At 32.4% G+C, this 54,088-nt stretch carries 60 protein-coding genes; 15 read left to right on the top strand and 45 right to left on the bottom strand.

The features are described 5' to 3' along the window. Positions 1–82: 82 nt before the first annotated feature. Entirely contained in the window at positions 83–433 is a 351-nt protein-coding gene (locus tag B4H69_RS16465) for a class I SAM-dependent methyltransferase (RefSeq protein WP_317169029.1), read from the top strand. Beyond that, the gene (locus tag B4H69_RS16460; RefSeq protein WP_317169028.1) at positions 364–849 is read left to right on the top strand and encodes a hypothetical protein; all 486 of its coding nucleotides are present in this window, start codon (positions 364–366) and stop codon (positions 847–849) included. The genes B4H69_RS16465 and B4H69_RS16460 overlap by 70 nt, the downstream gene beginning before the upstream one ends. A gap of 46 nt (positions 850–895) precedes the next feature. Here the strand turns inward: B4H69_RS16460 and B4H69_RS13000 are convergent, their stop codons facing one another. Genes B4H69_RS13000 through B4H69_RS12985 form a run of 4 tightly spaced genes read right to left on the bottom strand, consistent with a single transcriptional unit; the run spans position 896 to position 4,239 of the window. Next, positions 896–2,083: an aspartate aminotransferase family protein gene (locus tag B4H69_RS13000; RefSeq protein ID WP_180906731.1), complete on the bottom strand. Its 1,188-nt coding sequence runs from the start codon at positions 2,081–2,083 to the stop codon at positions 896–898. A 1-nt stretch (position 2,084) separates the two neighbouring features. After that, positions 2,085–2,642, bottom strand: a complete 558-nt coding sequence (locus B4H69_RS12995; protein ID WP_291094357.1) for a hypothetical protein — start codon at positions 2,640–2,642, stop codon at positions 2,085–2,087. Between the two features lie 39 nt (positions 2,643–2,681). Next, entirely contained in the window at positions 2,682–3,455 is a 774-nt protein-coding gene (locus B4H69_RS12990; RefSeq protein WP_291094355.1) for an LptA/OstA family protein, read from the bottom strand. A 55-nt stretch (positions 3,456–3,510) separates the two neighbouring features. Continuing rightward, positions 3,511–4,239, bottom strand: a complete 729-nt coding sequence (locus B4H69_RS12985) for an OstA-like protein (protein WP_422653371.1) — start codon at positions 4,237–4,239, stop codon at positions 3,511–3,513. Between the two features lie 358 nt (positions 4,240–4,597). Between B4H69_RS12985 and B4H69_RS12980 the strand changes: the two genes are divergently transcribed. Further along, a complete protein-coding gene (locus B4H69_RS12980) occupies positions 4,598–5,518 on the top strand; it encodes a Dyp-type peroxidase (protein WP_291094350.1) in 921 nt (306 codons plus the stop codon). A 61-nt stretch (positions 5,519–5,579) separates the two neighbouring features. Here the strand turns inward: B4H69_RS12980 and B4H69_RS12975 are convergent, their stop codons facing one another. Beyond that, entirely contained in the window at positions 5,580–6,032 is a 453-nt protein-coding gene (locus tag B4H69_RS12975; protein WP_038331681.1) for a Fur family transcriptional regulator, read from the bottom strand. Between the two features lie 195 nt (positions 6,033–6,227). Here B4H69_RS12975 and B4H69_RS12970 point away from each other — a divergent pair, with 195 nt between their 5' ends. Beyond that, positions 6,228–8,570 (top strand): ATP-dependent helicase, encoded by a 2,343-nt coding sequence (locus B4H69_RS12970; protein ID WP_180906728.1) that lies wholly within the window; start codon positions 6,228–6,230, stop codon positions 8,568–8,570. A gap of 233 nt (positions 8,571–8,803) precedes the next feature. Further along, positions 8,804–10,267, top strand: coding sequence for an alanine/glycine:cation symporter family protein (locus B4H69_RS12965; RefSeq protein WP_180906727.1), 1,464 nt, complete (start codon positions 8,804–8,806; stop codon positions 10,265–10,267). Positions 10,268–10,319: 52 nt separating this feature from the next. Here B4H69_RS12965 and B4H69_RS12960 read toward each other — a convergent pair whose 3' ends face one another. From B4H69_RS12960 to B4H69_RS12915, 10 genes are all read right to left on the bottom strand, one after another. Then, positions 10,320–10,838 carry a YceI family protein gene (locus B4H69_RS12960; protein WP_115000649.1) on the bottom strand — a complete coding sequence of 173 codons (519 nt, stop codon included), beginning with the start codon at positions 10,836–10,838 and terminating at the stop codon, positions 10,320–10,322. A 37-nt stretch (positions 10,839–10,875) separates the two neighbouring features. After that, positions 10,876–11,694, bottom strand: a complete 819-nt coding sequence (ygiD, locus tag B4H69_RS12955; protein ID WP_291094344.1) for a 4,5-DOPA dioxygenase extradiol — start codon at positions 11,692–11,694, stop codon at positions 10,876–10,878. Between the two features lie 27 nt (positions 11,695–11,721). Continuing rightward, positions 11,722–12,294: a YceI family protein gene (locus B4H69_RS12950; RefSeq protein WP_291094341.1), complete on the bottom strand. Its 573-nt coding sequence runs from the start codon at positions 12,292–12,294 to the stop codon at positions 11,722–11,724. 212 nt (positions 12,295–12,506) lie between these two features. Then, complete coding sequence (locus tag B4H69_RS12945) at positions 12,507–12,806, bottom strand: hypothetical protein (RefSeq protein WP_038331664.1); 300 nt, start codon at positions 12,804–12,806, stop codon at positions 12,507–12,509. A gap of 6 nt (positions 12,807–12,812) precedes the next feature. Further along, on the bottom strand, positions 12,813–13,574 hold the full coding sequence (gene map / locus B4H69_RS12940) for a type I methionyl aminopeptidase (RefSeq protein WP_115000652.1): 762 nt from the start codon (positions 13,572–13,574) through the stop codon (positions 12,813–12,815). Between the two features lie 180 nt (positions 13,575–13,754). Then, positions 13,755–14,051, bottom strand: a complete 297-nt coding sequence (locus B4H69_RS12935) for a Dabb family protein (protein ID WP_280045659.1) — start codon at positions 14,049–14,051, stop codon at positions 13,755–13,757. Between the two features lie 13 nt (positions 14,052–14,064). Further along, complete coding sequence (locus B4H69_RS12930; RefSeq protein ID WP_280045661.1) at positions 14,065–15,372, bottom strand: DEAD/DEAH box helicase; 1,308 nt, start codon at positions 15,370–15,372, stop codon at positions 14,065–14,067. A 27-nt stretch (positions 15,373–15,399) separates the two neighbouring features. Continuing rightward, positions 15,400–15,933, bottom strand: coding sequence for an STM3941 family protein (locus tag B4H69_RS12925; protein ID WP_291094336.1), 534 nt, complete (start codon positions 15,931–15,933; stop codon positions 15,400–15,402). Positions 15,934–15,979: 46 nt separating this feature from the next. Further along, positions 15,980–16,450: a hypothetical protein gene (locus B4H69_RS12920; RefSeq protein WP_291094333.1), complete on the bottom strand. Its 471-nt coding sequence runs from the start codon at positions 16,448–16,450 to the stop codon at positions 15,980–15,982. Between the two features lie 77 nt (positions 16,451–16,527). Next, complete coding sequence (locus tag B4H69_RS12915) at positions 16,528–18,291, bottom strand: AMP-dependent synthetase/ligase (protein ID WP_291094330.1); 1,764 nt, start codon at positions 18,289–18,291, stop codon at positions 16,528–16,530. Between the two features lie 121 nt (positions 18,292–18,412). Here B4H69_RS12915 and B4H69_RS12910 point away from each other — a divergent pair, with 121 nt between their 5' ends. Further along, positions 18,413–18,799, top strand: coding sequence for a hypothetical protein (locus tag B4H69_RS12910; protein WP_180906718.1), 387 nt, complete (start codon positions 18,413–18,415; stop codon positions 18,797–18,799). 36 nt (positions 18,800–18,835) lie between these two features. Here the strand turns inward: B4H69_RS12910 and B4H69_RS12905 are convergent, their stop codons facing one another. The 3 genes from B4H69_RS12905 to B4H69_RS12895 all read right to left on the bottom strand — a co-directional run bounded on the left by B4H69_RS12905 (position 18,836) and on the right by B4H69_RS12895 (position 23,267). Beyond that, entirely contained in the window at positions 18,836–20,611 is a 1,776-nt protein-coding gene (locus B4H69_RS12905; RefSeq protein ID WP_291094326.1) for an AMP-dependent synthetase/ligase, read from the bottom strand. Positions 20,612–20,741: 130 nt separating this feature from the next. Further along, complete coding sequence (locus B4H69_RS12900; protein WP_180906716.1) at positions 20,742–22,508, bottom strand: AMP-dependent synthetase/ligase; 1,767 nt, start codon at positions 22,506–22,508, stop codon at positions 20,742–20,744. Positions 22,509–22,613: 105 nt separating this feature from the next. Further along, positions 22,614–23,267 carry a class I SAM-dependent methyltransferase gene (locus B4H69_RS12895; RefSeq protein WP_180906715.1) on the bottom strand — a complete coding sequence of 218 codons (654 nt, stop codon included), beginning with the start codon at positions 23,265–23,267 and terminating at the stop codon, positions 22,614–22,616. A gap of 107 nt (positions 23,268–23,374) precedes the next feature. Here B4H69_RS12895 and B4H69_RS12890 point away from each other — a divergent pair, with 107 nt between their 5' ends. After that, positions 23,375–23,956 (top strand): DUF6642 family protein, encoded by a 582-nt coding sequence (locus tag B4H69_RS12890; protein ID WP_180906714.1) that lies wholly within the window; start codon positions 23,375–23,377, stop codon positions 23,954–23,956. Between the two features lie 64 nt (positions 23,957–24,020). Beyond that, positions 24,021–25,421 carry an alkaline phosphatase gene (locus B4H69_RS12885; RefSeq protein ID WP_180906713.1) on the top strand — a complete coding sequence of 467 codons (1,401 nt, stop codon included), beginning with the start codon at positions 24,021–24,023 and terminating at the stop codon, positions 25,419–25,421. Between the two features lie 51 nt (positions 25,422–25,472). Here the strand turns inward: B4H69_RS12885 and B4H69_RS12880 are convergent, their stop codons facing one another. The 8 genes from B4H69_RS12880 to B4H69_RS12845 are packed head-to-tail and all read right to left on the bottom strand — an operon-like array spanning position 25,473 to position 29,746. Beyond that, on the bottom strand, positions 25,473–25,919 hold the full coding sequence (locus tag B4H69_RS12880; RefSeq protein WP_135836490.1) for a VOC family protein: 447 nt from the start codon (positions 25,917–25,919) through the stop codon (positions 25,473–25,475). A 27-nt stretch (positions 25,920–25,946) separates the two neighbouring features. After that, the gene (locus B4H69_RS12875) at positions 25,947–26,603 is read right to left on the bottom strand and encodes a DUF2461 domain-containing protein (RefSeq protein WP_180906712.1); all 657 of its coding nucleotides are present in this window, start codon (positions 26,601–26,603) and stop codon (positions 25,947–25,949) included. 3 nt (positions 26,604–26,606) lie between these two features. Further along, the gene (locus B4H69_RS12870; protein ID WP_180906711.1) at positions 26,607–27,071 is read right to left on the bottom strand and encodes a DUF1801 domain-containing protein; all 465 of its coding nucleotides are present in this window, start codon (positions 27,069–27,071) and stop codon (positions 26,607–26,609) included. After that, positions 27,071–28,051 carry a DUF1801 domain-containing protein gene (locus B4H69_RS12865; RefSeq protein ID WP_180906710.1) on the bottom strand — a complete coding sequence of 327 codons (981 nt, stop codon included), beginning with the start codon at positions 28,049–28,051 and terminating at the stop codon, positions 27,071–27,073. The genes B4H69_RS12870 and B4H69_RS12865 overlap by 1 nt, the downstream gene beginning before the upstream one ends. Continuing rightward, positions 28,006–28,461: an SRPBCC domain-containing protein gene (locus tag B4H69_RS12860; protein WP_180906709.1), complete on the bottom strand. Its 456-nt coding sequence runs from the start codon at positions 28,459–28,461 to the stop codon at positions 28,006–28,008. The genes B4H69_RS12865 and B4H69_RS12860 overlap by 46 nt, the downstream gene beginning before the upstream one ends. Before the next feature lie 3 nt (positions 28,462–28,464). Then, positions 28,465–28,857: a VOC family protein gene (locus B4H69_RS12855; RefSeq protein WP_180906708.1), complete on the bottom strand. Its 393-nt coding sequence runs from the start codon at positions 28,855–28,857 to the stop codon at positions 28,465–28,467. A 12-nt stretch (positions 28,858–28,869) separates the two neighbouring features. Further along, a complete protein-coding gene (locus B4H69_RS12850) occupies positions 28,870–29,277 on the bottom strand; it encodes an SRPBCC family protein (RefSeq protein WP_180906707.1) in 408 nt (135 codons plus the stop codon). Between the two features lie 22 nt (positions 29,278–29,299). Beyond that, positions 29,300–29,746, bottom strand: coding sequence for an SRPBCC domain-containing protein (locus tag B4H69_RS12845; RefSeq protein ID WP_180906706.1), 447 nt, complete (start codon positions 29,744–29,746; stop codon positions 29,300–29,302). Between the two features lie 173 nt (positions 29,747–29,919). Between B4H69_RS12845 and B4H69_RS12840 the strand changes: the two genes are divergently transcribed. Further along, positions 29,920–31,770: a CocE/NonD family hydrolase gene (locus B4H69_RS12840; protein WP_244958047.1), complete on the top strand. Its 1,851-nt coding sequence runs from the start codon at positions 29,920–29,922 to the stop codon at positions 31,768–31,770. A 53-nt stretch (positions 31,771–31,823) separates the two neighbouring features. Here the strand turns inward: B4H69_RS12840 and B4H69_RS12835 are convergent, their stop codons facing one another. Together B4H69_RS12835 and B4H69_RS12830 are read right to left on the bottom strand one after the other, a co-directional pair. Further along, the gene (locus B4H69_RS12835) at positions 31,824–32,240 is read right to left on the bottom strand and encodes an OsmC family peroxiredoxin (RefSeq protein WP_125350069.1); all 417 of its coding nucleotides are present in this window, start codon (positions 32,238–32,240) and stop codon (positions 31,824–31,826) included. Between the two features lie 245 nt (positions 32,241–32,485). Further along, positions 32,486–33,502 (bottom strand): YCF48-related protein, encoded by a 1,017-nt coding sequence (locus tag B4H69_RS12830; RefSeq protein ID WP_180906705.1) that lies wholly within the window; start codon positions 33,500–33,502, stop codon positions 32,486–32,488. A gap of 98 nt (positions 33,503–33,600) precedes the next feature. On the opposite strand from B4H69_RS12830, the gene glsA reads away from it, so the two are divergent. From glsA to B4H69_RS12805, 5 genes are all read left to right on the top strand, one after another. Further along, complete coding sequence (glsA, locus tag B4H69_RS12825; protein ID WP_180906704.1) at positions 33,601–34,629, top strand: glutaminase A; 1,029 nt, start codon at positions 33,601–33,603, stop codon at positions 34,627–34,629. Positions 34,630–34,635: 6 nt separating this feature from the next. Next, positions 34,636–35,529 (top strand): LysR family transcriptional regulator, encoded by an 894-nt coding sequence (locus B4H69_RS12820; protein ID WP_180906703.1) that lies wholly within the window; start codon positions 34,636–34,638, stop codon positions 35,527–35,529. A 73-nt stretch (positions 35,530–35,602) separates the two neighbouring features. After that, entirely contained in the window at positions 35,603–36,562 is a 960-nt protein-coding gene (locus tag B4H69_RS12815) for a YeiH family protein (protein WP_180906702.1), read from the top strand. A 52-nt stretch (positions 36,563–36,614) separates the two neighbouring features. Then, a complete protein-coding gene (locus B4H69_RS12810; RefSeq protein ID WP_180906701.1) occupies positions 36,615–37,322 on the top strand; it encodes a peptidylprolyl isomerase in 708 nt (235 codons plus the stop codon). Between the two features lie 29 nt (positions 37,323–37,351). Then, a complete protein-coding gene (locus B4H69_RS12805) occupies positions 37,352–38,998 on the top strand; it encodes a B12-binding domain-containing radical SAM protein (RefSeq protein WP_180906700.1) in 1,647 nt (548 codons plus the stop codon). 35 nt (positions 38,999–39,033) lie between these two features. Here the strand turns inward: B4H69_RS12805 and B4H69_RS12800 are convergent, their stop codons facing one another. Further along, positions 39,034–39,468 carry an FKBP-type peptidyl-prolyl cis-trans isomerase gene (locus tag B4H69_RS12800; protein ID WP_180906699.1) on the bottom strand — a complete coding sequence of 145 codons (435 nt, stop codon included), beginning with the start codon at positions 39,466–39,468 and terminating at the stop codon, positions 39,034–39,036. Between the two features lie 87 nt (positions 39,469–39,555). Here B4H69_RS12800 and B4H69_RS12795 point away from each other — a divergent pair, with 87 nt between their 5' ends. Beyond that, complete coding sequence (locus tag B4H69_RS12795; protein ID WP_180906698.1) at positions 39,556–40,452, top strand: hypothetical protein; 897 nt, start codon at positions 39,556–39,558, stop codon at positions 40,450–40,452. An 11-nt stretch (positions 40,453–40,463) separates the two neighbouring features. Here B4H69_RS12795 and B4H69_RS12790 read toward each other — a convergent pair whose 3' ends face one another. From B4H69_RS12790 to B4H69_RS12715, 16 genes are all read right to left on the bottom strand, one after another. Next, positions 40,464–40,868 carry a hypothetical protein gene (locus B4H69_RS12790; RefSeq protein ID WP_180906697.1) on the bottom strand — a complete coding sequence of 135 codons (405 nt, stop codon included), beginning with the start codon at positions 40,866–40,868 and terminating at the stop codon, positions 40,464–40,466. Positions 40,869–40,925: 57 nt separating this feature from the next. Continuing rightward, positions 40,926–41,144 carry a hypothetical protein gene (locus B4H69_RS12785; RefSeq protein ID WP_180906696.1) on the bottom strand — a complete coding sequence of 73 codons (219 nt, stop codon included), beginning with the start codon at positions 41,142–41,144 and terminating at the stop codon, positions 40,926–40,928. A 112-nt stretch (positions 41,145–41,256) separates the two neighbouring features. Beyond that, the gene (locus tag B4H69_RS12780; RefSeq protein WP_180906695.1) at positions 41,257–42,012 is read right to left on the bottom strand and encodes an enoyl-CoA hydratase/isomerase family protein; all 756 of its coding nucleotides are present in this window, start codon (positions 42,010–42,012) and stop codon (positions 41,257–41,259) included. A gap of 77 nt (positions 42,013–42,089) precedes the next feature. Then, positions 42,090–44,141, bottom strand: a complete 2,052-nt coding sequence (gene paaZ / locus B4H69_RS12775; protein WP_291094258.1) for a phenylacetic acid degradation bifunctional protein PaaZ — start codon at positions 44,139–44,141, stop codon at positions 42,090–42,092. 221 nt (positions 44,142–44,362) lie between these two features. Continuing rightward, entirely contained in the window at positions 44,363–44,956 is a 594-nt protein-coding gene (locus B4H69_RS12770) for a transferase hexapeptide repeat family protein (RefSeq protein ID WP_286485140.1), read from the bottom strand. 147 nt (positions 44,957–45,103) lie between these two features. After that, entirely contained in the window at positions 45,104–46,309 is a 1,206-nt protein-coding gene (pcaF, locus tag B4H69_RS12765) for a 3-oxoadipyl-CoA thiolase (RefSeq protein WP_291094255.1), read from the bottom strand. 51 nt (positions 46,310–46,360) lie between these two features. Then, on the bottom strand, positions 46,361–46,774 hold the full coding sequence (paaI, locus tag B4H69_RS12760) for a hydroxyphenylacetyl-CoA thioesterase PaaI (RefSeq protein WP_180906691.1): 414 nt from the start codon (positions 46,772–46,774) through the stop codon (positions 46,361–46,363). A gap of 14 nt (positions 46,775–46,788) precedes the next feature. Further along, positions 46,789–47,946: a 3-hydroxyacyl-CoA dehydrogenase NAD-binding domain-containing protein gene (locus B4H69_RS12755; RefSeq protein ID WP_291094252.1), complete on the bottom strand. Its 1,158-nt coding sequence runs from the start codon at positions 47,944–47,946 to the stop codon at positions 46,789–46,791. Between the two features lie 3 nt (positions 47,947–47,949). After that, complete coding sequence (locus B4H69_RS12750) at positions 47,950–48,735, bottom strand: enoyl-CoA hydratase-related protein (protein WP_038335712.1); 786 nt, start codon at positions 48,733–48,735, stop codon at positions 47,950–47,952. 6 nt (positions 48,736–48,741) lie between these two features. Further along, positions 48,742–49,230, bottom strand: coding sequence for a 1,2-phenylacetyl-CoA epoxidase subunit PaaD (gene paaD / locus B4H69_RS12745; protein WP_291094250.1), 489 nt, complete (start codon positions 49,228–49,230; stop codon positions 48,742–48,744). Beyond that, the gene (gene paaC / locus B4H69_RS12740) at positions 49,224–50,000 is read right to left on the bottom strand and encodes a 1,2-phenylacetyl-CoA epoxidase subunit PaaC (RefSeq protein ID WP_291094248.1); all 777 of its coding nucleotides are present in this window, start codon (positions 49,998–50,000) and stop codon (positions 49,224–49,226) included. Before paaC ends, paaD begins: the two co-directional genes overlap by 7 nt. A 3-nt stretch (positions 50,001–50,003) precedes the next feature. Then, positions 50,004–50,291, bottom strand: a complete 288-nt coding sequence (gene paaB, locus B4H69_RS12735; protein ID WP_038335709.1) for a 1,2-phenylacetyl-CoA epoxidase subunit PaaB — start codon at positions 50,289–50,291, stop codon at positions 50,004–50,006. 4 nt (positions 50,292–50,295) lie between these two features. Beyond that, positions 50,296–51,261: a 1,2-phenylacetyl-CoA epoxidase subunit PaaA gene (gene paaA / locus B4H69_RS12730; RefSeq protein ID WP_038335708.1), complete on the bottom strand. Its 966-nt coding sequence runs from the start codon at positions 51,259–51,261 to the stop codon at positions 50,296–50,298. Positions 51,262–51,283: 22 nt separating this feature from the next. After that, on the bottom strand, positions 51,284–52,366 hold the full coding sequence (gene paaE, locus B4H69_RS12725; RefSeq protein ID WP_180906686.1) for a 1,2-phenylacetyl-CoA epoxidase subunit PaaE: 1,083 nt from the start codon (positions 52,364–52,366) through the stop codon (positions 51,284–51,286). Between the two features lies 1 nt (position 52,367). Next, the gene (locus B4H69_RS12720) at positions 52,368–52,940 is read right to left on the bottom strand and encodes a TetR/AcrR family transcriptional regulator (RefSeq protein ID WP_115000316.1); all 573 of its coding nucleotides are present in this window, start codon (positions 52,938–52,940) and stop codon (positions 52,368–52,370) included. 4 nt (positions 52,941–52,944) lie between these two features. Next, positions 52,945–54,088: phenylacetate--CoA ligase family protein (locus tag B4H69_RS12715; RefSeq protein WP_291094245.1), on the bottom strand; the 1,144-nt coding region annotated here is incomplete at its 5' end.

Below are 54,088 nucleotides of genomic sequence, written 5' to 3'. Positions count from 1 at the left end.
TGACGAATTTTAATTCAAAATATACAACGGGTTAAATATTATAAAATTTCATTAACTTTAATCACATTAAAATTCAATAAAAATGCCTTGGAATCCCGAAATTTATAATCAATTTAAAAATATTCGTTATCAACCTTTTTATGATTTAGCGGATTTGATTTCTGCTGGTAATTTGAAAAATTGCGTCGATGTTGGTTGTGGAACTGGTGAACAAACAGTTATTCTTGCCAATAAATTTGAACATGCTAACTTTTTAGGAATTGATTCTTCGAAAGAAATGCTCGAAAAATCAAAAGAATTTGATTTAGCCAATCTTACATTTCAGCAAAAAACGATTGAAGAATTTGCAAATTCTGATTCAAATTGGGATTTAATTTTAGTAATGCAGCTTTGCAATGGTCAGATAATCATGAAGAATTATTTCCTAAGTTAATCTCTAAACTGAATGATAATGGACAATTTGCGGTGCAGATGCCTTGTCAAAAAGATAATGTATTGAATGTTATTTTGAGTCATTTGGCACAAGAAAAACCTTTTACAGATTATTTGAATAGTTTTCATCGAGATTCTCCTCTGTTGGCGATAGATGATTATGCGAAAATCATGTTTGATAATGGATTGAAAGATTTGAACATTAACATGAAAGTTTATCCAATTTACGGAAATGACGAAACAGAATTTTATAATTTTATATCTGGTTCTGCCTTGATTCCTTATATAGAGCGCTTAACTACTGAACAGCAAGAATTATTTACTACAGAATTCAAAACGAGAATTAAGAAATATTACAAAACTTTTCCTGCAATTTATTCCTTTAAGAGAATATTGTTGTATGGGAGAAAGAGTTAAATAAAAAAGAGAATCAATTATGATTCTCTTTTTTATTTATTAAAATTTAATCTAAATCGTCTAACACTGATTTTAAGATATTACAACCTTTTATAATATCTTCATCCGAAATATTAATTGGTGGTGTAATTCGTAAATTCTCGATACTATACATCAAAAAGAAAAGAATCAAACCTCTGTTCATACATTCTTGTTGAACGCGCAACGTATATTCTGGCGATGATAACTCAGGTGCTAACATCAAACCTTTTCCGTGAATTTTTTTAATTTTTGGATGCTGAAGATTTTCTCTGAATAATTGTTCTTTACGATCAATATCATCCATTAATTTTTCATCATCTATAACATTTAGTAGTTCCAAAGCCGCTGCTGCAATCACAGGATTTCCTCCGAAAGTCGTGATATGTCCCAATTGAGGATTTTGTTTCAACGAACTCATAATTTTATCAGAAGTCATAAACGCACCAACAGGCAAACCGCTCGCCATACCTTTTCCCATTGCCACAATATCTGGCACAACTTCAAAATGTTCGAAACCAAACAATTTTCCAGTACGTCCAAAACCTGGTTGAATTTCGTCCATAATCAATAATGCATCAACTTCATCGCAACGTTTTTTCAGCTTGATAAAGAAATCATTTTCTGGCAATCTAAAACCAGAAGCACCACGAATACTTTCTACAATAACACCAGCTGTTTCTTTGGTAATTTTTTGTAAATCTTCTTCGTTATTAAAGTCAATAAAATAAACTTCTGGTAACAATGGTCGGAAAGCAGCTTTCTTACGTTCATCACCCGAAACACTCAATGATCCATGTGTATTCCCGTGATAGGCATTACGAAAAGAAATCAATTGACGACGACCTGTAAAACGTTTCGCTAATTTAAGCGAAGCTTCAATCGCTTCTGTTCCAGAATTCACCAAATAAACTTGATCCAATCCTTCTGGTGTTAAATCAACCAATCGCTTACATAATTCAACTGGTTTTTCTTGCGCATATTCACCATAAACAGCGACATGCATATATTTGTTTACCTGATCTATAATCGCTTGATTGATGCGCGGATGGCTATGTCCAAGTGTATTCACCGAAACGCCAGCCACAAAATCAAGATAGGCTCTTCCATCCTTTCCATAGATATAAGAGCCTTTTGCGTAATCGACTTCAAAACCAGATGCAAAATTTGTTGTTTGCGCCTGATATTTGAAAAATCCTTCCTTTAATGTTCCCATTTTATTTTAATAAAAAAAGTACAGCTGCACCGCCCATTGCATATGCTGCAACAGTAAGAGCATCTGATTTACCTTTCGAAAATTTTCTTATTTTGAACGATGAAATATCATTTTTATGAAACTTCAATTCTTTTTCTGTTCCTTTTACAACAGCATATAAAGTATCAGCTTTCCATTGCTTCGCCTCTATTGTATATTCTTTTCCTTGCGCATCTACTTTATAAAATTGATCGGGTTTGATAACATCCGAAATTTTAATCGTAGAAGGATCTATCGCTACTTTCTCTTCTTTATTCTCTTGTTTTTTTGCTTTTAATGCAGCTAATTCTTCTTTACTTTCTGAAAGAGATAAACTAATTGCATTTTCATTCGGACTTTTACGTTCTCTTCTCAATTCAGCAATATCAGATCTGGAACGACTTCTTTCATTAGAATTAGTCGTTTGATTTTGATTATTACCTTTAGACATTTCCAATGCATACTCCTCAGGATCAAAAGCTTTATATGTATAACAACTTGATAATAACAGAATAGATAATATGATAGATGTAGTTTTCATTTATAGTTTTAGAAATTAAACGATTAATTTATGAAAAGATTATTTCGATTCGATAAAAATATCTCGCCAAGTGTTTAATCGTTCAGAAATTCGCCATTTAAAATCGGGCAAATAACGCATTTCTTCTGGAAATTTTGACAACGGATACATTTTTCCATCCGATTTTATACGACATGCAACCAATTCAACATCTTTTCCTACAACATCAACTTCTATAATTCCACAATACGAAATATTAACTCCGTAACGTTCTTTCACTTTCGTTTTTTGATCCGTATCATCCATGTACGTCAACGCGACAGCATTTTCTTCTACATTTATAAAATCAATTTTATCGTCCTGAAAAAGAACAGTCAAATATTTTCCTTTAATTTGATGATATTCATTTTCCACAAGCGAATCCACTTTAGCAATCACAAAAGCATTATTAAACACTTTCATCGAGTCTAATTTTTCTGTTTTCGCATTTGTATACGCTTCGATATAATCTCCTGTAACTTGGTTATCACCAGAAAATAAAATTGGATCTTTGTAAAATTGCATCAATCCTTTAGTTTGATTGTACACCAAAGAATCTGCTTTTCCGTTCGCATTCGATTTGTAAAAACGCGCTTTATGAAAAGCTTTCACCAATGAAGTCGAATCAACATCGTGACGTTTTACCGCCAACAACGTATCAGCACTTATGTAAAGCGAATCTTTATCAAACGCTTTCACAGCATACGCGTTCTTCGTTACAAAAGCCGAATCTAAGTATTTAAAAGCTTCTCCGTAATCACCTTTCAAAAATCTTTTTTCTAATGGATCATCCAAAAAAACATCGCCTTCACCTTTACCAAAACCTGTTTTATCGTTGAAATAAAGTTTTTTAGCCGTCGAANNTGTTTTGATAATAAACTTTTGAATTTCCTCTTAACCAAGCTTCACCTGTTTTTTTATTAAAATCTCCATCCGAAGTAATGATATATTGTGATGGATCATTTCGACGTGTAATTTTAGAATAATCGCGGAAAGTTGTAATTCCCGTAATATCATTCGTCGTCATTTTTCTCGAATAAATCGTATAATCTTTATTCGTAATAAAAACTTCTGAACCAAAATTTGCCGATTTAGACTTTACATTATACACAACATTTCGTCCTTCGACTAAAGTTCCATCAGAACCAATTGTTTTGTAAGTATCATTTACAATAATATTTCCTGTCAATCGTTCGTAAATCATTTTCTCAGAACTTATTTGTTGCGTAGGTATCTTCACTTCTACTTTCCCAATACCAGTCGCAATCTCGGTTGTACGATTATAATCCATATAATCTGCCGTAATACGAGAACTTGGATCAGTCAACACCACATCTTTGAAAGCTTTTGCAATTGTTGTGTTTCCGTCATACTCCATTTTATGCGCCGTAATTGTTTTGTCTTTGCTCACCAAACGTGCATTCGACCAAACAACAGCCAAGTTTTTATCACGATACAAAACCGCACTATCAGCTGTAATTACATCACCTTTATATTCAATAACAACATTACCTGTTAGAATTTGATTCCCTTCAAAACGATCTGTATAACGCTCAAGTAAATCAGCATTCTTCAACACAACTTTTTCTTTTTTAGGTTTCTGTTGCGCAAAAGCACTTATCGTTATAAAACATGAAAGTAAAAAAGCAACTTTCAAACCTGTTTTATTTTTATTTATATAATTAATTAACAATTACTTATTATTTTTATTTAATCTTTATTTCACTTCCGAAAAGTGTTAGCCAAAATTAGTATTATTTTTTTAGTCCTAAAAATTAATTATTACGTTAAAACGTGCTTGAATACTTAAAATTTTCATAATGTTTTAATCAATATGATTGATTTTTAAGTCTTAATTTGATTAAAAAAATAACGATTATTCATCAAATTCAGTTTTAAAATTCTTAACTTCATATTCAATTTTATAAATCTATTAAATGCCTCAATATCAAAATGTATTAGACAGTCCAAACACCAATACTATTTTTATGGTTTGGAATTTTAAGGAAAATACTGCTTACAAAGATGCTTTCAAAAAGCTTTGCGCTTTAATTATCAATCTCAATCATTCAGCCAATACACGTTTTCCGAAAACGCAATCGAGCGTTATTTTAGGAATTAGTTACGATGCTTGGATAAAATTAAATTTACCAAAACCTTTGCCGAAAGAATTAAAACCTTTTGTTGCCATTAAAGGAGAAAAGCATGAAGCCGTTTCTACAAAAGGCGATATTCATTTTCATATCCGCTCTACGCAACAAAGCTATTGCGTTGATATTGTTTCTAATTTGACTGATTTATTGAATGATGTTGCTACTTGTCAAGAAGAAATTCATGGTTTTAGATATTGGGATGGTCGTAGTATTTTAGGTTTTGCTGATGGAACTGAAAATCCACAAGGTAACGAAAGAATAAATTTTGGTTTGATTGGCAATGAAGATTCTGCTTATACAAATGGAAGTTATTTATTTGTGCAAAAATACATTCATGATATGCAAGCTTGGAAAGATTTACCAATTTCTGAACAAGAAAAAGTAATTGGAAGATCTAAAGTTGATGATATTGAAATGAATGACGATGAAAAACCCTCGAATTCACATTCTGCATTAGCAAATGTTGGAGATGACAAAAAAATTGTTCGCGATAATATGCCTTTTGGAAATATGTCGACAAATGAAATGGGAACCTATTTTATTGCTTATGCTAGAAAGTTTAGCATTGTAGAAGAAATGTTAGAACGCATGTTTGTTGGTGAACCTATCGGAAACTATGATCGAATATTAGATTTTAGTAAAGCTAAAACTGGAACTTTATTTTTTGTTCCTTCTTTTGATTTGTTAGATCAATTTTCTAATTAAAAATAACAAAAAAGACCTTTTACGAAATCGTAAAAGGTCTTTTGATTTTATAAAATCAAGGTTATTTATTCTTACGAGTTCCGTAAAAATATAATGAATGATTATCAATTTTGATATCAAAAATATCTTCTATCGTTTGTTTGATAGATTGGATTCTTGGATCACAAAACTCCAATACTTCTCCTGTATCAGACAAAATAATATGGTCATGATTTTTGTCGAAATATGATTTTTCGTAATGCGCTTGTTGATCTCCAAACTGATGTTTACGCACCAATTTTGCTTCCATCAAAAGCTCGATAGTATTGTATAAAGTAGCACGACTAACGCGGTATTTCTTATTTTTCATTTTGATATACAACATATCAATATCAAAATGATCATCTGTAAAATAAATTTCCTCTAAAATAGCATAACGTTCAGGTGTCTTACGATGTCCATTGTCTTCCAAGAAATTCGTAAACACTTGCTTTACTATTTCGTAATTACTTGATTTTACTGATTCGTCTGTCATATAAAAAATTTGTGTAAATATACAGAATATTTCCTTATCAATGTAACGAAACAGCTTTCAATTCGTACGTTTTTTCTATCTCTTGATAATAAATCTTTATAATCAGATATAATTAACAATATGTCTATATAAGAAAACATATAATCTTTCAAAATTATTTTATCCTTTACACTACAAAGGTTAACTTTGCACACGATGGAAGAAAATTATTTAGAAAAACTGAACGAACCACAGCGTTTGGCTGTAGAAGCTACCGAAGGTCCAGTAATGGTGATTGCAGGTGCGGGTTCTGGAAAAACGAGAGTGTTAACTTATCGCATTGCTCATTTACTAAATAAAGGAGTTGATGCTTTCAATATATTGTCTTTAACATTTACCAATAAAGCTGCCCGAGAAATGAAAGAACGTATCGGACATGTAGTTGGTGAAGCGAATGCAAAAGCTCTTTGGATGGGTACCTTCCACTCTGTTTTTGCGCGTATTCTACGTGTTGAAGCTCCGCTTTTAGGTTATCCATCAGATTTTACAATTTACGATCAACAAGATGCAGTTTCGGTAATGACAAAGATTATTAACGAAATGCATTTGGATAAAGATATTTACAAAGCAAAACAAGTTTTGGGAAGAATTTCTCAATACAAAAATAACTTGATTACAGTTAGAGCTTATCATAACAATCAAGCTTTAATTGAAGCAGATAATGAAGCAATGCGACCTCGAATGGGTGATATTTATAGAGCTTATGTAGATCGTTGTTTCAAATCTGGTGCAATGGATTTTGATGATTTATTGTTACGTACCAACGAAATTTTGACGCGTTTTCCTGAGGTTTTAGCAAAATATCAAGAACGTTTCAAATATATTATGGTAGATGAGTACCAAGATACCAATCATTCTCAATATTTGATTGTAAAAGCATTGGCTTCTCGTTACGAAAACCTTTGTGTGGTTGGTGATGATGCGCAATCTATCTATGCTTTCCGTGGTGCAAATATTCGAAATATTTTATCATTCAAATCTGATTATCCTGATGCGAAATTGTATCCATTAGAACAAAATTATCGTTCGACGCAAATGATTGTGGAAGCTGCGAATCAGATTATCAAACAAAATCAAGATCAATTAGAAAAAAATGTTTGGACAGCGAATGAAACTGGAGAAAAAATAGCCGTTTATCGTGGACTTTCTGATGCTGATGAAGCACGCTATATTGCGACACAAATTTGGGAAAGACAGATCAATGAACATCTTCAACCAAAAGATTTTGCTATTCTTTATCGTACAAATGCTCAATCTCGTGCTTTAGAAGAAGCCTTGAGAAAAAGAGGAATTCAATACCGTGTTTATGGCGGAACCTCTTTCTATCAGCGTAAAGAGATTAAGGATATGGTTGGCTATATGAGATTATTGATTAATCAAAATGATGAAGAAGCTTTATTGCGAACAATCAATTATCCAGCACGTGGAATTGGTCAAACAACAATTTCTAAACTTTTGGTCGCGGCAGATCAACATCAAATTAGTTTATTTTCTTTGATTGAAAATATTGCAATATATGCTCCAACAATTGGTATAAATGCAGGAACAGCAAACAAACTGAATGATTTTGTGTTGATGATTAAGCGTTTCCAAGTCATGTTAAAATCGCATGATGTGTATGAAGTAACGATGGAAATGGCTAAAACGACTCAATTATTGAATGCGTTGAAAGAAGATTCTACACCAGAAGGTGTTTCTCGTTTAGAAAACGTTCAAGAGTTGTTAAACTCGATTCAAGGTTATGTTGAAGAACAACAACAATTAGACGAAGGAGACGCTTCTTTAGGAGGTTTTTTAGAAAATATTGCTTTAGCAACTGATGCGGATAACGAAGAAGATGACGATAACAAAGTAAATTTGATGACTGTTCACTTAGCAAAAGGTTTAGAATTCCCTGTTGTATTTATTGCAGGTTTAGAAGAAAATCTTTTCCCTTCTATGATGAGCGTTAACACACGTGCTGAATTAGAAGAAGAGCGTCGTTTATTTTATGTTGCCTTGACACGTGCCGAGAAAGTGGCTTATATGACCTATTCTGTTTCACGTTTTCGTTGGGGAAAAATTATCGATTGCGAACCATCTCGTTTCTTAGAAGAAATTGATGATAGTTTCTTAGAATGGAAAAATCTGAATATTTCTGCAAGAGCTTCAAACAATAGTGGATTATCGGCTGATTTATTTGGAGACGAACCAACACCGCAACAGTATCAACAACGAGAAAAATCGGTTGCACGACCTAATCCGAGAGCTCGTGTAGAACCAGCTCAACCAAGATCAAATTTCAAACCAGTAAATCAAACGAAAAGTAGTGCTTCATCAACAGCGAATGCTCAAGGTTTACAAGTTGGTCAAGTTGTCGTTCACGATCGTTTTGGACGAGGAATTGTGAAAGATTTGCAAGGAGAACCATCAGATATGAAAGCCATTATTCATTTTGATAATGCTGGAGAGAAAAAATTACTCTTAAATTTTGCTAAACTAAAAATCATTCGATCATAATAAAAAAAACAGAAAAAGGTTACAATAATTTGTAACCTTTTTTATTTATATTTTAATTAACTACATACCTGATATTAAACAAAAGGTTTAAATAAGATATCATCAAAATTTAGAATAAAATTCTTGTTATGATTTATTTTTTCGAATAAATAAACAGATTAAATCTTATAATTAAGATTTTTTTAGCATTTTAGCACCACAAATAAACACAAGAACAAAAATTTTATACTCAAATGGATGATATCATCAATCTAATAAGCAGCTACGTCTGGTCATATGCTTTAATTGGACTTTGCGCTTTAACAGGAATTTACTTCTCTATTCGCACCGGATTTTTACAAGTAGTTTATATAAAAGACATGGTTCGTTTGCTTTTTAGCGGCGAAAAATCGGACAAGGGAATCACACCTTTTCAAGCCTTTTCTTTAGCAATTTCTGGTCGTGTTGGAACAGGAAATATTGTAGGTGTAGCTACTGCAATTGCTATGGGAGGACCTGGAGCCGTTTTTTGGATGTGGTTTATCGCATTTTTAGGAAGTGCATCTGCATTCATAGAATCTGCATTAGGACAGGTCTACAAACAAGAAATTAATGGAGAATATCGCGGAGGTCCGTCGTATTACATCGAAAAAGGTTTAGGAATCAAATGGTACGCAGTTTTATTCGCAATCATTACAATTATGAGCTGTGGATTATTATTACCAGGCGTTCAGTCAAATAGTATTTCATCTGCTTTGAATAATGCTTTCGATATTCCTATGTATGATTTTGCCGGAATTCCAATTAACGTAGTAGGTTTTATAATTATTGGATTATTAGCTTTAATCATTTTTGGAGGCGTAAAACGTTTAGGACAAGCCTCAGAATTCATTGTTCCTTTTATGGCAGGTGCTTACATCTTAATGGCTATCATTATTATTGGGATGAATTTCGAACAAATTCCTTCTGTTTTAAGATTAATCTTTTCTTCAGCATTCAATCAAGAATCACTTTATAGTGGCGTTTTTGGTGCTGCAATTGCTTGGGGAATAAAACGTGGAATTTATTCTAACGAAGCTGGGCAAGGAACTGCTCCGCACGCAGCAGCAGCAGCGGAAGTTAATCACCCAGCTCAACAAGGTTTAGTACAAGCTTTTTCCGTTTACATTGATACTTTATTTGTGTGTACAGCAACCGCTTTTATGATTCTATTTACAGGAAAATACAATGTAAATCACCCTGAAAAAGTTGGAAATTTTATTACAGAAAATCTTCCTGGAATAGATTATACAGGATTTACACAAGCCGCTGTTTCAAGTGAATTTCCTGCTTTTGGAGATAGTTTTGTTGCAATTGCTTTGTTTTTCTTTGCTTTTACTACTATTATGGCTTATTACTATTATGCGGAAACTAATATTACATATATTTTCAAAGGTGAAAATACTAAAATATATGTTTGGATTTTACGCATTTGTTTCTTGGGTGCAACATATTATGGAACAATTAAAACTGCAGAAACAGCATGGGCTATTGGTGATATTGGTGTTGGATTAATGGCTTGGGTTAACATTATTGCTATTTTATTATTGAGTAATGTTGGTCTTAAAGTTTGGAAAGATTACAAAGACAAACGCAAAAAAGGAATCAAAAATCCTGATTTCAATCCGTTAGAAATCGGAATTAAAAATGCTACTTTTTGGGAGAACAAAAATAAATAATACAAAAAAGCCACTTCGTTGGAAGTGGCTTTTTTGCTATTAAAAATTATGATTATTGGGCTTGAGTAAACTCTAAATTCACCAATAATTTTACTTTATCCGAAACAACTAATCCTCCTGCTTCTGTTACTTGGCTCCATCCTAATCCGTAATCTTTACGATTGATTTCGCCTGAGAATTCGAAACCAGCTCTTTCTAATCCCCAAGGATCAGTAATAACTCCACCAAAATCTGCATTTAAAGTGATTGGTTTTTTCTCTCCACGGATTTCTAAAGTTCCCTCAATTTTTCCGTTTTGAATACCTGAAGTACTTTCAAATTTCATTTCTGGAAATTGTTCAGCAGCGAAAAAATCAGCTGATTTTAAATGTCCATCACGATCTGAATTTTTTGTATTGATTGAATCTACTTTTGCATCAAATTCAAATTTTGCATCAGAAAAATCGTTACTATTACTTTCTACACCAGCATTGAAATGATCAAAATTTCCTGTTACTGTAGAGATTACCATGTGTTTTACTTTGAATTGAACTTCTGAATGAGAAGGGTCTAAATTCCATTTTGTTGCCATAATGTTTTGTTTTTATTTGTTATTTAAATTGATTTATTTATCCTATTTTGAATGATAACATTCCTAATGATCCATAAATTAATTTGTCATTAAAAAGTGTTACTTCCTCTTCTTTTCCTTGTAATGCTAAAGCGTAAATAGATGGCAAATAATGTTCCATAGATGGTACAGCAAGATTAAATGCGCTACCTTTTTGTACAAAATTGAACAATTCGTCGTGATTACCTGTTTGAACAATATTCTTGAATGTATCATTCACTTCGTAAGCCCAATCGTAACCAGCATTTGGCTCATTCCAATTTAACGCTCTCAAATTGTGTACAACATTCCCACTTCCTACTATTAATACACCTTTACTACGCAAAGCGTCTAATTCCTTCGCTAATTCGTAATGCTGTTTTGGCGTTTTATAAACATCCAAACTCAGCTCTATCATCGGAACATCAGCTTCTGGATACAAAAATTTAATCACACTCCAAGAACCGTGGTCAAATCCCCACATTTTGTCTAAATCGACATCTGTTGTTTTAATTAAATTTTTGACCTCTGTTGCTAATTCAGGACTTCCTGGTGCTGGATATTCAACATCGAATAAAGCTTGTGGAAAACCATAAAAATCGTGAATCGTTTTGGGTTGTTCTAAGGCCGTAACTTTAGTTCCTTTCGTTTCCCAATGTGCCGAAATACAAATAATTGCATTTGGTTTTGGGATTGTTTTTCCAATATTCTTCCAACCTTCTACAAAAATATTTTCTTCGATTGCATTCATCGGAGAGCCATGTCCTAAAAATAAAACTGGCATTTTATCAGTTGTAGAAAAACTTGAAGTAATTGATTTTAACGTATTGAAATCCACGATTTTTATAGTATATTTTATTTATTATTATTTAGCTTTTGGAGCTGAAAATTCTAAGTTAGATGTTAAGGTAACAACATCACCTACAACAGCTTCTGGGAAATTACCACCGATATTAAAATCACTTCTTTTTACATTTCCTTTTACTGTAAATCCGTAAGTTTTAACTCCGTTATTGTTAATACTTCCGTTGTAAACTAATTTTAACGCAACTGGTTTTGTTACTCCGTTTAATGTTAAATCACCAATCATTTTAAATTGATTTCCTTTAACACGTGTAATTCCTTTTGAAGAGAATTCTAATTTTGAATTTTTTGCTGCATTGAAAAAATCTGCTGATTTCAAATGATTATCACGTGCTTCAACTCCTGTATTGATTGAATTAATATCTGCAACTACATGAAATTTTGCATCGCTTAAATCTTCTTTTGTAAAGTTTAAATGAACATCAAAATTTTGGAATTGTCCTTCAACATCAGAAATTGTCATGTGAGAAACAGAAAAACCTAACTTTGAATGCGCTTTATCATTTGTATAATTTTGAGCGAATGCAGACATTGAAGCTGCTGATAACATTAACGTGAATAATAATTTTTTCATAACGAATGATTATTTGATTGTTTTTAATTAATTATTTTGATAGTACAAATTTAGCTCAGACCTCAATGAGATTTCATTGACATAAGATAAGAAATTAAAAAACTTGATTTTTTCAACTAAAAAACAATCAAATTGTATCAATTAATATTCCAAAAAGTAAAGATTTTGAATTCGTTAACAATAAAAAAACACTTCAATAGAAGTGTTTAATATTATTTTACTGGACTAAAATACCAGTATGTAGATGTTTTTTTATTCTCGACTTCCAAATATTCTGGAAATGCTTGTGGTAATAAATGTAATTCTTCCGATTTTTTCAAATCTGTTAAAATCTGACGTAAAGGATATCCTTTTTTACGATCGTGAGGAAAATATCCTTTTTCAATTAAGAAAGGCATCATATCCTTCGTTTTTACACGTTCCAACTTATTTTCTGTTAAATAAGCCTGAATATCTTCGCTCATTTTTTTGACCACTTCGCGGTCTACTTTAATATATTCGTTTCTCTTCATATAATTTTACCAATTACCATTCATGTGCGTCAAAATCATAGGACCTTCAGAAGTAACCAAAACAGTATGTTCATGTTGCGCAAAAACGCCAGGCGCATTTCCTATCATTGTCCAACCATCAGCTTGTTCAATTGCTTCGTAAGAATTTTCAGAAATAAAAGTTTCTAACGCAATAACTGAATTTTTACGGAATCGACGTTTATCATCTGGATCTCTAAAATTCATCAAATCTAATGGTTCTTCGTGCAATGAACGCCCAACTCCATGACCAGTTAAATTCTCGATCACATGATAATGATGTTTTTTTGCTTCTTTTTCAATAATTCCACCAATATCAGCGATTTTAACTCCAGATTTTACAGCCGCAATTGCTTTTTGAAGTGCAGAAATAGATGCATCAACAATTTTTTGATAACCATTTACATCTTCTCCAACAACAATAGAACCTCCATTATCAGCCCAAAAACCGCCTAATTCTCCAGAAACATCAATATTAATAACATCTCCGTCTTTCAAGATTTTATCGGCTCTTGGAATTCCGTGACAAATTTCTTCATTCACGCTTAAGCAAGTATAACCAGGAAATTGATACGTCTCGAAAGGAGCTGATTTACAACCAAATTTGTGCATAATCTTTGCACCGAAATCGTCCAATTCTTTTGTTGACATTCCAGGTTTTACATAATCTTTCATCTCTTTAAGAGTAACGGCTACAGCTTCGCTGACTTTTTTCATTCCGATTAACTCTTCTTCTGTCTCTATAATCATTGCTTAAATTCTATTGATTTCCTTTTCAGGGATCATTTGCAAATTTACGTGTATTTGTAACGATTATTCGCTTATTTTGATAGAAATTCGTGATTATTGTATAATAGATTATATTGTTGAGTTATTATCCATAAAAAAATCCGTCAAATGACGGATTTAAACTTATATTTTTTATAATGATTAATCTGCATCATAGATTAATACTCGTTTTGCTAATTTATTTGGACCATTCAAAAACTCGATATGTTGTGGATGTTTTTGATATGTTTCAAATTGATCCATTGTTTCGAAAGCCGCAAACAAAGAAAACGAATACGAAGCGTCGATAACATCTCTTTCTATATTTGCAGGTGTTCCAACATGAAAAAATACTGAAGGAGCAATTGGTTCTAAATCTTTCAAAGCTTGATGAAATGTATTCACTTCAGCTTCTGTAGCGTCATCTTTTAACCAAAATAATACGTGGTGTGCTAACATAAAATTCTATTTTTTAGTATGCAATTTGCATTTTTACTTTCTTATTTTTTACTTTTTGACCGTTCAATTTTTTCAATAAATCTGGAACTTTTTTACGATTAATCGCAACATACGAAGTGGTATCTTTTACCTCAATAATTCCGACATCATTTTTCTCTAAACCTCCTTTTTTGAACAAAAATCCGACAATATCAACTTTATTGACTTTGTCTTTTTTTCCTGCAGAAATATAAATCGTTTGGTAAGGTGTACGTTCTGGAATTTTATATGTTCCACCTAAATTTTCGATCGGTAAATTTTCATTTACAAATGGAAAATGTTCTTCATTACTGATAATTAAATATACAAAACCTTTCGCATTCATACGCGCTGTACGTCCATTACGGTGAATAAAAGCAGCTTCTTTTGCAGGTAATTGATAATGAATAATCGAATCTACTTCTGGAATATCCAAACCACGCGCAGCCAAATCTGTTGTAATTAAAACTCTAACCGAATCATTTCTGAATTTCAGTAACGCACGTTCACGTTCGTCTTGTTCCATTCCTCCATGAAAACTTTCGCGCGCAATTCCTTTTTCATGCAACAAATTACTTATACGGTCAACAGCATCGCGGTGATTACAAAAAATCAACATACGTTTGCTTCCAATTTTACAAATCAAATTGAATAATGTATCCAATTTTTCTTCTGAAATGGTATTAACCACTTTCATATGTAAATCTGGTTTTACCTCGATTTGTTTTAGATAACTCACAATTTTTTCGTCATTCAATCCAACAAATTCTGGAATGTTTTCCATTTCTGTAGCAGAAGTCAAAATACGTTGTTTCAAGCCAGAAAGTTGCTCAACAATAAAACTCATGTCTTCTTGAAAACCTAATTCTAACGCTTTATCAAATTCATCTAAAATTAAAGTCTGAACAGTTGAAGGATCAAAATTTTCGTTACGTAAATGATACGCAATACGTCCAGGAGTTCCGATTAACACAGCTGGAGCTTCTAACAAAGTATTTTGCTCAACTTTTGTATTATGTCCACCATAACAACACGTTACTTTATAATCAGATTTCATCGATTTGAAAACTGTTTCGATTTGTAAAGCTAACTCACGAGCAGGAACTAAAATTAAGGTTTGAACACCTTTTACATCTGGATTTAAATCTCTTAAAGTCGGAAATAAAAACGCCAATGTTTTACCAGAACCTGTTGGTGATAATAGAATTAAATCTCGTTGATTTTCGGACATTTTGAATGCTGAACGTTGCATTGCATTCATATCTTTAATGCCCAAATTTTTATAAAGTAAATCGATTTGCATGCTGCAAAAATAGTCTATTCTTTCGAATTAATCATTTTTTGATGCTGTAGAAATCTTATAATCTTCCATAAATTCATCAAAAAGATTCATGATTTCGAAGTGATTTTTATCTAATGTATTTGCATCAAACGAAACAACAGCACCATACATTTTATTCCAAAATCTCATGCGTGCTTGTAAGAATTTTTGAGATTCATTATTGATAAAATCATCAGCACCAACAACTTTTATATTGATGACACGCTGACGAGGTAATTTCAGTTCTTCAATTTCCAGAATTTTTCCCCATTCAATATAATTCAATTCATCAGAAGGTTTGTAAACGATTCCTTTTTTATCGATCAATAAAATCGATTGTTTTTTCATCAACTTTTTGATTGAAATTATGATAAATAGTAAACTTGGAAGAAATAAACTTCCACTTAAAACTTTTGCAGTTTGCGGAGAATTAACTTGATTGGCATTTAAAAATAAATAAATTGAACAAGCAAAAAATAAAAGACTACCAAATAATAATCCCCAATTGCTTGTCTGTTTTGCGTAAACTTTAACTGAATTCAACTGATTTTGTTTTTACAAAAATAAAGATTTAATATTTAAGTTATTTTTAAGAATAAACTCTTTTGAGTCTATAAAATATTAAAAGTGTAAAAATACCAAAACACATAGAAGTTATTAGGAAAAAATAGAAATTACTAAAATGTGAAAAATTCAAAAATGACAATAAATTATATCCATTAAAAGTTTTTAAAATTTTCAAGAAAATAAACGACAATAGAATAATTAAAACAAAATTTATTAAACTTATTTTTTTCTTTATTAATAATAAACCAAATAAAAGAAAACCCAAAAATAAACCTAAATAAGTTGATAATTTAATCCATAACAAATAATAGAAGATATCTCTAGGAAAACTCTGTTTCGAAGAAAGTTTAGTAAAAGTTTCATCTGTCCCTAAATTAGATACATTTCTTAATAATTCGATATTTGTTAAAAAAGAAAATTGATTAATTGTTATTGTTAAAAAAACAGTTATAACAATACCTACTATTAGTTGTCTTAAATCTTCTTTTCCCATAATTCAAAATAAGATATATAAATTTGTTTCAATAAATATACAAAAAAAAGAGCCTCAAAAACTGAGACTCTTTCTAATTATCCAAAAATTTCTTGGTATTGTTTCTTATATTTTTCTAAAATTATTTTACGTTTAAACTTTAACGTTGGCGTCAACTCTCCTCCTTCTACAGTCATTTCATTTGGAATAATTGCAATCTTTTTGATTTGCTCCCAATGTCCAAAATTAGTATTCAGTTGATTAATTTCTTCTTCTAATTTCTTTTTGACAACATCACTTTTCTGAAATTCATCATGAGGAAGATTTACAATTTCTGGAGCATTTGACTGTGCCCATTTTTTGAGATTTGTATAACTCGGAACCACGAAAGCTCCAGGAAACTTCTCTCCTTCTCCAACAACCATCAATTGCTCGATGAATGGCGATTCTACCATTTTCATCTCAATTTGTTGCGGAACAATATATTTTCCTCCCGAAGTTTTGTACATTTCTTTTTTACGGTCAACAATTTTCAAGAATTTATTGTCTACCCATTCTCCAATATCGCCCGTATATAGCCAACCATCTTTTATTGTTTCGGCAGTTTTTTCTGGTAAATTATGATAACCCATCATCACAATATCACCTTTTACTAAAATTTCACCATCATCGGCCAATTTTACTTCAACACCTTTCAATGGAGGTCCAACAGTTCCAATCTTTTTCCCTCGACGAAAACAATTCACCGCAATTACTGGCGAAGCTTCTGTCAATCCATAACCTTCATAAATTGGAATTTCAGCGGCTAAAAAAACGCGAACAATTCGTTGTTGAATCGCTGCACTTCCCGTTACAATTGCTTTTAATTCGCCTCCAAGTCCTTCGTACCATTTGTGTAAAACTAATTTTCGAGAAATTGTTAATTTCAAATTATAAAATGTAGAACGCTTATCATCTTCTAAAACAAACTCATCGCCAATTTTTACAGCCCAATCAAAAATAGATTTCTTAAAACCTGATAATTGCGCTCCCGTTTGCATGATTTTTTCATACACTTTTTCAATCACACGAGGAACTGCCGTAATCATATGCGGTTTGATTTCTTTTAAATTATCGCCAATCTTCTCCATCGATTCTGCAAAATATATCGAAATTCCCATGTAAACATACAAGTACTGAATTGTTCGCTCATATGCATGACAAGCTGGAAGAAAGGTCAAAGCACGATCGTAAGGATCAAGTGGTGTTGAATATTCGCATGCCATAACATCTGCAATAATGTTTTTGTGCGACAACATTACGCCTTTCGGATTTCCTGTTGTTCCTGATGTATAGATTAAAAAAGCTAAATCTTCGTGTTTTACATTTGCGGCACGTTTATCAATTTCTTCTTGTTGAATTGTTTTTCCTTTTTCGATTAAAACATTCCAACTTTCTGTATTTTCAAACTCATCAATTGAGTATAATTGTTCTAATGAAGGTAATTTTGTTTTGAGTTGATTGATTCTCGTGTACAAATCGAGATTACTTGTAAAACACAATTTTATAGCCGAATCGCTAAAAATATATTCGTAATCGTTGTCAGAAATATTCGGATAAATCGCTACCACAACAGCTCCGATTTGTTGTATAGCATAATCTATCATATTCCATTCGACACGATTTTCTGAGATTAATCCCACTTTTTCACCTGGTTGAACTCCACAAGCGATCAATCCTTTTGAGATTGCATCAACATGTTCTAAAAAAGTTGCGGTTTTCATTGGTTTCCATTCTCCATTTTGTTTGGATACAAACATGGATAAATCAGGAAACTTCTCCAGCTGACGTTTTGGTAAATCAAAAATTCTGGTTGCTTCCATAGCGCACTTATAGTTTTGTAATTTTGAAAAGAATTCGTCGAAAATAGCGTAAAATGATGAGTTTTTCAAAAATTTTATCTTCAACTTAAAAAGAATTATTTTCGTCATAAATATTACAATTATGAAATATCTAATTTTATTTCTCTTATTATTTTACTCTTGCAGCTCTGATTTTAAAAAGTCTTATAAAATTGGAGATATTAAATTATATGAATTACAATGTTCTGGACACTATTATTTGAGCACTGATAATTGTGATTGTAAACATTTACCAACTAATTATTTTATTCCAAAAGGAGAAAATGATTCATTTTTTGAATTATTCTTAAAGAAGAACAAAGGAAAACTTCAAGTTAATTCACTTTATAATGAATTTGAAACTCATGGAAATATCAAAGAAAAAGTAGATTTTATTCTATATACCGATAACGCCTCTTTTAGTGATAGTATAAGAAAATTAAATTATACTGTGATTCGAGGATATTCTAATGGAAGAATGAATCCATAAAAAATCCCTCAATTCATGGTGAATTGAGGGACTTTTTTATTTATAAATTTCGTCGAATTCTTTCTGATATTTCTTTAGAATAACTTTACGTTTTAATTTTAAAGTTGGAGTTAATTCTTCACCTTCAATCGTAAATTCGTGCGTTAGAATTGCTGGTTTCTTAATCTGTTCCCAATTTCCAAAAAACTGATTTGCTTTACGAACTTCTTGATTAATTACTTTATGAACTTCTGTAGATGCTATAAATTTATCACGAGAAAGATTACTAATTTCAGGTGCATTTTCTTTTGCCCATTCTTTCAGATTTACATAATTCGGAACAATAAAAGCTGAAGCAAATTTTTGCGCATCACCAACAACCATTGCTTGTTCAATAAAATTTGATTCGACAAGCTTTGTTTCGATTGGTTGAGGAACAACATATTTCCCTCCAGAAATTTTAAACATTTCCTTTTTACGGTCAATAATTTTCAAGAAATGACCTTCTCCTTCTTCCCAAACTCCAATATCACCTGTGTGCAACCATCCATCAATAATGACCTCATCAGTCGCTTTCTGATTTTTATAATAACCCATCATCACATTAGGGCCTTGAACCAAAATTTCGCCATCTTCGGCTAATTTTACTTTGACATCTTTTATTGGCGAACCCACAGTTCCGATGCGAACACCTAATTTGTGCGGATTATTTACGGTAATTAAAGGCGATGTTTCCGTCATTCCATATCCTTCAAAAAATGGTAATCCAGCCGCCATAAAAACGCGCGCAATTTTACCTTGCAACGAAGCACTTCCTGAAATAATGTATTTGAAATTACCTCCTAACGCTTCATAAAATTTATTCAAAACTAATTTTCGAGCTAACGCTAACTTCACATTATACACCAAAGATCGTTTCTTCGCATCAGGTTCATATTGAGAAGCAATCTCAATCGCCCAATCAAAAACTTTTCGCTTTTTTCCTGTTAAAGCGCTACCTGTTTTCAGGATTTTCTCATAAACTTTTTCCATCACACGAGGAACAGCAGTCATGATATGAGGTTTTACTTCATTGATATTATCACCAATTTTTTCAAATCCTTCGGCAAAATAAACCGTTACACCAATATATAAATAGGTATAAATTACAGTTCTTTCGTATGTATGACAAGGCGGTAAAAAAGTCAAACCTCTTGTTCCTTCTTCTAACACGACAATTTCTTTAGCCGCAATAAAATTCGAAACCAAATTATTATGAGATAACATTACACCTTTCGGTTTTCCTGTTGTACCAGAGGTATAAATTAAAGTTGCTAAATCTGAATTTCGGACAATTGAACTAAGATTATTTACATATTCATCTGTAATTTCTTTTCCAATTTCTTTTAATTCTGACCAATTTCTAGAATCTGGGAACTCATTAATCGCAAAAACATATTCTAAACTATAAATTGTGCTAAACATATTATTGATACCTTCATACAAATTTTTTGTACTTACAATACACAATTGTATTTCTGCATCATTGAAAATAAATTGATATTCAAAATCTGTAATATTTGGATAAATCGCTACTACAACAGCACCAATTTGCTGAATTGCAAAATCAATCACATGCCATTCATAGCGGCTTTCACATACAAGTCCTACTCGATCGCCAGGTTTAACTCCCAAAGCTAATAAACCTTTAGAAATTTCTCTTGTTTGTTCAATAAATTCGGCTGGTTTTGTAAACTTCCATTCGCCATCAATTTTACTTGCAAACATATTATGATTGGGATAAAGTTCTTGTTGACGATAAGCTAAGTCAAAAATTCGTGTAGGATTATTCATTTTCTAAATACTAAACTTTATAAAAAAGAGTGCAAATTTGGTGCAAAATTTTCATAAATCAGTTTTATTTCACGAAAAAAGCAAGATTAATAAAAATCTTGCTTCATTGTTTTCTAAAAAATTGATGTTTTTATTGATAAATTCCGTCAATTTCTTTTTTATATTTTTCTGAAATGATTTTACGTTTCATTTTCAAAGTTGGCGTTAATTCTCCCGCTTCAATTGTGAATTCATAAGGCAATAAATGGAACTTTTTAATCTTTTCCCAATTTCCAAAATTGACATTTAATTTGTTGATTTCATTTCCTATCAATTCATAAATTTTTGGGTGCGTTAAAAACTCTTCACGAGGTAAATTAATCAATGAAGATTCATTTGCTTTTGCCCAATCAATGCAGTTTTCATATGAAGGAATAACCAAAGCAGCTGGGAATTTTCGTCCTTCTCCAACAACCATAATTTGTTCGACATAATTAGATTCTGAAAGAATTTTCTCAATTTGTTGCGGAACAACATATTTTCCTCCAGAAGTTTTGAACATTTCTTTTTTACGATCGATAATTTTTAAGAATTTATTATCAACCCATTCGCCAATATCGCCCGTATATAACCAACCATCTTTCAAAACTTCAGCAGTCGCTACAGGATTTTTATAATATCCTTGCATGATATTTTTTCCTTTTGCTAAGATTTCTCCGTCTTCAGCTAATTTAATTTCAATATCAATCAAAGGAATCCCTACAGTTCCTATTTTCATTCCACGTTTGATACAATTTACAGATAAACAAGGTCCAGCTTCTGTTAAACCATAACCTTCGTAAATTGGAATTCCGGCAGCTAAATACAATTTTAATAAACGAGTTTGTAAAGTTGCACTTCCCGAAGCAATTCCTTTTACATTACCACCAAGCGCTGCTTTCCATTTCGAAAAAATTAATTTTCGAGCAATGTTTAATTGAAATTTATACCAAGCCGAAAGCTTCGATTCATCTAAATCATACTGTTCTCCTAACGAAATTGCCCAAAAGAATAAAGCTCTTTTAACTCCTGTCAATTGTTCTCCAGTCGCCATGATTTTATCGTAAACTTTCTCTAAAACACGTGGAACAGCCGAAAAAATATGCGGTTGAACTTCTTTCATGTCTTGCCCTATCGTATCCATTGATTGCGCAAAATAAATTGGTAAGCCCATTTTGATGTACACATATTGAAAGACGCGTTCATACGCATGACAAGCAGGTAAAAAAGACAACGCTTTATCATACGCTTTTACAGGAAAAGAATATTCGGAACTATCAACATCAGCTAATAAATTTTCGTGAGAAAGCATCACACCTTTCGGATTTCCAGTTGTTCCAGAAGTATAAATAAGAGTTGCTAAATCAGTAGATTTTACATTGTCCATCTTTGTTTGTAAAACCTCATCAGAAATGGAAATTCCTTTCGAAATTAACTCAATCCAATTTGGTGTATGCGGATAAGTATTAAATGTATAAACTTGTTCAAGATTTGGAATACGATCTTTGATTCCTAATAATCGCTGATACAACGCATCATTGCTCACAAAACAAAGTTTGATTTCGGCATCATTTAGGATAAATTCGTAATCATTGCCCGAAATATTGGGATAAATTGCCACAACGACAGCTCCAATTTGCTGAATTGCAAAATCTACTAAATTCCATTCCAAACGATTTTCGCTAATCAACGCAACTTTATCATTTGGTTGAACACCATTTGCAATCAAACCTTTCGAAATATTATTTACTCGAATGATAAAATCTGTTGTCGAAATTCCCTTCCATTCTCCTTTTTCTTTGTAATTAAAAATCGAAATGTTAGGTGTATTTTTTTCTTGAAATCGAGGTAAATCGAATACTCTTTGTGGTTGTTTCATATTCTTGAAATAAGGATACAAATTTCTGTTAATTCTTTCTACTTTAGAAATTATTTGCTCATTCTTTTCTCAAAAAAATTAAGTTTATTATCAATAAAAATCATTTTACTTTTTTGCAATAATTATACTATACTCTCTTTCAACTTTTTCGCCAGCTTTGCTAATCACACTTTCCGAAAATGTTTTTGTATCTTCAATCGAAAATTTAGCAGATTTCAATAGTTTTATCACTTCATCTTCTGTGTACAAATTGAAGCCAAATTGAATGAAAGGCAATGTTTCCATAAATTCCTTTTTAGCAAAAGTAAGCGCAAATTTCCCGTTGAATTTCAAGACTCTATAAATTTCACTCAAGAAAAGTTTAGGATTTTTCCAAAAATAGATTGTATTCACCGTAAAAATTTTATCAAATCGTTTTTCATAAAAATGAATTCTTTCATCCATAATTATTTCAAACCTAATACTTGAATTCAAATAATCAGAATTGTTCATGATAGCACTATTTTTCATGACCTGTGAAAGTTCTAAACCAATATATTCTAAACCTTGTGCTTGATTCAATACATAAGGTAAATGCTTACAATTTCCATGACCTAACTCTAAAATTTGTTCTTGATTTTGTAATTGTAAATGATCTATTGTCATTTTTGTCATTCCAAAATTACTTTCACTCATTTGCTCACCAACTTCAATCCCTTCGTCTCCATTTGGACAACTCAATTGTTCCGCAAGGCTTTGTAAATCAATATTATTTTTCATTTAATTTATTTATATAGAATAATTCTAAATTAATAAATATTAATCATTATACGCGTGATTTTAATCATTTAAAAATTACATCTTACCTTTGAAAAATAGTAAAATAGATGAGAGATATTATACGAACTGAAGACGAAGATGATTTCAAACTGTTTTGTTTGGAATCTGTAGCAGATATTGAAGAGCAAAATGATTCGCAATTATTGGAATTTTTGGAACATTTGGCGCGAGAATTTCAGATTACAAATGTTTATAAAACGACTGATAGCTTTGAAGGCTTCGAGGAAAGTTTGACCAATCTTCTTTATCATGATAAATATTTTAGAGATTATAAAATCATTTATTTAGTTTTTGAAGGCGAAGGAAATCAAATTCAAATTGATGATTATTACTATAGTTTAGAAGAAGTTGCTGAGATCTTTCAAGGAAAATTAACTGATAAAATTGTTCATTTTGCGAATACAATGAATTTAAATTTGGAAGACGAAAGTTTTCAATATTTTATTGATGTGACGGGTGCAAAAGCTTTGTCGGGGTATGTAAATCCTTCTCCAATTTTGAGTACAATTTTGGATCAATATTATTTTTGTTTAGCGAAAGAAATTGATGACGAAGAAGAGCTTGTGCATGCGTTGTTTGATAAACATGCCAATATATGCCTGAAATTAGGTTTTAGATTGTATCATTAATAAGATTTAACAATAAGCTAAAATACTTTTCAGAAATAATCTATTCATTTACAAAAACAATAAAATGGATAGACGTAAATTTCTTAGAGGATCGGCATTAGTTTCTACTGGTTTAATTCTAAATCCTTTCGATTTATTTGCTCAAAATAAAATCAAACCTAATCTTTCTACAAATACTACAAAGAATATTATTTTTATGATAAGCGATGGAATGAGTTCTGGGACTCTTGCTATGGCTAATTTATACAACAAACAATTACACGGAAAAAATGGTAATTGGATTAATCTTTATGAAGAAAATAAAGTAAAAAGAGCTTTGATGGACACTGCTTCTGCAAGTTCTATTGTTACCGATTCTGCGGCTGCGAGTTCTGCTTTTGGAGGTGGAATTCGTGTAAAAAATGGTGTATTGAACATTGGTGCGAATGGAGAAAATCATGTTCCGATTTGGCAAAAATTCAAAAAAGCTGGTAAAAGAACGGGTTGTGTGACAACGGTTACGATTACTCATGCAACTCCTGCTGGTTTTTGTGTGAATTCTGCTAGTAGAAATGCTGAGCCAGAGATTGCTGAAAAATATGCCGAAATTGGTATTGATGTTTTATTAGGTGGCGGTGACGAATTTTTTAATTCAGCCAAAAGAGAAGACAAGAAAGATCTGTATACGGTTTATAAGAAAAAAGGTTATCAAATTGCGAAAACAAAGGAAGAATTAGCAAAATCTCAAAACAATATATCTTTATTGGGAATTTTCAATACTGGAGCAATTCCTTATGCAATTGACCATAAAAATCTCTCAAAAAATAAATCTATTCCTACGCTTGCAGAAATGACTAAGGTTGCGATTGATAATTTGAAAAGTCATCAAAATGGTTTTGTATTGCAAGTAGAAGCGGGAAAAGTAGATTGGGCAGCGCATGCGAATGATGTTGCAGGATTAATTAATGATCAACTTGCATTTGATGAAACTATCAAAACTGTAATGGATTTTGCTGAAAAGGATGGAAATACATTAGTTATCATCACAACTGATCACGGAAATGCAAATCCAGGAACAATTTATGGAGCTGATGTAAACAAAAATTTTGAAAGTATTGTTAATTATAGATATACCAACGAACATATTTTGAATGAAATTCACGAAGATTTTAACTTACAAGAAATCAAAGATTGGATTGTCGAAACAAATGGTTTTAGTTTGACAGATGATGAAGCAAAACATATGTTAGATTTTTACAAAGGTTTGGATAAAGAAGAAGGATTGTATAATTTCAAAAAACTTCCATTCAAATTTTTCTCTGAAATTCAGAAAAAACGCAACAATGTTGGTTGGATAAGTATGGATCACTCGGGCGATTACGTAGAATTGGCAATGTATGGACCTGGAAGTGATTTGTTAAAGCCATTTGTAAAAAATACAGATCTTCATCAACTTATGTTACAAGCAACAAATGTAAATGTATAAACAAAAACCTCTCAAAGTTGAGAGGTTTTTGTTATTTATCTATCTTAATAATTACATCGAATGTGCTTTATTTCCTTCAAAATGAATCATCCAAGGTGTTCCAAATTGATCAATAAAAGACGCATAAAGCTCAGCAAAAAACTGTTCTGCCAAAGGCATTTCTAATGATTTTGCATTTACCGAAAGACGATCATATAATTGATGCGCTTCTGCAGGATTATCGACATCAAGCATAATGTAATTGTTATTTCCAGCTTTGTATTGATGTCCAAATTCTTCAATAATATCAGAACCCATTAACATTGTTGTTTCATTAATAAACAATGCCACATGCGAAACTTTATCCTTTGCACTATCTGGAATCTGAAATTCTGGACTTGGCGGCATATCACCCATTTTATACATCCCAATATTTTGCGTTTCAAAAACAGTTTCATAAAACTGAAATGCCTTTTCGCAATCTCCGTTAAAATTTAAGTAAGCGTGTACTTTAGCCATAATATTGTATTTTTTGTGATTATTTTTTTAATATAATGGTTGACCATTTTCATCGGTTGTTAAAACCTCGGTCATATAATCTAAAAATGGTTGAAGAACTTGAATTGATTTTGCTACTTTTTGTGGAAAATCTTTTGCTAAAACTTCTTCATCTGTAAAATTCTTAATAAACAAATATTGCTTTTTACGCAACAACTCAATTCTTTCATGATCTTTAGAAAATCCTTTTGGCGCAGATTTCACTTCATCTCCTTGCATTTCTCCAAATTCTTTCTGAATCATTTTTGATTGCAAAATCTTTGCTAATTCATCCGAAACTTCAATATCTTTTCTAATACGAAGCAAATCTTCACGTTCTGGTCCCCAAAAACCAACACCAATAAAATTATGATTCGGTTGAATATGAAAATAATATCCACCTCTATTAAGTGGTTTTTTACGACCTGTTTGTGCAGAAAAATGAGTTTTATAAGGAGTTTTATCGTGAGAAAAACGAACATCTCTGTAAATTCTATAAATTTTGAGCGGTTCTAATTCTTTCTTTTTAGTTAATTCTTGGTAAATCGCATTGAAAATTGAATCTGCTTCAGCTTTCGCCGTATCAAATTCAACTTTGTGCTCCGTAAACCATTCGCGGTTATTATTTTTTTCTAATTTTTTTAAAAATTTAACGATTTGTGACATGATTTATTTTTTTCGAGTAAGTAGTACTTTTTCATAATTTTCTATCCATTGTTGTGGCGTAATTCTTTGCGCTAATTCTCCGATTAATTCGAATGGAATATCCTCCACTTTTTTGAAACGAATACAACTTTTTCCCATATCTAATTTACGTTTCGAGTATTTTGGATATTCGGCGACAAACCAATTCAGCAATTTGTCGTCCATATAAATTCCCATGTGATATAACGCAATAAAATTCTTTTGAGAAGCGATATTGATAAACGGCAACGGCGATTTCGGATCGCAATGATAACCATTCGGATAAAGTGAATGCGGCACAACAAACCCAAGATGACCATAGCTCAACTGCAACTCGAAACCAACGGGTAAATTATCTGCCAAAATTTTAATTAATTTCTCAATAGCTTCTTTTCTTTCTACAGGAATTGACGTTAAATATTCTTCTAAATTTGCGACTTCGTATTGCATTATTTTCGGTATTTATCATTCAAACCTTTGCCTTCCATAATCATAGGTTTTATTTTTTCGATGCGAGAAATTTTCGTTTTTTCTTGTTTTGCTTCATCAATATATTCGATGTATTCTTTTTGCTTTCCAGGACTTAAAATTTTAAATGAAGTAAATAATTTATCATCCTGATTTAGAGTTTCTTTCAAAATTCCATTAACTTCTTTTGGTACAGATTTTTGAGGCTTTATTTCCTTTCCATCTTTCAGCAATTGAATCGCTTCTAAGACATATTCTCTTACTTTTTCGACATCAATTTCATCAGCAGAATTAAATCTCCATTGACGTAAAGCTTTCGTTTTTTCCACATTTGCGTTCACCAAAACTTTGTATTGATCTTTCAAGAAAACGCCATTGTGAAACCACAACGCAAAATGATTTTTAAAACCACTAAATGCCAACACATTTTTCTTGTTGAACGTATAAATATCTCCACCCCATTTAAACTCTTTTACCAATTCTGTTTCATTTACAACTTGTTGAATTTTCTCATTCGCTTCAACCCAATTACCATTGTATTTTGTCCATTCTCCAGATTTTTGATTCTTCATCAAATTAACTTTATACAACACAATTTCCTTCAATAACTTCTTTGGTAAAGCCTTATCCAAAGGAAGTTGTATTGCTCCTTTTGATGTTTTATAATCGGTTAAATCATTTTGAAAATGTTCGATTGTTTCTGCTCCAGGATAAATTCCTACATGATTTTTGAACATCGCAAAATGAATTACATTTCCATTCAATCGGAAAGTGGGCATTTTATAATTAATCGTTTCTGTTGCTTGTGGTACAGCTTCGTGAATAATTTTTCTTACGTTTTCTAAAATATCTTGTTTGGCTTGATCAAACCCAAGAATATATTCATCAATAGTTGTAAAATTATTTGTCATCATCATTAATCCTCGCAAATCTCTTTCAGCTTGCGTAGTGCATTTATCCACATTTCTCTGACTTGAGTTTCTGGAAAAACCTGATCATCTATTTCTACCGAACAAGTTAATCGTGTATGACCTTCTACATCTTCCAATTTATACGTTTCTTCTGTATTTTTCCACACATCAATTTCTGGTCCATCAAAAATCTCTTGACCATCTTCGTTCAGCTTTCCGATATGACGCATTTTGATTGATTTTCCTACAATATTTTCATCTATTGTAGCAATCATCGCAGCCGAACCTTTTTCGGTTTCATAAGTGAAATAAACATGAGAACCTTCGGACCAATCTCCTTTGAAATCTGAAGTTTCACTAAACGGCGTTGTCCAAATTTTATACGAATCTGGTGCAATCATTACTTTATGCACATGCTTAGGCTGCGCATAAATAACTTCTGTAAACGATACTTTTTTCATATTTTAAGCATTTGCTAATCCAAAAACAGCTCCAGCAGGATCTTCTACAATTGCAAATTGAAGATTTCCTTCTTTATTTTTAATCTCATGAATAGATTTCCCTCCCATTTCCAACGCTTTTTGCAAACTTTCCGCAACATTATCTACACTAATGTACATAATCCATTGTGATGGAATTCCTTTATTCATGCCACGTTTCGTACAAACTCCACCAGCCGCATTTTCTGAAGAAGACATCATTGTATAATCATTGTATTCCTCTTCATCATCTTTCATCGCAACATTTTTGACTTCCCAACCAACAACTTCTTTGTAAAAATCTTTTAATTCAGTCGAATTTTCAACAGTTAAATCAGCCCAAACCATTTGACCAATTTTCGATTTATTTTCATCCATCTTCAACTATTTTTAGCTTTTCGATTCAACATAATTCTTGAAACTATTCAAAATAGCTTGCCAACCTTGTGTCTGCATTTCAGTAGGATTTTGACTTTCTGGTTCAAATTTTTCTGTGATTTTGGTTAAATTATTCTCTTCATGAAAATTTATTTCAACCTTGCGACCATCTGCAATGTAATAACGAATAAATTTATTTGGAATGATTTCGTCATATTTAGCTTCAAATTCGAATTGAAAACTACCATCTTTTGCAGCCATCGTACTGTTTAATTTTCCACCAACTTGCAAATCATTTTCTGCTTTAGGACAATGCCAATCATCAGAAGCTTGATTCCATTTTACAATATCTTCAGGAGAATTAAAAGCTTTCCAAACCTGATCTATTGGAGCATTTATTATTGTTTCGATTGTAATCATACGTATAGTTTTTTGTTGATTTTTAAGGTTTCATAAAATCAAAAGCACCTTTGCGCAAATTAATTCCGTATTCGAGATAAGCTTTCAGACAAGCCAAGAAATTCGCCCAACCTTCTGTTTGTCCCATCAATTGCTTAATTCCAGCTTCATCATCATTCATTTCATGTTCAATGACTTTAACAATTGTCGAATCATTTTCTCCTTTTTCGAGAAAAATCTCCACCAGCATATCATCAACTCCACCGCTCCAATCAAAAGAAATGTATTCATCTTGTTTTAAATCGCCTCCCATTACAGGAAAAATATCATCAAACTCAGGAAATTTCCATTCAACAATTTTTCCAGTTTCGATAGCTCCTGATGAAGAAGCAATAAAATATTGATTCATTTTATTTGGATTAACAATCGCATCAAAAACTTCATTTTTAGATTTCTGAATTTGAATTGTTGCTTTTGCAGTTAACTTCATTTCAATTAATTTTGGCTAACTAATTTAATCAAAAAAAGTGTTCGAATTTTCGAATTCATAAAAAATAATTAAAACTTTATCGATATTGAAATCATTTATAGAAAATAATTCGATTTGTACTTTTAAAAAATAAAAGTTTTTTACATTTATAGTATTGTAAAATTGATAAACACGTGAAAAAATTTACTCAAAAAGCAACTCTACTTAGTCTTATTTTGATGAGTGGAATTAGCTATGCGCAAGATGCAAAAGCAGATTCTGCCTATGTTAGAGAGCATTATGAAAAGACCGAACAATTGATTCCGATGCGAGATGGAACGAAATTGTTTACAGCTATTTATACGCCAAAAGATCAAACCAAGAAATATCCTGTTTTACTTAATCGAACGCCTTATACAGTGGCGCCTTACGGAGCAAATGAGTATAAAAAATCGCTTGGAAATTTCCCTGCAGAAATGCGCGAAGGATTTATATTCGTATACCAAGATGTGAGAGGAAAATGGATGAGCGAGGGTGAATTTGAAGATGTACGACCAGTTAATAAAACGAAAAATAAAAAGGCAATAGACGAAAGTACAGATACGTACGACACGTTGGAATGGTTGGCAAAAAACATGAAAAATTACAACCAAAAAGCTGGAATTTATGGAATTTCTTATCCTGGTTTTTATTCGACAATGAGTTTGGTTAATTCGCATCCAACGCTGAAAGCTGTTTCACCACAAGCACCAGTTACGAATTGGTTTTTAGGCGACGATTTTCATCACAATGGTGTTTTATTTCTAAATGATTCTTTCAAATTTATGTCATCATTTGGTGTTAAACGTCCGCAACCAATTACACCAGATAAAGGTCCGAAATCTTTAGAATATCCAATCAAAGATAATTACCGTTTTTATTTGGAAGGTGGATCTGTAAAGGAATTGAAGGATAAATATTTCCAAGATAATATCAAATTCTACAATGATTTGTTTGCACATCCTGATTATGATCAATTTTGGCAAGATCGAAACCCTTTACCACATCTTACCAATGTGAAACCTGCTGTGATGACGGTTGGTGGTTTCTTTGATGCAGAAGATGTTTATGGTGCATTTGAAACCTATAAAGCAATTGAAAAGCAAAATCCGAATGCAACAAATATTTTGGTAGCTGGACCTTGGTTTCATGGTGGTTGGGTTCGCTCTAAAGCCGATACATTTGGTGATATGCAATTTGGAACGCCAACAGGAGAATATTATCAGCAACAAATTGAGTTACCTTTTTTCAATTATTATTTAAAAGACAAAGGAAATTTCAAACCAACAGAAGCGCAAATTTTTATCACAGGTTCTAATGAATGGAAACAGTTTGATAATTGGCCTCCAAAGAATGTGACAACGCAGAAAATGTATTTACAAGCTAACGGAAAAATATCTTTTCAACAGACTAATAACGCAAGTTTTGATGAATATGTAGCAGATCCAAATAATCCAGTTCCGTATCAAGGTGGTGTTTTAGAAAGTCGTCCGCGAGAATATATGGTCGATGATCAACGATTTGCGTCAACTCGTCCTGATGTTATGGTTTATCAAACCGACATTTTAACTGAAGATATGACGATTACAGGTCCAATTATCAATCATCTATTTGTTTCATCAACGGGAACAGATGCTGATTATGTAGTAAAATTGATTGATGTTTTCCCTGAAGACACACCAAAATATAATGGAAAATTGATGGCTGGATATCAAAATTTGATTCGTGCCGAAATTATGCGAGGAAAGTACCGCAATAGTTTTGAAAAACCTGAAGCAATGGTTCCTAATCAGAAAACAAATGTGACGTATTCTATGCCAGATGTTGGACATACTTTCAAGAAAGGACATCGTATCATGATTCAAGTTCAGAATACATGGTTTCCTTTAGCCGACCGTAATCCGCAACAATTTATGAATGTTTACGAAACAACTGCGAAAGATTTCTTGAAACAAACACAACGAATTTATCACGATTCTTATATCGAAATTCCAGTTTTGAAATAACAAAAAAATCCAACAAATTACTTGTTGGATTTTTTATTTTTGGACCCAACAATTTATTCAACTAAAACTGCCGAAACCAATACTTTTTCGAAGCTAAATGAAACACTTATCGGACAAGTTTCTTCTGCTTCTTTTGCTATTTTCTGAAATTCTTCATCTGTAATCGAAGGAATTTTTGCTGTTAAACTTAATTCTGAGCGAACAACTTTCCCTCCTTCAAAAACAATTTTACAATCGGTTTCTAATTTTTCTGCTGTATATCCTGCTTCTCCTAATAAACCTGATGTTTTCATTGTAAAACAACCTGCATGAGCTGCTGCCAAAAGTTCTTCTGGGTTTGTTCCTACTCCTTCTTCAAATCGACTTTTGAACGAATATTGTGTATTATCTAATACTGTACTTTGTGTGGTTAGTGTTCCTGATCCTTCTGTAACCGAACCATTCCAAACTGCTTTTGCACTTCTTTTCATTTTGAATATTTTTTAGATTGAATTTTATTAAAGTTAAAAATTATGAAATCATTAGAGGAATTAATTCTCAACTTTATGAATAATTTTAACGAAAAAAGTTCAGATAAAATTTATCTGAACTTTTACTAAAAAAACTACTAACCACCCTTTACTATGAATTGTATTAGGTTATTCAAATTTACAAAGAAACTAGTATTTATAAAATTGAAAATCAATTTCTAATCTAATTTTAATTTTAGAAACTTTTAAAACGTAATTTTTCCAATCTTTCCTTTATTTCCCACCAAAATCACATATTTCTTATCTGGCGAAACTGTACACGTATTGTAACTATCTTGTGTAATAGTTGTCCAATTATGTCCTCCATCTGCAGAATAATCTACTCCAGAATAACCACAAACCAAGACTTTATCTTTTGAAATAATTGTTACACCAGATTTATATCCTTTTGGATATTTCCATGAATCTTGAAAATCAATTTTACCATTTGTCAACTTAAATTTATAGAAATTATAGCTCGAATCTTCTGGTTTTGTAAAATCTCCACCAACCAAGTATCCAACATTATTTGTCGCGTCATAAGCCATTCCATTAATTCCAGAAGTAGAACTTTTCGTTTTCTCCAACGCATACATTTGTCCACCTTTTGGCGTATAATAGTATAAATTCGACAACTCTCCTCCTGTAACAATCAAGGTTTGCTTCCCATCTACATACAAATTACTTCCACTTGATGCAAAAAAAGCTTCTTTCGGATTTTTCAATCGCAAAGGTTGACCGTGAAGCGATTTTGCAACTTCCCATTTAGTAGGATCAGTAATCGAAGACGTTAATACAAATGGTTTATCTGGCGACATTGGATCTCCTAAAACAGTAATTTTCTTCGAAGTTTTATCCACATAAATTACATCTAAAAAAATACCTTTTTCATTATTCTCATACAATTTATTCCACGATTTTCCGCCATCTTTCGTCTGCAAAATATAAGCAGGAGAATCAATTCCTAAAGCCAAATAATTATCTTTTCCTAAAACCTCTACATCTCTAAAATCTCTATTCTCTACAACTTTCGGATTAATCCAACTAAATGTTTTTCCTCCATCTGTCGTTCTACCAATTGTATTTTTTGAGCCAGAAACGATAAACGTTTTTGCATCCTGAAACGCCAAACCTCGGTAACTAACAGACGAATTTTCCTCATTAATCACTTGATAGGTTTGCGCAAAAGACAAACTCGATAACAATAGGACGAAATATTTCATTTTTTTTATAAATTTTAGATTCTACATTTTATATAAAACTATTTTATCTCGGCGAATCAACCAAATATTTTTTAAGTTTGTGTTTTACATCAAATAAAATGAAACGATATACATTCTCAACATTACTATTAAGCCTTACCTTAACGTGTTTTAATCCAATCAATCATACGGTTTATGGACAAAATACGTCAAAAAATAGTTCGAAAAACTTACAGATTAATGAAAAAACATTAAGCGATATTTTGGAGAAAAATAAAGCTTTTTACAAAGAAGGAAAAGTTGCCGATTATATTCCAGAATTAGGAAAAATGCAAGCAGATAAAATTACTTTTTCTGTAGTTAATGAGAATGGTAAAGTGATAAATGTTGGCGATGTCAACCAAAAATTTACGATTCAAAGTATCTCAAAAATCATTGCATTAATGATTGCTGTTACGGAAAAAGGTGAGAAAAATGTATTTTCTAAAATAGGTTATTTCGGAACGGATAAACCATTTAATCACTACGCAAATCTTGAAACGACAGGAAAACCTCTTAATCCGATGATGAATGCAGGTGCGATTTTAACAACTTCTATGATTGAGGGTGAAGGTGAAATTCCTTTCAAAAAAATCCTTGAAATGGTTCGTTACATCACCAAAAATAATTCGATAGATTATAGTAAATCGGTTTATAATTCTGAAAAAGAAACGGGAAACAAAAATCGTGGAATGTTTTATTTGATGAAAAATAATGGCTTGATTGAAGGTGATGAAGAAAAGTTGAACAACTATTTCAAACAATGTTCTATCGAAGTAACTGCCGAAGATTTAGCTAAAATTGGTTATTTCTTTGCTCATCAATGCACACGTTTTGATGGTGATACAACGTATAAAAATGCGGAAGTTTCACAATTAATTCAATCTCAAATGTTGACTGCCGGAATGTACGAATTTAGTGGCGAATATTCTCGCACCGTTGGATTACCAAGCAAATCTGGCGTTGGTGGCGGAATTACCGTTTCCGTTCCAAACAAAATTGGTATTGGCGTTTTCAGTCCTGCACTCGACAAACACGGAAATTCTGCGGCTGGTTATCACATGATTTTGGATTTGGTAAAGCAATACAATTTAAGTTTATTTCAATAATTTTTTATGTTCGATTTTAGATTAAAAGTTTTTGATACGGTTGCTAAACGCTTGAATTTCACAAAAGCAGCAAACGAATTAAATATAACACAACCAGCTGTTACAAAACATATTAAAGAAATCGAATTAAATCTTAACATTAAGTTATTCGAGAGAAATGGAACGAAAATAAAATTGACCAAAGCTGGCGAAATTCTATTAAAATATACAGAAGAAATTTTTTCTGTTTATCAAAAAATGGAATTTGAAATTGGTCAATTGCAAGAAAAACAAAAAGGAACTTTGCGTTTGGGTGCGAGCACTACAATTGCGCAATATGTGTTACCTCCTATTTTAGCAGAATTTCGAAAAAGATTTCCTGAAATTCAGTTGAGTTTGGTGATTCAAAATTCGGAAAAAATTGAAGATTTATTAGCAGATCATAAAATTGATGTCGGTTTAATTGAAGCTCAAATCAAAAATAGAACGTTTCATTATTTTCCGTTTATGAAAGATGAAATTGTGTTAGTTTCTCGTCAAAATCATTCTATTTCGACTAAAAACAATATCAAATTAGATGATTTAAAGAATATTCCGTTGGTTTTTCGGGAACCTGGTTCTGGAACTTTAGAAACTATTGATTTGGCTCTAAAATCGAAAAATATAAAGCTAAATGAGCTCAATATAGAAATTCAATTGGGAAGTACTGAAAGTATAAAATCGTATGTACTACATTCTGATGCATTGGCTTTTTTATCGATTCAATCTATTTTACAAGAACTTAAAAATCAAACTTTAACCATAATTGACATTAAAAACCTTGTAATAGAGCGTAATTTCAATTTTATCATTCCAGAAGGTGAACAATCTAAATTGGTGAATTTATTTATTGATTTCTGTAATCGTTATAACTTAAAGTAATAATAGATTACTTTTTATCATTTCTTTTTGAATAATAAGTACAAGAAATTTGTACCATAAAATTATTCAAATCATGAAAATTATACATTCAGAAAAAGGTTTATTTCAACAATTCACTACGCAAAAAGTTATCTTTTTAATATGTGCATTTCTATGTTTAATGCCTTTTATAAGCTCTCCTATCGCATTAGTTTTAGGATTTGCTGTTGCTCAAATATTTGGAAATCCATACGAAATACAATCACGAAAAGTATCAAGCACTTTATTGAAAGTTGCTGTGGTAGGTTTAGGATTCGGAATGAATATCTTTTCGGCTATACAAGCTGGAAAAGAAGGAATTGTATTCACCGTTGTAAGTATTTCTACGTTGATGATTTTAGGATTTTTATTTACCAAACTCTTCAAAATTGAAAAAGCTACAGGATACTTAATATCAGCGGGAACAGCAATTTGCGGTGGAAGTGCAATCGCAGCAATCGCGCCGATTACAAAAGCAAAACCCAATCAAATTTCGGTTGCTTTAGCAGTGGTTTTCACTTTAAATTCAATTGCCTTATTGATTTTTCCACCACTTGGACATTTATTCAACTTATCTCAACACGAATTCGGTTTGTGGTGCGCCATCGCCATTCACGATACAAGTTCAGTCGTTGGAGCAGCAAGTAAATACGGAGAAGAAGCTTTACAAGTCGCTACAACAGTGAAATTAGCGCGTGCACTTTGGATTATTCCATTGTCGTTTTTAACCTTATTGTTTTTCAAAAACACCACATCAAAAATTAATATTCCGTGGTTTATTGGTTTATTTTTAATCGCCATTTGTGTCAATACCTATGTACCTTTTGTTCATCAATTTAGCCCAATTATTATTGATTTATCAAAAGCTGCACTTACGCTTACATTATTCTTAATCGGAACAAGTTTATCATTCAAAATGATAAAAAATATCGGTTACAAACCACTATTAATGGCTATTATTTTATGGGTAATTATTGGAGTTGGAAGTTTAATTATGATTATGAATTTAGCTTAAAATCGTTCTGATTTCTATATTTGTTGCTATCTTTAGAACAAGAAAATTTATAATGAATCATAGATTATTAAAAAATATTGCACTCGGAATTGGATTTTCAATTTCGAGTTTTGTTTCTGCACAAACCTATACTTTAAAATTCAAAACGAATTACGGAAAATTTGATGTGATGTTATACGATTTCACACCAAAACATCGCGATTTGATTTTGAGTGAAATTAATAAAGGAACTTATACAAATGCGCAATTTAACAGAATTGTGAAAGATTTTGTGATTCAAGGAGGAGAATTAGATGACCCTATTTTGGCACGAGAAGCCGAACATCCAGAACAAAAACCGATTCGTTTAGCACCAGAATTTAATCCGAAAGCTTTTCATAAAATGGGTGCTCTAGGCGCTGGTCGAGATGGAAATAAAGAGAAAGCATCGTATTACAATCAAATTTATTTTGTTGTTGGAAAGAGAATTACAGAAGAAGAATTAGATAACTTAGAAGCTAAAAAAGGAATCAAATTTACAGCAGAACAACGCGCTGAGTATTTGAAAAATGGTGGTCAGCCTCGTTTAGATCATGATTTTACAGTTTTTGGAGAAATTACAAAAGGCTTAGACAAAGTCATGAAAATTAGTAATGTTGAAACGAAAAACGAATTACCATTAGAACCTGTTATTTTTTCAATCAAAGTGAAAAAGAAAAAAACGCCTACGAAATATAACAAAACAAGTGTTTCTTTGGGCGGTACAGCGATTGGTTTTTAATTATTATTTTTGTACCTCAATTATAAATTATGCAACCATCAATTTTATTAACGACTTTAAACGCAAAATATATTCATCTCAATTTGGCGATTCGTATTTTGTACGATTTGAATCATCATCGAGGAAATATTTTTTGGAAAGAATTCACGATTAAATCTGACTTTGATGAAGTTGCAGAAAAATGTGCTAAATACGATATTATCTGTTTTAGTTGCTACATTTGGAATATTACGCAGACGTTAGAAGTTTGTAAACGTATCAAACAAATTTCTCCTGAAACTAAAATTTTGTTGGGAGGACCAGAAGTTAGTTACGAATATGATGATGTGATTGCAAATAATTATATCGACTATATTATTGTAGGTGAAGGAGAAATTCCGTTCGAAGAATTTGTTGCTAACTATCCATCAATAGAAAATGTACCGAATTTAGTTTACAAGAAAGAGAACAAAGTTGTTTTCAATGCGCAAAATATTCAGTTTGATATCAAACGATTAAAAGGTAGAAATCCTTATCAATACGATAATCCAGCGGATTTGGAAAAGAAGGTTTGTTACATCGAAACTTCTCGTGGATGTCCTTATAAATGTGAGTTTTGCTTGGCAAGTTTAGACAATAAAATGCGCTATTTGCCGATGGAAACCATCAAAGAAAATTTGTTGTATTTGATGAAACATGGGAAAACTATCAAATTTTTGGATCGTACATTTAACATAAAACGTGATTTTACAATTGAATTGTTTCAATTTATTTTGGATCATTATCGTGAAGGAAATGTTTTTCAGTTCGAGATTACAGCCGATATTGTTCATCCAGATATTATTAAATTCATCAACGAAAAAGTTCCGAAAAATCTTTTTCGTTTCGAAATTGGGATTCAAACCGTTAATCAACAAAGTAATCGAGAGGTTTCGCGCAAACAAAATTTTGAGAAAACATCAAATGTCATCAATCAATTAAAAGACAGAATTGAAATGCATTTGGATTTGATTGTTGGTTTGCCTTTAGAGTATATTGATGATTTGAAGTTTAGTTTCGAAGAAACTTTCAAGCTTTATCCACCCGAATTACAATTAGGTTTTTTGAAATTTTTGAAAGGAACGCCAGTTCGTCAAAAATACGAGAATTATGGCTATCATTTTGATCAATTACCTCCGTATCAAATTATAAAAAGTGATTTTTTAAGTGAAAAAGATTTAGAAAATATTACGGCTTTAGAAAATGCTTTGGAGATTTATTGGAACAAACCAAGAACACCCGAAACGTTGAAATATATTGCACAAAAGTATTCTATTTTTGATTTTTTAATGGGATTAGGACAATATTTTGAGCAACATCATTTGTTCCACAAACATACATTGAATGATGTTTTTCAGACGATATTTGATTTTGCAAAAACATTTACAAACGATAAAATTGTGTTAGAATTGATCGCGATTGATTATTATAGTTTTCATAAATCAAAGCCAAAAGATTTGTTTGAAATGGAACAAAAAATAGAAGAAGATTTGAGTGAACTTGCCTCGCATCCGAAAAGTAAATTCGTTTCGATTCCGATTTCATTTGATTATCAAATTTGGAAAGACGAAGATCGTATCGAAAAAACAACAGAAAATTGGTTAATCGAATTTGTAGGAACTTCACATAATATTATTCATTGCGAAGTGTTTGAATAACAAAAAAGATGTCTTTGCAGACATCTTTTTGATTTTTATAAAATCCCCATCAATTCTACTTCGAAAATCATAGTAGAATAAGGTCCTAATTCTTTAGAAATTTCACGATCTTTGTAACCTATTTCTGGTTTAACAACGAACCTAAATTTGCTTCCGACAGGCATTAATTGCACTCCTTCTGCCCAACCTTTTATTACATTTTCCAAAGGAAAAGCAGCAGGTTTCTTGCGTAGAACCGAACTATCAAAAACTTCTCCATTGATATTTGTTCCATGATAATGACACAAAACGGTATCTGACAAAGTTGGTTTCACTCCTTCTCCCATTGTGATTACTTCGTACAATAATCCACTTTCGGTTTCGGTTACACCTTCTTTCAATTTATACTCTTCTCGAAAAGCTAAACCTTCAGTTTTGTTCTTTTCAATCAATTCTTGTTTACGTTTTAATAATAATTCAGCTACTCCCATAGCGCAAATTTAAAAGGAAAATTTTTAATTATAGTATATTAATCGTTACTACAAATTAGTTTACTTTTAAAGAAACAATACAACTAAATGAAAAAGACAATTTTCACATTACTTTTTACTATTATTTCAATTGTAATTTTCGGGCAGAATATGGTAAAAGAGATTCCATTTCAATTAACAAAATACAATAATATTTTAGTGCCAGTTATCATCAATCAAAAAGATACGGTGCAATTGATGTTACATACAGGTTCTGATTATATTACGATTATTGAAGATTCATATAAAAAAATGAAATCGATTTCGATTTCTGATACTTTAAACAATGTGACATCTTGGGTGGGATATTCGGATATGAAAATGAGTCAAAACAATGTAATTAAATTTGGTAATGAAGGGTTTAGCAAAATTCCGATTTTTATCGATAAACAATCTGGACATGAGAGTGATGGGAAAATTGGTTTGAAGTTTTTCGAAGGAAAATATTTAGAAATCAATTTTGATGTGAATAAATTATTTGTCTATGATATAGCTCCTAGCAAACTAAAAAAGTATACAAAATTAAATTCGAGATATTCTCAAGAAACGCTGTATATAAAAGCTTTTCCATTCATTGACAAAAAACCGGTTGAAACAGAATTTATGATACACACAGGTTTTTCTGGTGCTTTGATGATTTCAGATGATTTTGCAAAAGAATATAAATTATTAGAAAAATTTGAAATTATTGGAGACTCTAAACTAAGTGATGCTGCTGGAAATGTAATTCTTTCCAAAAAATCAATTTTACCAAATTTCGAATTAGCAAATCAAACATTCAAAAATGTACCTATGTCATTTTTTGATAGCACAATAAAAATTCAACACAAAAATATTATGGGAGGCGATTTGATCAAACGTTTCAATCTAATTCTCAATTCAGAAAAAGATATTTTATATGTAAAGAAAAGTAAATATTATAAAGATGAGTATTTTAAATTGTAAAACTATAAAAATTAATTCTTAATCTCAATGTAGCCCTCGTCAATTAATAAAGAATTGTCATCAATTTGCTTAAAATTCAATAATGAGATTGGTAAAGAATCTACCAAAACAATATTTTTAGCACTGACTTTATATAAATCTGAACCCAATGGTAATTCAGCCCATTCTTTGGTAAGATGATAACCACTTTGTATTATTTTATCTTTTACTTCAATTATCATTAAATCATGAAAGTCCTTGAATTTTCCAGTAAATGATTCTCCTTTAAATTGAGCAACAAAATGATAAACAGTATTTTTTCCTTTCTTTACTTTTAATTTATTATCTTGAAAATCATTATAACATTCAAAATTCATTGAATTCAAACATTTTATTGAAGCAAAATCAATTTCCGAATTATCTTCTTTTGCAATCAATTTATAAACCTTTGTTTTTGGAGTATATTTAATCTTTACAGTTGCATTAAGTTTATTTTAATGCAAATCTTTTGAATTAATGAAAAGAACTTCTTCAATTAAATCTGGATTTTCATCTAAATAATTAAAAACTTCACTTACATAAATACTATCACTCTTAGAAAAGTATTTATCATTTATAATAAACTTCCCGTAATTCGTACTAAGATGTTTTAAGTCATTCTGACTAAATCCATATATACTTAAAAATAAACTAAGAAGTAATAAATATTTCATGAGTTTTCATTTTTAACTAATTTATAGAAAATTTATAAATCATTAGTGATCTTTACTATAAAAAAATCCACTTCAAATGAAGTGGATTTCTTATATAAACTACAGTTGTCTTTTATTTTGCTTTGAATTTGTTAATCGCGTTAATCGTAAATTCCGATAAAACTAATTCACCCGAAATTTTTGCACGATCAATTAATAATTCGTCCCAATTTTCTGTTCCTTCCCACGCAACACGTTTTAAATATTTCATAGCTTCTGGATTTGAATTGGCTAATTTTTTAGCTAAAATATCGATTCCTTCGTCCATTTCAACTGCATTTGCAAAAACTTCTGCATACAAACCTTTTTCTTTCGCCCAATCAGCTGATTGAAATTCAGTTGCATTAATCGCCATTTGTGTAAAAGCAGAATTTCCAACTTTACGTTCTACTGCTGGTCCAACTACAAATGGTCCGATACCTACAGCCAATTCTGATAATTTTACAGATGCAAATTCTGTTGCAAAAGTATAATCTGCTGCCGATGCAATTCCAACACCACCGCCAACTGCTTTTCCCTGAATACGAGCTAAAACAAATTTTGGTGCTTTGCGAATCGCATTAATAACGTGTGCAAATCCAGAGAAAAATTCTAATCCTGTTTCACGATCTTTGATTGAAATTAATTCGTCAAAAGATGCACCAGCACAAAATGTTCTATCTCCAGCACTTCTCAAAACAATAACTTTTACTTCGTCATCGTTTCCTAATTTTTCAATTTCAGTTGCTAAATTTCTTAATTGAGAACCTGGCATTGAATTACTTTGTGGATGAAAGAATTCAATTGTACCAATTCCGTTTTGTATATCTGATTTTACGTAAGCTTTCATAGTAATTTGAATATATGTTAATGTGATAATTTGAAAATTATTAGCTAATTAACAAATTATCACATTATCTAAATAAATTAATCTTGATTTAATTTTTTAACCATTGTTAAGATCGTTGCAATACCAACTGTTTCTCCTGTTTCGTCGTAAATATCAACCAACCAACGAACAATTCCTTTTGCCACATCGTTTTCGTCTTTTTTCTCTTGATCGATTTTTTCTTTACATGTAAAACGAACTCCAATTGTAGAACCTGGATAAACAGGCTTCACAAAACGACATTCATCTAAACCATAGTTTAACAAAACAGGACCTTTTTTAGCTAAAACGAATAAACCAGCTGCTTTAGATAATAAATAGTATCCGTGTGCAACATTACGTTCAAAAATAGTTCCTTCCAAAGAAGTTGCATCAACGTGAGCATAGAAATTATCGCCAGATAAAGCTGCAAATGCATTAATATCTGATTGTTGAATCGTATGTTTCGCTGTGATTAATGTATCACCAACTTTTACTTCTTCAAAATATTTCGCGAATGGATGTTTATCTTCTTCGATGTAATCTGCTCCGTATTGATATTGTTGTGTAACAGCCGTTAATTTATTTGGAGAACCTTGGACTGCTGTACGTTGCATATAGTGTAATACACCACGTTTTCCTCCCATTTCTTCACCTCCACCTGCACGACCTGGACCTCCGTGAACTAATAATGGAAGTGGTGATCCGTGACCTGTCGATTCTTTGATACATTCAGCATCTAAAATAACAATACGCCCGTGTAATGAACCTGCGTTTAATACAAATTCTGTTGCGATATCATTATCAGCAGTAACAATCGAACAAACTAATGAACCTTTCCCCATACGCACTAACTCAATTGCTTCAGCAGTTCCATTATAAGGAATAATCGTAGAAACTGGTCCAAAAGCTTCAATATTGTGAACATCAGTTTTATTGAATGGATCGTTGTTTAAAAATAAAATTGGAGAAATGAAAGAACCTTTGTTTTTATCAGCACCTTTCACTTCGAAATTATCTAAGTTTCCAAAAATAATTTCTTGCGATTTAGCTAATTCTTCTACTTTCTCACGAACTTCTTTAACTTGCGCTGCTCCCGCCAAAGCTCCCATACGAACACCTTCCACATTTGGGTCTCCAATTGTAGTCGTTGCCAAACGTTGTCCTAAAGCAATTTGTACATCCTCAACCAAATGAGCTGGAACTAACGCACGACGAACCGCAGTACACTTTTGCCCTGCTTTTGTTGTCATTTCACGCGTAACCTCTTTAATGAAAATATCAAATTCTGCTGATCCAACTTGTACATCTTCTCCTAAAACACAAGCGTTCAAAGAGTCAGCTTCTAAGTTGAATGGAACACCTTCTGAAGTAATTCTTGGGTGAGCTTTTAACATTTGTCCTGTCCAAGCAGAACCTGTAAAAGTTATAACATCTTCTGACTCTACACTATCTAAAATTCCGTTTGCAGAACCTGTGATTAATTGTAAAGCTCCGTCAGGTAAAATTCCAGATTCGATAATTGCACGAACAACAGTTTCCGTTAAGAAAGATGTGATTGTCGCAGGTTTTACGATAGCTGGAACTCCAGCCAATAAGTTAACGGCAACTTTTTCTAACATTCCCCAAACTGGAAAATTGAAGGCATTGATATGTATTGCAACACCTCGTTTTGGTGTTAAAATATGTGTACCTAAGAATGTTCCGTTTTTTGATAATTTATGCGTTTCTCCTTCCACATAAAATGGTTGATCTCCGAATTGACGACGTAAAGATGCATTGGCAAATAAGTTTCCAATTCCTCCTTCGATATCAACCCAAGAATCAGCACGTGTTGCTCCTGTTGCCCAAGAAACTGTGTAAAATTCTTCTTTACGATCCATTAAGTATAAGGCTAATTTTTTCAACATTAAACCTCTTTCTTGGAACGTCATTTTACGTAAAACTGGTCCACCAACTGTACGTGCATAATCCATCATCGCACCGAAATCTAATCCAGCTGATGATGCAGTTCCTATTTCTTCGCCATTGATGGCGTTATATAACATTTGCCCTTCAGACGAACCTTTTGTCCATTGTCCTAAAGCATAATTTTCTAATTGTTTAGCCATTTTTATGTTGTTTGTGTATTTTTTTTTAAGTTATAAGTCGTAAGATTAAGTTATAAGTTTTTGTCATTCTGAGTTTATCTCAGAATCTCATTAAGTTAGTGTGATACTGAAACAAGTTCGGTATGACAACTGTTTCTGTCAATCTGAGTTTATCGAAGAATTTTTCTGAAAAGATACTTCGACAGGCTCAGTATGACATTTTACATCATACTTTTTACATTTTACTTACTTTCGTTCCAAGTCTTGTAATTACTCGCCATTGACTCGTAATAATAATCCGGAACTTCGGTTAATGGTTCGCAAGGTTTCAAACTTTCATGACAATCACTTGGTAATTGCATATATTGTTGAGTTCCTTGATCTTTCCATTCTATCATTTGATCCGAAACTTGTTTTACGATTTTGGCAGGATTTCCAACCACAACACTTCTTGTCGGAATATGCGTATCAGCTTTTATAAATGTTAAAGCACCAACGATACATTCGTCCTCCACTACAACATTATCCATTACAACGGCATTCATCCCTACCATACAATTACGACCAATTGTTGCGCCGTGAATAATTGCTCCGTGACCAATATGTGCTTTTTCTTTTAATCGAACAGTAGTTCCCGGAAACATATGAATCGTACAATTTTCTTGTACATTACAATTATCTTCGATAATAATTTGTCCCCAATCACCACGTAATGCACAACCTGGACCGATATATACATCTTTCCCGATAATCACATTTCCTGTTACCACTGCCTGTGGATGAATAAAAGCTGTTGGATGAACAACGGGTTTATATCCTTTGAATTCGTAAATCATAATTTATAGATTTGAGATAGTAGTATTGAGTAATGAGATTTTGTTTAATTGTCATCCTGAATTCATTTCAGAATCTCATTAAATTGATATGATGATGAAACAAGTTCAACATTTCTAAGATCTAATTTCTCAATACTAAAATCTATTTTATGCTCTTTCAATAATTACGGCATAACCTTGTCCTAAACCTATACACATTGTAACTAATGCATAACGTTTTCCTGTAGCTTGTAATTCGTAAGCCGCAGAATTTAAGATACGTGCTCCTGACATTCCAAGTGGATGTCCTAAAGCAATTGCACCTCCATTAGGGTTAATACGAGCATCGTTATCAGCTAAACCTAATGCACGTGTACATGCTAAAGATTGTGCTGCGAAAGCTTCATTTAATTCTATGATATCAATGTCATTCATTGTTAAACCAGCTTTTTCTAATGCAATTTTCGTTGCATTCACTGGTCCAATTCCCATGATACGAGGCTCGACACCTGCAACACCAGAAGAAACGATTCTTGCCATTGGCGTTAAACCAAAATCTTTGATTGCTTGTTCAGAAGCTAAAATATTAGCAGCCGCACCATCATTAAGACCAGAGGCATTACCAGCAGTTACTGTACCATCTGCTTTGAAAGCTGGACGTAACTTTGATAAAATCTCCATAGTTGTATTATTCTTTGGGAATTCATCAGTATCAAAAATGATTGCATCACCTTTACGTTGTGGAATAACAACAGGAACAATCTCTTTCGCTAAACGACCATTCGCTTGTGCAGCAGCCGTTTTTTGTTGCGACCATTCCGCAAATAAATCTTGATCTTCACGCGAAATATTATCACGCTCCGCTAAATTTTCTGCTGTATTTCCCATTCCATCAACACCCCACATTTCTTTCATTTTAGGGTTGATAAAACGCCAACCAAAAGTTGAATCATAAATTTGCGCATCACCACCAAATGGAGAAGCTGATTTAGAAATAACTAAAGGTGCACGAGTCATCGATTCAGCTCCACCAGAAATCATTAATTGAGCATCACCAACTTGAATCGCTCTTGATGCCGCAATTGCTGCTGATAATCCAGACGCACATAAACGATTTACCGTTTCTCCCGGAACTGTATAAGGTAATCCAGATAATAAAGCCAGCATACGAGCTATATTACGGTTATCCTCTCCTGCTTGGTTTGCATTTCCTAAAATAACATCGTAAAATGCAGCTGGATCAATTGACGGATTTCTTTTTAATAATTCGGCGATTACCATTGCCCCCATATCGTCTGGACGAACAGCAGATAATCCACCTTTTAATTTACCAATTGGAGTTCTAACTCCATCTATTATATATGTTTGGTTCATTGTTTTAAAGCTTTATGCCTAAAACTTTATGCTTTAGGCAATTTATAAAATTTACTCTTCAATCAAAGGTTTACCTGTTCTGAAACAAGTTCCTTTAAATAAAGCAATTAACTCATTATTTTGATTCGTAACTTTGATATCGTAAATACCTGTTCTTTTTGTCGAAGAAACTTCTTGCGATTCGATTGTAAATACATCACCTTCGTGTCCAGCTTTCGTAAATGAAATATGAACATCTAAAGCAACTGAAATATTATTGTACATATTGCACGAAAAAGCAAACGCAGAATCTGCCATCGCAAAAGTAACGCCTCCGTGAACAGAACCTACTCCGTTCATCATTTCTGGACGAATTGCTGCTTGTAATTTTGCATATCCTTCTCTAACTTCAATTACTTCTAAACCTAACCATTCACTAAATTTATCGTGATCAAGCATTGCATTTAATAACTTTTGTGGTTCCATGTTTTGATATTTTTTTAGTAGAATGTTTTGTTTTCTTTGACGTAATTTCTGATAATTGGACTTAAACGGTAACGATCTTCATGGTAATAATTGTACAATTTATCTAAATCATTTTGTACATTTTCCAGTCCATATTCATCCGCCCATTTCAATAATCCTTTTGGATAATTTACACCTTTTGTCATCGCCGTATCTAAATCCTCACGGTTTGCAATGTTTAAAAATAAAGCATCAGCTGCTTCGTTGATTAACATCACCAAAACACGTTTGTATATTTTTTCTAATAAAGCTTGATCTTGAGATGGTACTTTTTTCTCCACTCCTTCTGCATAATTGTAAAATCCACGACCAGATTTACGTCCGTAATATCCAGCTTCGAATAAGCGTTTTTGAGAGAAAGATGGTTTAAATCTTGGATCATAAAAGAATGATTCGAAAACCGATTCGGTTACACGATAATTCACATCATGACCAATAAAATCCATTAATTCGAATGGTCCCATACGGAAACCTCCAACAGAAGTCATCGCAAAGTCTATTGTTTCTGCATCTGCAACTCCTTCTTCTAATAAACGAATTGATTCGCTATAAAATGGACGAGCTACACGATTTACAATAAATCCTGGCGTATCTTTCGTAATTACAGGTAATTTACCAACAGATTGAATCAAGGCTTTTACTTCTTCTGCTAAACCTTCTCGCGTTTGTACGGCTGGAATAATCTCTACCAAAGCCATTAAAGGCGCAGGATTAAAAAAGTGAATTCCAATAACACGTTCTGGTTTTGAACACGCAGATGCAATTGATGCGATTGATAATGAAGAAGTGTTTGAAGCTAAAATACATTCGTCAGAAACGAGTTCTTCCACTTGTTTGAAAACTGATTTTTTAATATCTAAATTTTCAATAATTGCTTCAATCATTAAATCAATCGATGCAAAAGCGGTTAAGCTATCTGCATATTCGATATTGTTTTGAATTTCTTGTGCTTTTTCAGCAGTATATTTTTCTTTCGCCACTAACTTCTCGAATGTCTTCGCTAAGTTTTGTTTTGAACGATCTAAAGCTTCTTTATTTGTGTCATATAAAACAACTGGATGACCAGATTGAGCAAAAACTTGTGCAATTCCAGACCCCATTGCTCCTCCACCAATAATTCCTATTTTTTTCATTTCTTACTCGCCTTTAAAAACAGGATTTCTTTTCTCGATAAATGCGTCTACACCTTCTTGATAATCTGATGTATTCCCTGATTTAGCTTGAAATAATCCTTCTTGAATTAATTGTTCTTCGATTGAATTATTAAATGTTTGATTCAATAATTTCTTTGTATAAGCCAAACCTTTTGTTGGAAGATTGGCTAATTTATCAGCAATCTTTGCAACTTCAGCATCGAAAATATCGTCAGCGAAAAACTCATAAATCATTCCGATTTCTTTTGCTTGAGCCGCCGAAACTTTATCTGCAAGCATCATTAAAGCAGTTGCTTTTTGAAGTCCAATTAAACGAGGTAAGAAATAAGTTCCTCCACAATCTGGGATTAAACCAATTTTAGAAAAAGCTTGAATGAAATTTGTCGATTCTTTCGCAACAACAATGTCACAAGCCAAAGCTAAATTTGCTCCCGCACCGGCAGCAACACCGTTTACAGCAGCAACAACTGGTTTGTCCATATTTCTAATTTTAAGAACCAATGGATTGTAATTTTCTTGAACGATTTTATTGAAGTCGATTTCTTTTTCTTCTAAAACTTCTCCTAAATCTTGACCAGCGCAGAATGCTTTTCCCGTTCCAGTTAAAACCACTGCACGAACAGAAACATCTTGAGCTGCAACATCCAAGTGATGTTGAAGAGATTTAATCATTTCCTGATTAAAACTGTTAAAAACAGAAGGACGATTCAACGTAATCGTAGCAATTCCTCCCTCTTGTGTGTATAGGATTGATGTTGAATTTTCCATATTTTTTTAGTGATGACATTTGAAATAATCAAATGGTTCGTGGCAACTATTGCATTGATACATAGCTTTGCAGGCCGTAGAACCAAATTGACTGATAAGTCTGGTATCTGTAGAGCCACATTGTGGACATTCGATATTTTGTTCGTCTGAAAAAAGTGCATCAGACGAAGGATTTTTGGTTGGCGGTGCAATTCCATAAGCCTTCATTTTTTGCTTTCCTTCTTCTGTCATCCAATCAGTTGACCACGAAGGGCTCAACTGATTAATGACATTGATATTTTTGAATCCTTTTTCGATTAATTTTAAACGAACAGAAATTGAAATTGCACTCATAGCAGGACATCCTGAATATGTTGGCGTAATTGTAACATTGACACTTTGTTCGTCAATTAATTCAATTTTACGCACAACACCAAGATCGATTACACTAATCACAGGAATTTCTGGATCAGCGACTTCCTCCATGTATTGCCAAATTTCTTTTTCGGTTACCATTGCGAATTAGGATAAGTTCTTTGTAAATATTGTAAATCTGTTAAGATAAATCCTAAATGCTCTGTATGAACACCTTCTTTACCTCCTTTTTGTACAAAAGCATTTTCTACATCAGCTTCGATTGTAGCTTCGTCTAAAATTGCTTTTACATTTACTAACCAAGTTGCCTGAAATTCTTCTGGACTTGAAATTAATCCTTCTTCAACTAAAGCTTTTTGATAAGGCGCTAATAAAAATGCTTCTTTTACGTAAGGTAAAATATTGTTTACAGCTTCCTGAATTTTATCGTGAGATTCTTGTGTTCCGTCTCCTAAACGAATCATCCATTCTGATGACCATTTTAAGTGATATTTTACCTCTTTCAATGATTTTTCAGCGATGGCTTGTAATTTAAGATCTTTTACTTTCAAAAATTGCTCTAACAATAACGCATGGTAAGAATCGTAAAAGAATTGACGTGCAACTGTGTCTCCGAAATGTCCGTTTGGTAATTCAACCAACAATAAGTTTTTATATTCACGCTCTTCACGTAACATTGCTAACGTATCTTCAGTTGCTCCATTCCCGATCATTTCAGCCGCATAATCATAATAATTAGATGTTTGACCTAATAAATCCAACGCCATATTAGACATTGCAATGTCTTGTTCTAAAATTGGACCATGACCACACCATTCGCATAAACGTTGTGCCAAAATTAGATTTGTATCTGCTAGATGCAAGATAAAATCGATGTAATTTTGATTGTTTTGATAAACTGTACTTGTCATAAATTACATGTTTTTAATTTCTTCTGGTACATCATAAAAAGTTGGATGACGGTAAACTTTGTCTTCTGCAGGATCAAAAAATTGTTCCGCTTCATCAGGATTAGAAGCATGGATATTAGCAGATTCTACCACCCAAATACTTACACCTTCTAAACGACGTGTATATACATCGCGTGCATTTTCTAGTGCCATTGTAGCATCAGCAGCATGTAAGCTCCCAACGTGTTTGTGGTCTAACCCTTGTTTACTTCTAATGAATACTTCCCATAAAGGCCAATCTCTATTTTCCATCTTTTTATGCGTTTTTGCGTTGTTCTTTTTCTAATTCTCTTTGTTTTCTTTTTTCGTGATAAGCTGTTGCAGCATCACGAACCCAAGCTCCTTCGTTGTGTGCGTTACGGCGAGCATCCAAACGTTGTTTGTTACATTTACCGTTTCCTTTCACAACATTCCAGAATTCTTCCCAATCAATTTCTCCGAATTCGTAGTGACCTGTTTCTTCGTTGAATTTTAGATCTGGATCTGGAATAGTTAATCCTAAATATTCAGCTTGAGGAATAGAAATATCTACGAAACGTTGACGTAATTCGTCATTCGAGAAACGTTTAATTCTCCATTTCATTGATAATTCTGAGTTTGATGATTCTTCATCTTTTGGACCAAACATCATTAATGTAGGCCACCACCAACGATTCATTGCATCTTGCAACATCGCTTTTTGTTCTGGTGTTCCTTTTGATAATACCACTAATGCTTCGTAACCTTGTCTTTGGTGGAAAGATTCTTCTTTACAAACACGTACCATTGCGCGAGCATAAGGACCGTAAGAAGTTCTACATAACGGAACTTGATTCAAAATCGCAGCTCCATCTACCAACCAACCAATCATTCCGATATCTGCCCATGTAAGAGTTGGATAATTGAAGATTGATGAATATTTTGCTTTACCTGAATGTAAGTCATTTAAAGTTTGGATACGAGAAACACCTAACGTTTCTGCTGCACAGTATAAGTATAATCCGTGACCAGCTTCGTCTTGAACTTTCGCTAACAAAATTTTCTTTCTATTTAACGAAGGCGCTCTTGTAATCCAGTTTGCTTCTGGCAACATCCCAACAATTTCTGAGTGAGCATGTTGAGAGATTTGTCTAATTAATGTTTTGCGGTATGCGTCTGGCATCCAGTCTTTTGGTTCGATACGAACTTCATTTTCAATCTTATTATCGAAAATTTCTTGAAAATCAATTTCTTTTGCACTCATTTCTAAACGTTTTTAAAGTTGATTATTTGGCATCAAAATCTACCACGACTTCTGCAGAACGAGGGTGCGCTTGACACGCTAATACAAATCCTCTTTCTAATTCATCTGGCTCAAGTGAGTAGTTGATGTCCATTTCTACCTCACCCTTCTCTACTTTACACTTACAAGTTGCGCAAACACCACCTTTACAAGCATAAGGTAAATCAGCTCCGTTTTGTAAAGCCGCATCTAAGATTGTGTCGCCATTGTAACCCAAATCAATCTGTAAAGCTGTTGCATCTAATTTGATGGTAACTTTACTCATTGTGTCATCTGATTGTTTTACAGCTTTTTGACGCTCTACCTTTTTCGCTTCTGCAGATGCACTATAGAATAACTCGAAATGCAAATGTTTTGCATCAACTCCTGCTTCTACAAAAGCGTCACGACCGCTTAAAATCATTTCTTCTGGTCCACAAAGGAAAACTTCGCTTACTTCTTTTGGATCGATGATATTTTGCAAGAAATATTCAATTTTTGCTTTATCAATACGACCACTCAAAATCTCAGCATCAGCCGTTTCGCGACTCAAGATATTGTAAACGCTAATGCGTTCCATGTATCTATTTTTTAATGCTTCAATTTCTTCTTTAAAAATAATCGAACCTTTGTTTCTGTTTCCATATAACAGCACAAATTGACTGTTAGGTTCTGTTTGTAGAACTGTTTTGATAATCGAAAGTACTGGTGTAATTCCTGATCCCGCCACAATTCCTACATATAATTTTTTGTTGTCTTCGTGTACTTCTGTAAAGAAATTTCCTTGTGGAGTCATTACATCAAGAACATCGCCAACTTTGATTGTATCGTTAACAAATGTCGAGAAAATTCCATCCTCAATTTTCTTTACAGCAACTCTTAATTCATTATCCAAAGGACTTGAACAAATTGAGTAAGAACGTCTAATTTCTTCGTTATTGTGAAGATTTTTGAACGTTAAATATTGACCATGTTTGAATTTGAATTCTTGGTTTAATTCTTCTGGCACTTCAAATGTAACGGATACACAATCTGGTGTTTCCTTTTTTACATTTTTAACGCGTAATTGGTGAAAATTTATAGCCATATTATTTTTGAAATCCGTTAATTAATAGTGTCATTAAGTCATTTTCTAATTGCTCTGGTGAGATATCTCGTCCAGGTTTGTACCACAATTCTATCCAACGTAATGATGATAATAAAGTAAATAAAGCAACCGAAACATTCAAGTCTTTAAATTCGCCTGCTGCAATTCCTGCTTTAATAAGATTAGCGATTCTTTTTTCGTATCCTTTTCGAATTGTTTTGTACAATTCTTTTTTCGTATCCGAAAGATTTTTCCAATCATTATTTGCAACAGAAACTTCGTTTGGCTCATCAATAATCATTCTGACGTGTAATTGAATTAAATCTCTCAATTTCTGAACATTTGATTCGTCAGTATCTTCAATCGAACTAATGTGAGAAACATATTGATTGGCAACTTTAAAACAAATCTCTTCTAAAATTTCGTCTTTCGAACGAATGTGATTGTATAAACTTGCCGCTTCCATTCCAACTTTTTCAGCCAGTTCGCGCATTGATGTAGCCGAATATCCTTTTTGTTTAAAGATTAATGCAGCTTCTTGAATAATCAGTTCTTTTTTACTTTGTTTAGGCATATATTTATAAATGTCTGTTATCGATGATTCGGTTTAATTTTCCTCCTTCACTTTTCGGAAGTCCATCAACTTGATACAATTTAACATTCATTCCTAATCCAATATTGTCTCTAATCTTTTTGTGAATGTTAGAGATTAATTTGCAACATGCATGATTAGATTCGTCGTTCAAATTATCACAAGTGAAACCTTGGCTTGCAAAATAGTCAGGATTAATTTCAAATCCAACTTCTACAGCATCCATATTTTTAGGTTTTGTTAAAACTACTTGATAATTTGGTGATAATTCTGGGAATTCTGGAATAAAATCAGCGATTTGCGTGTGAAAGAAATTTACACCTCTAATAATCATCATATCATCTGCACGACCAATAATCGGTCCCATTTTGATATGTGTTCTTTTCTTAGAATGTTCGTACGTAAGGGTTGTAATATCTCCAGTCCAATAACGCACCAATGGTAAAGCTTCTTTTGTTAACGTTGTAATCACTAAAACTCCAGGTTGTCCGTAAGGTACAGGCTCACCTGTTTTCTCGTCTACAATTTCTGGAAAGAAATGATCTTCCCAAATGTAAGATCCTGTTCCTTGCTCTTCGTAATCTTCGTTAGACACACCAGGTCCGATAATTTCGCTCAATCCATAGATATTAGACGCTTTGATGTTTAAACTTCCTTCTACTTCTTGACGTAATGCTTCTGACCAAGGTTCTGATCCTAAAATCGCAAACTTAAGGTTTAAGCTTTCTAACGATTCTCCTCTTTTTTTGATTTCCTCTGCTACTGTTAATGCATACGATGGTGTTGCACAAATAGCATCAGCTTGAAAATCTTTCAACAACATGATTTGTTTTTCAGTATTTCCACCAGAAATAGGAACAACTGTCATTCCTAATTTTTCTGCTCCATAATGTAATCCCAAACCTCCTGTAAACAAACCATAACCATAGGCATTTTGTAATGTCATTCCTGGTTCGCATCCAGAAGCTGCTAAAGAACGTGCTACTACTTCTGAAAATAATTCGATGTCGTTTTTGGTATAACCTACAACAGTTGGTTTTCCTGTTGTGCCGCTTGAACAATGTAAACGGATTACGTTGCTCTTTGGTTCTGCAAATAATCCGAACGGATAGTTCTCTCTTAAATGTGTT

Source organism: Empedobacter sp. UBA6745 (assembly GCF_002453775.1).
Classification (GTDB): Bacteria; Bacteroidota; Bacteroidia; order Flavobacteriales; family Weeksellaceae; genus Empedobacter; species Empedobacter falsenii_C.
Note: the sequence above shows the minus strand (reverse complement) of the source record. Positions and strands in the feature narration are given on the sequence as shown.

Coding starts and splice junctions, on each gene's coding strand:
- B4H69_RS16465 (WP_317169029.1), top strand. CDS start 83: ATGCCTTGGAATCCCGAAATTTATAATCAATTTAAAAATATTCGTTAT.
- B4H69_RS13000 (WP_180906731.1), bottom strand. CDS start 2,083: ATGGGAACATTAAAGGAAGGATTTTTCAAATATCAGGCGCAAACAACA.
- B4H69_RS12995 (WP_291094357.1), bottom strand. CDS start 2,642: ATGAAAACTACATCTATCATATTATCTATTCTGTTATTATCAAGTTGT.
- B4H69_RS12980 (WP_291094350.1), top strand. CDS start 4,598: ATGCCTCAATATCAAAATGTATTAGACAGTCCAAACACCAATACTATT.
- B4H69_RS12975 (WP_038331681.1), bottom strand. CDS start 6,032: ATGACAGACGAATCAGTAAAATCAAGTAATTACGAAATAGTAAAGCAA.
- B4H69_RS12970 (WP_180906728.1), top strand. CDS start 6,228: ATGGAAGAAAATTATTTAGAAAAACTGAACGAACCACAGCGTTTGGCT.
- B4H69_RS12965 (WP_180906727.1), top strand. CDS start 8,804: ATGGATGATATCATCAATCTAATAAGCAGCTACGTCTGGTCATATGCT.
- B4H69_RS12960 (WP_115000649.1), bottom strand. CDS start 10,838: ATGGCAACAAAATGGAATTTAGACCCTTCTCATTCAGAAGTTCAATTC.
- B4H69_RS12950 (WP_291094341.1), bottom strand. CDS start 12,294: ATGAAAAAATTATTATTCACGTTAATGTTATCAGCAGCTTCAATGTCT.
- B4H69_RS12945 (WP_038331664.1), bottom strand. CDS start 12,806: ATGAAGAGAAACGAATATATTAAAGTAGACCGCGAAGTGGTCAAAAAA.
- map (WP_115000652.1), bottom strand. CDS start 13,574: ATGATTATAGAGACAGAAGAAGAGTTAATCGGAATGAAAAAAGTCAGC.
- B4H69_RS12935 (WP_280045659.1), bottom strand. CDS start 14,051: ATGTTAGCACACCACGTATTATTTTGGTTAAAAGATGACGCTACAGAA.
- B4H69_RS12930 (WP_280045661.1), bottom strand. CDS start 15,372: ATGCAAATCGATTTACTTTATAAAAATTTGGGCATTAAAGATATGAAT.
- B4H69_RS12920 (WP_291094333.1), bottom strand. CDS start 16,450: ATGGGAAAAGAAGATTTAAGACAACTAATAGTAGGTATTGTTATAACT.
- B4H69_RS12915 (WP_291094330.1), bottom strand. CDS start 18,291: ATGGAAGCAACCAGAATTTTTGATTTACCAAAACGTCAGCTGGAGAAG.
- B4H69_RS12910 (WP_180906718.1), top strand. CDS start 18,413: ATGAAATATCTAATTTTATTTCTCTTATTATTTTACTCTTGCAGCTCT.
- B4H69_RS12905 (WP_291094326.1), bottom strand. CDS start 20,611: ATGAATAATCCTACACGAATTTTTGACTTAGCTTATCGTCAACAAGAA.
- B4H69_RS12900 (WP_180906716.1), bottom strand. CDS start 22,508: ATGAAACAACCACAAAGAGTATTCGATTTACCTCGATTTCAAGAAAAA.
- B4H69_RS12895 (WP_180906715.1), bottom strand. CDS start 23,267: ATGAAAAATAATATTGATTTACAAAGCCTTGCGGAACAATTGAGTTGT.
- B4H69_RS12890 (WP_180906714.1), top strand. CDS start 23,375: ATGAGAGATATTATACGAACTGAAGACGAAGATGATTTCAAACTGTTT.
- B4H69_RS12885 (WP_180906713.1), top strand. CDS start 24,021: ATGGATAGACGTAAATTTCTTAGAGGATCGGCATTAGTTTCTACTGGT.
- B4H69_RS12880 (WP_135836490.1), bottom strand. CDS start 25,919: ATGGCTAAAGTACACGCTTACTTAAATTTTAACGGAGATTGCGAAAAG.
- B4H69_RS12875 (WP_180906712.1), bottom strand. CDS start 26,603: ATGTCACAAATCGTTAAATTTTTAAAAAAATTAGAAAAAAATAATAAC.
- B4H69_RS12870 (WP_180906711.1), bottom strand. CDS start 27,071: ATGCAATACGAAGTCGCAAATTTAGAAGAATATTTAACGTCAATTCCT.
- B4H69_RS12860 (WP_180906709.1), bottom strand. CDS start 28,461: ATGAAAAAAGTATCGTTTACAGAAGTTATTTATGCGCAGCCTAAGCAT.
- B4H69_RS12855 (WP_180906708.1), bottom strand. CDS start 28,857: ATGGATGAAAATAAATCGAAAATTGGTCAAATGGTTTGGGCTGATTTA.
- B4H69_RS12850 (WP_180906707.1), bottom strand. CDS start 29,277: ATGATTACAATCGAAACAATAATAAATGCTCCAATAGATCAGGTTTGG.
- B4H69_RS12845 (WP_180906706.1), bottom strand. CDS start 29,746: ATGAAGTTAACTGCAAAAGCAACAATTCAAATTCAGAAATCTAAAAAT.
- B4H69_RS12835 (WP_125350069.1), bottom strand. CDS start 32,240: ATGAAAAGAAGTGCAAAAGCAGTTTGGAATGGTTCGGTTACAGAAGGA.
- B4H69_RS12830 (WP_180906705.1), bottom strand. CDS start 33,502: ATGAAATATTTCGTCCTATTGTTATCGAGTTTGTCTTTTGCGCAAACC.
- glsA (WP_180906704.1), top strand. CDS start 33,601: ATGAAACGATATACATTCTCAACATTACTATTAAGCCTTACCTTAACG.
- B4H69_RS12820 (WP_180906703.1), top strand. CDS start 34,636: ATGTTCGATTTTAGATTAAAAGTTTTTGATACGGTTGCTAAACGCTTG.
- B4H69_RS12815 (WP_180906702.1), top strand. CDS start 35,603: ATGAAAATTATACATTCAGAAAAAGGTTTATTTCAACAATTCACTACG.
- B4H69_RS12810 (WP_180906701.1), top strand. CDS start 36,615: ATGAATCATAGATTATTAAAAAATATTGCACTCGGAATTGGATTTTCA.
- B4H69_RS12805 (WP_180906700.1), top strand. CDS start 37,352: ATGCAACCATCAATTTTATTAACGACTTTAAACGCAAAATATATTCAT.
- B4H69_RS12800 (WP_180906699.1), bottom strand. CDS start 39,468: ATGGGAGTAGCTGAATTATTATTAAAACGTAAACAAGAATTGATTGAA.
- B4H69_RS12795 (WP_180906698.1), top strand. CDS start 39,556: ATGAAAAAGACAATTTTCACATTACTTTTTACTATTATTTCAATTGTA.
- B4H69_RS12785 (WP_180906696.1), bottom strand. CDS start 41,144: ATGAAATATTTATTACTTCTTAGTTTATTTTTAAGTATATATGGATTT.
- B4H69_RS12780 (WP_180906695.1), bottom strand. CDS start 42,012: ATGAAAGCTTACGTAAAATCAGATATACAAAACGGAATTGGTACAATT.
- paaZ (WP_291094258.1), bottom strand. CDS start 44,141: ATGGCTAAACAATTAGAAAATTATGCTTTAGGACAATGGACAAAAGGT.
- B4H69_RS12770 (WP_286485140.1), bottom strand. CDS start 44,956: ATGATTTACGAATTCAAAGGATATAAACCCGTTGTTCATCCAACAGCT.
- pcaF (WP_291094255.1), bottom strand. CDS start 46,309: ATGAACCAAACATATATAATAGATGGAGTTAGAACTCCAATTGGTAAA.
- paaI (WP_180906691.1), bottom strand. CDS start 46,774: ATGGAACCACAAAAGTTATTAAATGCAATGCTTGATCACGATAAATTT.
- B4H69_RS12755 (WP_291094252.1), bottom strand. CDS start 47,946: ATGAAAAAAATAGGAATTATTGGTGGAGGAGCAATGGGGTCTGGAATT.
- B4H69_RS12750 (WP_038335712.1), bottom strand. CDS start 48,735: ATGGAAAATTCAACATCAATCCTATACACACAAGAGGGAGGAATTGCT.
- paaD (WP_291094250.1), bottom strand. CDS start 49,230: ATGGTAACCGAAAAAGAAATTTGGCAATACATGGAGGAAGTCGCTGAT.
- paaC (WP_291094248.1), bottom strand. CDS start 50,000: ATGACAAGTACAGTTTATCAAAACAATCAAAATTACATCGATTTTATC.
- paaB (WP_038335709.1), bottom strand. CDS start 50,291: ATGGAAAATAGAGATTGGCCTTTATGGGAAGTATTCATTAGAAGTAAA.
- paaA (WP_038335708.1), bottom strand. CDS start 51,261: ATGAGTGCAAAAGAAATTGATTTTCAAGAAATTTTCGATAATAAGATT.
- paaE (WP_180906686.1), bottom strand. CDS start 52,366: ATGGCTATAAATTTTCACCAATTACGCGTTAAAAATGTAAAAAAGGAA.
- B4H69_RS12720 (WP_115000316.1), bottom strand. CDS start 52,940: ATGCCTAAACAAAGTAAAAAAGAACTGATTATTCAAGAAGCTGCATTA.